The sequence below is a fragment of the Pseudomonas sp. GW821-FHT01C01 genome, from assembly GCF_059422645.1.
Window position 1 is genome coordinate 1 of sequence record NZ_JBWKXF010000050.1, and the last position, 44721, is coordinate 44721.

Here is a 44721-nt window from a genome sequence, read left to right on the forward strand (position 1 = left end):
GGGGTATAGCGCAGTCCGGTAGCGCGCCTGCTTTGGGAGCAGGATGTCAGGAGTTCGAATCCCCTTACCCCGACCATATTAAAAATCCTCGTATCGAAAGATACGGGGATTTTTTTTGTCCGGATTCCAAGGGGCAGAGGTGAAGCATTCGCTGGCAAGCCAGCTCCTACAGGATTGATGCGGTTCTGTAGGAGCGGGCTTGCCCGCGAAGAGGCCCTCTCAGGCGCCGCAGATCTTAATGCAGCTTCAGGCGAGGCTCTGTGCCGCGTCCGATCTTGCTGCCGAGCATCAGCATCGCCGTGCGGAACGGTCCGTACAACGCCATCTGGTGCATACGGTACAGCGACACGTAGAACATCCGCGCCAACCAGCCTTCGAGCATCACGCTGCCGGTGAGGTTGCCCATCAAGTTACCCACAGCCGAAAAACGCGACAGCGAGATCAGCGAGCCGTAGTCGGTGTACTTGTACTCCGGCAGTGCCTTGCCTTCGATGCGCAGTTTCAACGATTTGGCCAGCAATGAGGCCTGTTGGTGAGCGGCCTGGGCGCGTGGCGGCACATTGCGGTCGCTGCCCGGTTGCGGGCAGGCGGCGCAATCACCGAACGCGAAGATGTTTTCGTCACGGGTGGTTTGCAGGGTTGGCAGCACTTGCAGCTGATTGATGCGGTTGGTTTCCAGGCCATCGATGTCCTTGAGGAAACCCGGTGCGCGAATCCCCGCGGCCCAGACTTTCAGGCTGGCCTTGATCACGTTGCCATCGGCAGTAATCAGGCTGTCGGCCGTCACTTCGCTGACCGCGGCATTGGTCATGACATTGACCCCGAGTTTCTCCAGGGTTTTATGCACAGGCCCGCCAATCCGCTCTGGCAGCGCCGGTAGTACCCGTGGTCCGGCTTCGATCAGGGTGATGTGCATGTTCTCCGGTTTGATCCGGTCCAGGCCATAGGCTGCCAACTCATGGGCGGCGTTGTGCAGTTCGGCGGCCAGCTCGACCCCGGTGGCACCAGCGCCGACGATGGCTACGCTGATTTGCTCGACCACGTCGGTTTGCCCTGCGTGGGCGCGCAAATAGTGATTGAGCAGTTGCTGGTGGAAACGCTCGGCCTGTTTGCGGGTGTCGAGGAACAGGCAGTGTTGCGCCGCGCCCTGGGTGCCGAAATCGTTGGTGGTGCTGCCGACGGAGATCACCAGCGAGTCGTAAGGCACTTCGCGGGCCGGCACCAGTTCCAGGCCGGCTTCGTCATAAGTGGCGGCCAGCTGGATTTTTTTCTTCGCGCGATCGAGCCCGCTCATGCGTCCCAGCTGGAACTCGAAGTGGTTCCATTTGGCCTGGGCCACATAGTTGAGTTCGTCTTCGGAAGAGTTCAGGGAACCGGCCGCCACTTCGTGCAACAACGGTTTCCAGATGTGGGTCAGGTTCGCGTCGACCAGCATCACACTGGCCGTGCCGCGCTTGCCCAGAGTCTTACCCAGACGGGTAGCCAACTCCAGACCGCCGGCGCCGCCGCCGACAATAACAATACGATGGGACATAGGGATAACTCGCAAGGCTAAAAGAAATCTTTGTCATCGTTACCCAAGCGAGCGCAAGGCAGCTCATAGCGTCAGGTAACTGATAAGTCGGCTCAACAGGCCCAGACCAATGGTCACTGCCAGTACCAGTACAAGGAGCATCCACGGCCGGAAAGGTCGGCGCTCGACTTGGTGCTGGGACAGTTGCAGGTACTCTTCGACATGCTTCTGGTCGTCGGGGTTCAGGCGGCTGGTCATATCGGGCCTCGTCAGGGGTAGACGTTGCTGAATGTGTAGAAGCTACAGGGAAATGATTCCCCTGTGAACGGAGCTTAGCTGTTGAGCGGGGAGGGGGCGCGGCTTACAGGCTGATCCCGACATCAAAAACAATGCTGCGCCCCAGGTTGCTGCGCAAGAAGTCCGGCGCTTCCGGGTGAGCGAACAGCACGCGGGCAAATGTCGGTCCAACCAATGACAACGAACGCCAGCCCTGGCGCAGGTATTCGGTCGGCGGCGGGAAATGGCTGTTGAGGTCCAGCACTTCGCGTTTGAGGCTGGCGAAGGCAATGATGTCCAGCTCACCCAGATCCATGCCGCGTTCTTTGTAGTTGTGCGCTTTTTTGCGCAAGGTCGGCGCCAGTCTGAGCAAAAATTCATTGGCCGGTATGCGCCGGGGCTTGGCCTCGCGGCGCACCAGTTGGCTCAGGGAAAACGCGCTGCGTCGGCGTTGCAGTTCGTCGCGCCATTCATCGTTGAGGCGCCGGCCTTCGTCGAGCACGAAGAACACCTCGAAACTGGCATCGCGAAACAACACATCCGGTGGCTCCCCGGCGGGGGCGAATTCATCGGCACGATAGGGAATGTTCAAGCCTTGCAACAGGCGCTGGCAAACCCAACGCTCCCGCTCCCATTTGCGGGCATTGGACAGGAACGCGTTGGCTTGCTCGGCCGCGATGGTCAGCAGGCGTAAATAATCTGAGTCATCCATAGGCCCAAGCTTAGCGTTCAATTGCGACAAGCAGAAAGCTTTGCATCGGCTGGAGCAACTTCGTCGCCGTAGTAGACTGCCGGGTATCGGGCCTGAACAACCAGGGAGTCTGCGGTGAAGGACGGAGGATTGGCCACATGATCGGCGCAGAGCTGCTGTCACCGGAAACGCTGTCAGTCGGCTGGCTGATTTACCTGCCGGTGCTGATCTGGGCGGTCTGCCGCGTCCCATGGGTTGAGCTGTTCACCGACAGTCGGCGCCAGCATTTGCTGTTCGGGACGGTGTTTGCGCTGTTTCTGCTGTGGCTGGTGCGGCGGGATTTCGATACAGGCGTGTCTTATCACTTTATCGGCATGACGGCGGTGACCCTGCTGCTGGACTGGCCGCTGGCGATCGTCGGCGGGCTGGTGGCGCAAGCGGGGCTGGTGCTGCTGGGTCGTCAGGACCTTGTGGCGATGGGAGTGAATGGCGCGCTGTTCATTCTGTTGCCGGTACTGGTCACTGAATGCTGCGCGATTCTGGTGGAGCGTGCGCAGCCAAAAAACCTCTTCGTGTACATCTTCGTTTCCGGTTTCTTTGCCGCGGCACTTTCGGCGTTGCTGTGTCTGGTGCTGGCGCTCACGGTGTTGTGGTACGACGAGCTGTTTGCCATGCCGTACTGGCTCGAGGATTTTATCGGTTATTTGTGGCTGATCATTTTCCCCGAGGCGTTTATCAACGGCATGGTGGTCAGTGCGCTGGTGGTGTTCTGCCCGGAATGGCTGGAGACGTTCAACCGCACCCGCTACCTCTCGGCACCGTGGAAAGACGACGATCCCCAGCCTTGATCCGGATCAAAGCCTGAAATCGCCACGGTCGGGATCAATGACGCGGGTCGAAGTCGCCGCTGAACATCTCATCCTCGGCATCGGGGGGCACTGGAATCTTGTGTTCTTCGGACGCCCAGGCGCCCAGGTCGATCAGCTTGCAGCGATCGGAGCAGAATGGCCGGAATTTGCTCTCGGCCGTCCATTCCACAGGGGCGCCGCAGGTTGGGCATTCGACGGTTGTTGGTTGGCTCATGACTGGCCTCCACGCAAAGAAAGATAAAAGTGATGCAGGCGTTCGACCTCGCTGTGCAGCCAGGCAAGGTCGCGGTCATTGACCACGACGTCGTCGGCATGGCTCACGCGATCCTGACGGCTGGACTGGGCCTTGAGGATCGCCTGGACTTGCTGCTCGCTGGTCTGGTCACGTTGCTGGGTGCGTTCGATCTGCAATTGTTCGGGCGCATCGATCACCAGCACCCGTTGGGTCATGGCGTATTGCCCGGACTCGATCAGCAGCGGTGAAACCAGAATTGCATAAGACGATTTTGCCAGTGCCAGGTGGTGAGCGATTTCCTCGCCGATCAGTGGATGCAGGAGGGCCTCCAGCCAGCGGCGTTCTTCAGGCACCTCGAAGATCAACTTGCGAAGCGCAGCGCGGTCCAGTTGCCCGTCGGTCTGCAACACGCCGGGGCCGAAGTGTTCGGCGATTTGTGCCAGTGCCGGGCGTCCAGGTTCAACGACCCAGCGAGCGGCATGATCGGCGTCGACCACATGCACGCCCAGGTCGATGAAGTGTTGGGCAGCCGCACTTTTGCCGCTGCCGATGCCGCCGGTCAGGCCGAGAATCCAGGGTTTTTCCACAGGGGTATTCATTTCAAACCGACAAACTGCCAATAGAGGTCGGTTATTTGACCACCCCAGAGCATGGCAATCCAGCCGGCAATGGCCAGATAGGGACCGAAAGGGATCGGCGTTGAAGTTTTTGCATTGCGCAAGCGCAGGGTTATCAGGCCGATAATGGCTCCCACCAGCGAGGACAGCAGGATGGTCAGTGGCAGAATTTGCCAGCCACCCCAGGCGCCCAGCATCGCCAGCAGCTTGAAATCACCGTGGCCCATGCCGTCCTTGCCCGTGATCAGCTTGAACAGCCAGAACATCGACCACAAGACGGTGTAACCGGCTATCGCACCCCATAGCGCCTCGTGCAACGACACGAACAGGCCGAAACTGTTGACGATCAACCCCAGCCAAATCAGTGGCAGTACCAGGACATCCGGCAATATTTGATGTTCGGCGTCGATCAGGCTCATCGCCAGCAACCCCCAACTCAAGACCAGCACCAGGCCGGCCGGCCAACCGAAGCCGAAGTGCCAGGCAACAAACGCCGACAACATGCCACAGGCCAGTTCGATCAATGGATAGCGCGGACTGATCGCTGCCGTGCAGGCTGAACAGCGCCCGCGCAAAAACACATAACTGAGCAGCGGAATGTTTTCCCAGGCACGAATCCGGTGACCGCAGTGCGGGCACTGGGAGTGGGGCAACATCAGGTTGTAGGTCGGCAGCGACGTTTCGCCGGGCAGCCCGAGGATGTCATGGGCCTGCTCACGCCAGTCGCGTTCGAGCATTTTCGGCAGGCGCCAGATCACGACATTGAGGAAACTGCCAACCAGCAGGCCGGTAATGCCCGCGAGAAGGACAAAGGCCAGCGGATAGTGAATCAGGATTTCATTCAAGGGCATGTCAGATCGCTGAGCCGAGTTGGAAGATGGGCAGGTACATCGCAACTACCAGGCCGCCGACGATAACACCCAGCACCACCATGATGAACGGCTCCATCAGGCTGGTGAGGTTATCGACCATGTTATCGACTTCGTCTTCATAGAACCCCGCGACTTTGTCGAGCATAGCGTCCAGCGCGCCGGACTCTTCACCGATGGCGGTCATCTGTATCGCCATGTTCGGAAAGATGCCGGACGTACGCATGGCGAAATTCAATTGCATGCCGGTCGAGACGTCCTGCCGGATGCGCAATACCGCACGCTTGAACACAATATTACCGGTTGCACCGGCCACCGATTCCAGGGCTTCCACCAGCGGCACGCCGGCAGCGAAGGTAGTCGACAGCGTGCGGGCAAATCGGGCCACGGCGGATTTGTACATCAACGTGCCCGCCAGCGGCAGTTTCAAGAGCCAGCTGTCCATCCGGTCGCGAAAGGCCGGGGATGTCCTGAAGGCGTGGCGCAGACCGAAGATCAGCGCGATCAGCACGCCGAGGACCGCCCACCACCAGGCCTGCATGAATTGCGACAGGCCAATGACCATCACGGTGAAGGCCGGCAATTCGGCGCCAAAGCCCTTGAACACCGACTCGAACTGCGGCACGACGTTGACCAGCAGAATCCCGGTGACAATCGCCGCGACGAACACCACCACCAGCGGATAGGTCATGGCTTTCTTGATCTTGGCCTTGAGGCTTTGGCTTTTTTCCTTGTAGGTCGCGACCCGCTCCAACAGGGTGTCGAGGGCACCGGCCTGCTCGCCGGCATCCACCAGGTTGCAATACAGTTCATCGAAATACTGGGGCTTCTTGCGCAGAGAGGCGGCGAAGCTGTTGCCCGCCGCGACCTCCTGTTTCAGATCGTCCACCAGCTTGCGCATGGCCGGATTGTCGAAGCCTTCGCCGATGATGTCGAACGACTGCAACAACGGCACGCCGGCCTTCATCATCGTCGCCATCTGCCGGGTGAACAGGGTGATGTCCTGGGACTTGATGCGCTTGCCCATGTTGAACAGCGAATGGTTTTTTTTGCGAACCTTGCCGGGATTGATGCCTTGCTTGCGCAGTTTCGCCTTGATCAGCGCCGGGTTTTGAGCGCTGAGCTCGCCGGTTACCTTTGTGCCTTTGCGGTCGATGCCTTCCCATGCATACACGCTGATTTTCGCTGCCTTGACCGCCATGTTCAGTCCTGGGTAATCCGGTTGAATTGCTCTTATAGCCTAGTCAAGCGACAGAGCCAAACCAGCAGGGTGAGGTGACAAAAAACGTCAGATAGTGCTGATCCTGGTGGTAGGAAAGGGCTTTACGGCTGCCACGGCCCCTGCCAACAGGGGCTTTTGGCCTTGGCACAGGCTGTGCTGCCATGTGGCAGATCATGAGCTTTCGACTCATGCATGGAGGCTGAATATGCACAAACAAAAAGGTTTTACCCTGATCGAGTTGCTTATCGTGGTGGCGATCATCGGGACCCTGGCAACACTGGGTCTGCCGATGTATTCCAAATACCAGACGCGGGCCAAAGTCACGGCGGCGCTGGCCGAGCTGACTGCAATGAAGGTGCCCTTCGAGGATGCGATCAATCAGGGGGACACCCCGACAATTGCCAACGTGGCGCCCGCCGGCGCCACATCGACTAACCACTGCGCCCTGTCGGTGACAGCTTCAACTCCAACGGGAGAGGGATCAATCGTTTGTACGTTGCAGAATGCCCCGGGGGTGGTCCTGGGCAAAACCGTCACCCTGACACGGAACGAAACTAAAGGCTGGTCGTGTAAAGGCACCGTATCCCAGGATTATTTGCCTAAAGGGTGTTCCGGTCCTGCGACATGAATAGCTGAATCAAGTCCCCGTCATTGCGTAATGCCGATCAGTTAAGCCACAACGCAATCTGTAGCAGCTGGCGTAGCCTGCGTCCGGCTGCGCAGCAGTCGTGAAATCAGAGTTCGCGGTACGTCAGAGAGATCGTGCAAGCCGGATTTACGACTGCTGCGCAGCCGGACGCAGCCTTCGGCAGCTGCTACAAGGAATGCGTAGCGGGTTCGCCTGACTGATCGGCATTACCGCCACAAAAGCTGCAGGGAAAGCTCGGAAATTCAGGACTTTAGGAACTTTCCATAAACCCGCAACTTGCATGCAGTGTTTCTGCGTCTCGTGCATTTTGCATGATTTCGAAACTTTGATAATTGCATAACTTGTTGATTTTTAAGAGTTTGATCTCTGTTTTAAAGTTGGCACAGCGTTCGCAATATCCTTGGTAACCCTGCCGACAAGACACCCGGCAGACTTTCCAGAAAAACAGGAGTTACTCGTATGAAGAAGTTCGCTATCGCTGCCGCTACTGCTACCGCGCTGACCCTGACCATGGCAAACGCGGCATTCGCCCAGACCACTCAAGCCTCTCAGGCGCCCATGACCCTGGCGGCGGGTGAAATGACCAAGGCTACAGAAGCTACTTCCGATACCTGGATCACCACTAAAGTCAAAGCCGACCTGATGACCGAAAAAGGCATTCCAGGTAGCGACATCAAGGTTGAAACCAACAAGGGCGTGGTATCGCTGTCGTCGACCACCGCCGTGACCGAAATGCAAAAAGACACGGCTGTGGCCATCACCAAGAAAATCAAAGGCGTCAAGGCGGTCTCCGCTGACGGCCTGAAAGCCGAGTAAGGCAAGGCTTCTCGCTTGGACCGGGAGAGGGCGCGACAGACGGGCCGAGTCATACGTCTGTTGCAACCTGAGCGTTTATGCGAAGAGCCCCGCGCATTTTTGCCGGGGCCAAATCAATTGTGGGAGCGGGCTTGCTCGCGAAAGCGGTTTTTCATTCAACACTGTGCTGAATGTCAGTCCGCCTTCGCGAGCAAGCCCGCTCCCACATTGGATAGTACTAATCAATTGCCGCGTTTACTGCTGATCTGCTTCAGCCGATTACCTTCGAACCGCAAGTATTGATACATCCCGCCATTGGGCCCGTAGGTCCATTCCTCGACCTGGAACTCCTCGCGTCGATCGGCACTGCGCTTGTAACCCAGCAGGTCACGGCTGACCGGCTCGCCGCATTTCTGCAGGACCTCACTCGAGCGATCGCCGACGCTGATCAATTGGCTGCCACAGCGCAGGGTATCGGCCGCCCAGGCCTGACTGGCGGATAGCGCCAGAACCAGGCCTGCCAGCTGCCGCCGAATCATCACTCGGCATCCAGATGCATCGGTGTCACCACGCGGCCGTCACTTTGCGCCTCGCCCAGATTGGCGTCGATGAAGTACACCCGGTCATCTTCCAGCTGGGCCTTGTCGACCAGGTAATCCTTGATGCTGCTGGCGCGTTCCTGGCCCAGTTGGCGCAACAGCACGTCGCTGGAACTCCAGAACTTGATCACCTCGGCACGCATTTTCGCGGTGCGCTCTTCCTTGCCCAGGTCCTTCCATTCGGCAGGGGGCTGGTTTTTCAGGCGGGTGCGGTAGATGCCTTCGAGCAACGGGCCTTTTTCCCCGTCCGGCACCTCCAGCAACGAAGCCTGGGCCGGGACCTTGTCGCCGCGGCGCTGGAGCATTTTGTAGTAGTTGTACTGGTATTCACGCTCCAGGCGCTGCTCGGCGATCAGTGGGCCATCGCTGCTCTGGGCGGCGGTGCCTTCGATTTCCAGACGCAGGGCAGGGCGTTCCTTAAGCGCTTTGGACAGTTTGTCCAGGGCGCCTTCGGCGTCCTTGCCCAATTCGCTGGAACCCGCCGCGAATGAAACGCTGCCCAGGTCTTCCGAACCGCCACCGTTGACCAGCCCGCCAATGAGCTTGAACGGTGCCGCCGCGGCTTTGACGATCAGGTTGCGCAGGGTCTGCCAGATAATCGGCATGACGCTGAACTGAGGGTTGTTCAGATCGCCAGTGACCGGCAGTTCGATGGAGATCTTGCCGTCGACGTCCTTGAGCAAGGCAATGGCCAGTTTCAGCGGCAGGCTCACGGCATCCGGGCTGTCGACTTTTTCACCCAGTTGCAGTTGCTCGACCACTACTTTGTTTTCGGCTTTGAGCTGCCCCTTGGTGATCTGGTAATGCAGGTCGAGATTGAGCCGGCCCTTGCGGATACGGTAGCCGGCGAACTTGCCGGAGTAGGGGGTCAGCGTGGTCAGTTCCACACGTTTGAAGCTGGTGGCGATGTCGAGGCTGGCCATCGGGTCGAACGGATTGACCGAACCCTTGATGGTCACCGGTGCGTAGCGATCGACCTTGCCCTTGACATCGACACTGGCCGGTTTCGGCTGGCGGCTGTCGATGGTGCCGATCTGCCCGTTGAGTTGCTGGATGGCGGTGGCGAAGTTCGGGGTCAGGCTGAAGTCGGCAAAGTTGGCCGAACCGTCATTGATGAAAATGCCGCCGATGTGGATGCCCAACGGCTTTTCGTTGCTGGCCGGTTTGCTCGCCGCCGGTTTTGCCCCGGAGTCCGCCGGTTGTGGAATCAGCAGATCGTCGATGTTGGTGGTGCGATCATCGTTGATCATGAAACGCGCATAGGGCTGGAACAGATTGATCTTGTCGATCGACAGGCTGTCCCCATGCTGATAGTTCAGGCCTTCGACTACGACCTGTTGCCACTTGAGGAAGTCACGGGTTTTCAGGGTGTCCAGGGTATGCAGCTGATCGACATGGGCGCGACCGGTAACGCTGAAGGCCAGGGGCTCGGTGCCTTTCAGGTCGACCGCCAGATCGCTGCCGAGCATGCCGCTGCGCAGTTCCAGGCGAATGAACGGCGTGATGTAGGACTGGGCAACCCGCAGGTCGATGTCTTTGGTCTGCACCTTCAGTCTGGCACTGATCGGCGCCAGGTTGACCTCGCCGTCAGCCGTGATCTTGCCTTGCTTGCCCACGCCGGTGTCGAGCTTGAAGGTAAAGGGCGAGCCGTTGAGGCTGTCGAAGTTTTGCAGGTCGAGGTTCAGCGGAGCCAGGTCCAGGGCGACGGCAGGCTGTGCCTTGCGGTCGGCCAGATGCACCTTGTAGTCGCGCAGTTGCACATCCTTGAGCAGCACCTGCCAGGGTTTGCCTGGTGCGGCCGGCTCAGGCTTCGGTGAGTCTGCCGCCGCCGGAGTGCTGGCCGGTTCGGCGTCCGCCTTGGCTTTGGCTTTGGCGGCGGGTTTGGACGGCTGGCTGGCGAACAGTTTCTGCCAGTCGAGTTGGCCGTCTGATTCCAGCGCGGCCCAGGTTTCCAGTTTGTTGCTGCGGATCTTGCCGACCACCACTTGCTGCCTGGCCAGGTCCACGGTGGTTTCGCTGACGTCCAGGCGCTCAAGCTTCACCAGCGGCCGGCCATCCGGGGCCTTGATCGCGAAGGGGGCGATGTTGACCGCTACGTTGCTCAGCAGCAGCTCGGTTTCCTTGGCCAAGCTGAATTTGTAGTCGGAACTGATGCTCATGACGCCATTTTCGAGGTCCAGTGGCACGGCATCGCGCACATAGGGCCAAAAGGCTTTCATCTTGCCATCGGTGATTTTCAGCTTACCTTCGGAGGCGATCGGGATCAGGCTGAAGTTGCCGGTCCAGTCGATCTGTCCGCCGTTGGGGCCGACGGCCACCAAGGTCATGTCAGCGCTGTCATCGGGCAGGGTGCTGAGGTTCTTCAGCTCGAAATCGAGGGTGTCGTAGAGAAACTCGATGGGCTCGCTGGGCCGGGCATCTTCAAAGTGCACGGCGCCACCGGCCAGCTTGATCCGTTCGATGCGCAGCGGAAACGGCTTGGCGTTCGGGTCGGCGGGTGTGGGTTCGCTTTCTGGCAGTTTGAACAGCCCAAGCAGATTGAGTTTGCCGTCCTTGCCGAACAGGATTTCGGTCTTGGGTTTGTCCAGCTCGACGTCGGACAGATGCACCGCCTTGGTCCACAGGCTGTCGAGTTGCAGATTGGCGTACAGGCGTTCGAAAGCGACCTGCTCCTTGCCGGGCTCGCCGATGTTCAAGCCCCAGAGGGTCAGTTCAAGGCTGAACGGATTGAACTCGATCCGCTGGATCGTGGCGGGTGTGGTGGCGTAGTTGGCCAGTTGCTGGTTGGCAACGCGCAACGCGACACCCGGTAAAATCAGAAAACCCAGCAAGCTGTAGAGGGCCAGAGCAGTCAACAAGGCGCCGATGGCGCGAATCAATCCTTTGTACATGTGCGGGGCGTCATCTGTCTGATTCGGAGTGCGTTGGAGTATGGCACGCGTTTCCGGTTCCGAAGTGATCGCCCTGTTCAGGAAGTTTCAGATTTCTCCGACAACGGTCAGAGTTGCAGGATCAGGGTTTTCAGCGGTGGTTGCTGATCCATTGACGGGAAGTCGGCGCCTGGCTTCATCACGCTCCACTCACGCACCGGCCGCCCGGCCTTCTCTGCACAGCGCAAGACCTGCTCGCGCCAGTCGTCCATGCTGACTTTCGCCAGGTTGTTGCAGCAGATCAGCACGCCGTTATCGGCGGTGGTCAGCAAGGCCGGTTTGAGCAGGCTCTGGTAGTCGCGCAGCAGGTCGACGGTGCCGAATGCGCTCTTGGCCCAGGCCGGTGGGTCCAGCAGCACCAGATCGTACTGGCGCTGTTCCAGGCGCTGATAGCTCGGCAGTTTTTGCCCGCGGCGCTGGCTGATCGGCAGACCGGCCAGTTGGCGGATGGCCGGGAAGTAGTCGGACTGGATAAATTCCATGGTCGGCAACTGCGGGTTGAGTTGACCGTTCTCCCGGCCGACTGCCAGATTGCCTTCGGCGAAGTCCAGGTTGCAGACCTCGCGCGCACCCCCGGCGGCAGCACTGAGACCGACACCACAGGTGTAGGCGAACAGGTTCAGCACGCTTTTGTTCTTGCTGTGATCCTTGACCCAGCCGCGGGTGTTGCGCAGGTCGAGGAACAGCAGCGGGTCTTGTCCGGCATGCCGACCCCGTACCCGATAGTTCAGACCCCATTCGTGGCCGACAAGGTCTTGCAGGGCGGCTTCGTCGGCGCGGTAGACGATGTCTTCACGATCGATGCGCGAGTTGCCACGGGAGCGGTCGTTGTAGACCAGCAGGGTTTCAAAACCCAGGTATTGGTTGATCGCGTCGTGCAGTTGCAGCAGCGCCTCGCGCTCCAGCGGCTGGTGGAAACTCTGCACCAGTAATTGCGGGCCGTAGCGGTCGATGGTCAGGCCACCGGCACCTTCCTGGCTGCCGTGGAACAGGCGATAGCAATCGGTGCCTTGCTGGTGCAGTTCGGCGAGCAGGTCCTGGCGTTGATCGAGGGCGGCGCGCAGCGCCTGATTCAAGGAAGACATGCTGGGCGCCTTGCAGGAGGGAATTGGGCGCGGGAGTTTAACACTGTGGCGCAGGGATGAGGGGGCTTGCCTGTGGCGAGGGAGCTTGCTCCCGCTGGGTTGCGAAGCGGCCCCAAAATCCCGGTACATTTCGGTTTTTTGCGAGCGCTACGCACTCGAGCGGGAGCAAGCTCCCTCGCCACAGAGTGATCACATTCAAGACGTTGTGTTCAGGTCAGTAAACCCATCCGTCGTTTAGCCCGTTGCACCGATCCATTACGCACCGCCCAGCGCAGCATCGGCGCACTGCGATTGACGCTGGCGCGGATCAGCTTGCGTTGCAGCGGGTTCTGGCTGACGCCGAGCATCTCGCTGGCCCAGTCCGGCAGCAGATCGATCCCGGCCTGCATCATCAAACCGCCGAAAGGCTTGGCCAGGCGGCTGGGGGAGGGGGCGTTCAACAACAGGCGCAAGACTTCGCGACTGCGTTCGTCGCACAGCAACTGTGGACGCATGCGCTCAAGGTAGTCGGAAATTTCCTGCCGCGAACGGGGTACATCCCGGGCCCCGAGTCGCTCGGCGACCAGGGCAATTTCAGCGTAGTAGCGATCCTGATCGGCCAGGGACAGGTGCGGGTTGCGATAGCGCAAATGCGCGGCCAGGAAGTTGCTGACTTCCGCCACGTGCACCCACGTCAGCAATTCGGGATCGCTGGCAGCGTAGGCGCGTCCGTCCGGTGCCGTGCCAGTGATCTGCAAATGGATGGTGCGGACTTTTTCGATCAGCCAGTCGGCGTCCTGTCGAGAACCGAACGTGGTGCCTGAGATGAACTGCCCGGTGCGGCGCAAGCGGCCGAGCATGTCTTCACGAAAGTTCGAATGGTCCCAGACCCCGGCCAATGCCAGCGGGTGCAGGGCCTGCAGCATCAGGGCGCTGATGCCACCGATCAGCATGCTGCTGAAATCGCCATGGACTTGCCAGCTCACCGAGTCCGGCCCGAACAGCCCGGGGTCGCCCTTGGGGTTTTCCAGGTCGAGTTTGCCCAGGGACAATCCGCTCAGGCTCATGATCTGGGTTTCGATGCGGGTGCGGATGAATTCCATGGCAACTCAATAGGTTCTGTAGGAGCGAGCTCGCTCGCGATGGACGTTAACGATAACGCGTATTTCCTGAATATACGCGGCGCGCCTGAGTTCATCGCGAGCGAGCTCGCTCCTACAGAGGGCAGTACGTTATTGATTCAGGCGTTTGTCGATCAGGCCCTGCACCACGCTCGGGTCGGCCAGTGTCGAAGTATCACCCAGGCTGTCCAGTTCATTGCAGGCGATCTTGCGCAGTATGCGCCGCATGATCTTGCCCGAGCGGGTTTTCGGTAAGGCCGGCGCCCACTGGATCAAATCCGGTTTGGCGAAACTGCCGATTTCCTGGCTGACGAGGGCCAGCAATTCTTTTTTCAGTTCATCGTTGGTGTCGACGCCGTTCATGGGCGTGACGAAGACATAGATGCCCTGGCCCTTGATGTCGTGGGGGTAACCGACCGCAGCGGCCTCGGCGATGCTCTCGTGCAGCACCAGGGCGCTTTCCACTTCGGCGGTGCCGATACGGTGGCCGGACACGTTGATCACATCGTCGATGCGCCCGGTGATCCAGTAGTCGCCATCTTCATCGCGTCGTGCGCCGTCGCCGGTGAAGTAGTAGCCGGGGTAGGGCTTGAAGTAGGTGTCGACCATGCGCTGCGGGTCGCGATAGACGCTGCGGATCTGCGCCGGCCAGCTGGATTTTATGGCCAGGACGCCGCTGCCGGCGCCTTTGATTTCCTTGCCTTGCTCGTCGAGCAACACCGGCTGCACGCCGAACATCGGTTGCGTCGCACAACCAGGCTTGATCCTCTGCGCACTGACCAGCGGGCTGAGCATGATGCCGCCGGTTTCTGTCTGCCACCAGGTATCGACGATCGGGCAGCGCTCTTCGCCGACCTCATGGAAGTACCACTCCCAGGCTTCCGGGTTGATCGGCTCGCCGACCGTACCGAGTAGTCTGACGCTGGCGCGGGATGTTTGCTTCAGCGGTCCGGGGCCTTCGCGCATCAGCGCGCGCAGGGCCGTCGGGGCGGTGTAGAAAATGTTCACCTTGTGCTTGTCGATCACCTGCCAGAAGCGCGAAGTGCTCGGGTAGCTCGGCACGCCTTCGAAGATCAGCGTGGTCGCGCCATTGGCCAGCGGACCGTAGACGATGTAGCTGTGGCCAGTGACCCAACCGACATCGGCGGTGCACCAGAAGACTTCGCCGTCGCGGTAGTCCAGCACGTACTTGAAGGTCATCGCTGCTTGCAGCAGGTAGCCGCCGGTAGTGTGCAACACGCCTTTGGGTTTGCCGGTGCTGCCGGAGGTGTAGAGGATGAACAGCGGGTCTTCGGCGTCCATCGGCTCGGGCGGGCAATCGGCGCTGGCTTCGCGCAGGGCCTGCTGGTACTTGATGTCCCGTCCTTCGACCCAGTTCACTTGTCCTTTACTGCGCTCGACCACCAGCACGGTGCTCACGTCCGGGCAGCTTTGCAGCGCCTTGTCGACGTTCTGCTTGAGTGGCACGACCTTGCCGCCACGCACGCCTTCGTCCGCGGTAATCACGGTGCGGCAGTCGGCGTCGAGAATACGGTCGCGCAACGAGTCCGGGGAGAAGCCGCCGAACACCACCGAGTGCACCGCGCCGATGCGGGTACAGGCAAGCATGGCGTAGGCCGCCTCGGGAATCATCGGCATGTAGATGCACACGCGGTCGCCTTTTTTCACACCACGGCTTTTCAGCACGTTGGCCAGGCGGCAGACGTTTTCATGCAGTTTTTTGTAGGTAATGGAGGTGGAGTCGGCAGGGTCGTCGCCTTCCCAGATGATGGCGACCTGATCGCCGCGTTTTTCCAGGTGCCGGTCGATGCAGTTGTAGCTGACGTTCAATTGCGCACCGGCGAACCAGCTGGCTTCACCGGTTTTCAGGTTGTAGCGCTGGACGGTTTCCCAGGGCGCGCTCCAGTCGAGAAAACGCGTGGCCTGTTCGGCCCAGAAGGTGCTGGGGTGTTCGACGGATTGGCGGTACAGGCGCTGATAGTCGTCTTGACTCAATTGTGCAGCCCGGCGGACGGCATCGGCTTTGGGGAACGTGCTGATATCGAACATGACGGTTCCTTATTCTTGTTTTGCGACAAGAGGGGAGCTGCGCGACCCTCGTAGGAGCTGGCTTGCCAGCGAAAGCGCGGTGTCAGTCAACATTTACTTGACTGACACACCGTCTTCGCTGGCAAGCCAGCTCCTACAAGGTTAGTACCGCCCCATAGGAATGGCGTCAAATCAACCGCGGTGACGACCACGGAAGTAATTGATCAGCCCTTGGGTCGAGGCGTCCTCGGCCGGGGTTTCTTCGCTGCCGACCAGGCGGTTGTAGACGCCTTTGCCCAGCTCTTTACCCAGCTCCACACCCCACTGGTCGAAGGCATTGATGCCCCAGATCACGCTTTGCACGAAGACTTTGTGTTCGTACATCGCCACCAGAGCGCCGAGGCGACGCGGGCTGATGCGTTCGACCACCAGGGTGTTGCTCGGACGGTTGCCCGGGATCACCTTGTGCGGCGCGAGTTTGTGCACCTCGGCCTCACTCATGCCTTTGTCACGCAGCTCGGTTTCGGCCTCGCCAAGGGTCTTGCCGAGCATCAGCGCCTGGCTCTGTGACAGGCAGTTGGCGTACAGCCACTGGTGGTGGTCGGACACCGGGTTGAAGCTGACGATCGGCACGATGAAGTCGGCCGGGATCAGTTGGGTGCCCTGGTGCAGCAATTGGTGATAGGCATGCTGGCCGTTGCAGCCGACGCCACCCCAGATCACCGGGCCGGTGTCGGTGGACACTGGCTTGCCATCCTGGCGCACGCTCTTGCCGTTGGATTCCATGTCCAGCTGTTGCAGGTGCTTGGTGATGTTACGCAGGTAGTGATCGTACGGCAGGATCGCGTGGCTTTGCGCGCCCCAGAAGTTGCCGTACCACACGCCGAGCAAGGCCAGCAGCACCGGCATGTTCTGTTCGAACGGCGCACTCTGGAAGTGCTGGTCCATGGTGTAGGCACCGGACAGCAACTCCTTGAAGTTGGACATGCCGATGGCCAGGGCAATCGGCAAACCGATGGCCGACCACAGCGAGTAGCGCCCGCCAACCCAGTCCCACATCGGGAAGATGTTCTCTTCGCGGATGCCGAACGCTACCGCAGCGGCGTTGTTGCTCGATACCGCGATGAAGTGGCGATACAGCTCGGCTTCCGAACCACCCTGGGCCAGATACCAGGCACGTGCGGCCTGGGCGTTCTTCAGGGTTTCGAGGGTGTTGAAGGATTTCGACGAGACAATGAACAGCGTGGTCTCGGCGCGCAGCTTCATGGTCAGTTCGTGGAACTCACTGCCGTCGATGTTCGCCAGGTAATGGCAACGCACGCCTTTCTGGGCGTAGGACAGCAAGGCTTCGGACACCAGCTCCGGGCCGAGGAAGGAACCGCCGATGCCGATGTTGACCACGTCGGTGATCGGCTTCTCGGTGTAACCGCGCCACAGACCATCGTGGATACGGCCGACAAGGTCGGTGATCTGGTTCAGCACCTTGTGCACTTCCGGCATCACGTTGACGCCATTGACCGACAGCTTGTCGCCAACCGGGCGGCGCAGGGCGGTATGCAGGGCTGGACGGCCTTCGGAAGAGTTGACGATTTCGCCGTCGAACAGCGACTTGATCGCGCCCTTGAGGTCGACTTCGTTGGCCAGGCCCACCAGCAGATTACGGGTCTCGGCGTTGATCAGGTTCTTCGAGTAGTCGAGAAACAGACCGCAGCTGCTGAGGGTGAGTTGAGTAAAGCGCTGCGGATCGGCATTGAAGGCCTCGCGCATGCTGAAATCCTGCATGGCTTGGCGGTGGTCATTCAACGCTTGCCAGGCGGGCAGAGCGGTAACGTCGTGAGGAGTGCGGTAATACGCCATCGCTGCGGGTTTCCTTTTTACTTGAACGGCCTTTTGAACACTAAAAATCCCGGAGCGCTATGGGAGGGCGTCCGGTCAACTGCGTCGACACGATTTCATGGCGCAGGGCGAATACAGTAAACCCCGCGCAATGATCTGTCTTGACTTTGTCTGACCTGTTTCCGGTACTTTTTTAACACCGAAGGCAGGAGCAGCCGACAAACGGAAGGGAGACAGTCTTCGATCAGGCGACCTGGACCGGAATGGCATTACTGGTGTGGCTCAACTCATTGCCCGGCGCCATGTAGAGCATGCGCGGCTTGAAGTTGAGCAGTTCGGCTTCGCTGTAGTGGGCGTAAGCGCAGATGATCACGCGATCGCCGACCTTGGCCTTGTGCGCGGCAGCACCGTTGACCGAGATCATGCGCGAGCCTTCTTCGCCACGGATGGCGTAGGTGGTGAAGCGCTCGCCGTTGTCGACGTTGTAGATCTGGATCTGTTCGTACTCACGGATGCCGGACAGGTCCAGCCATTCACCGTCGATGGCGCAGGAGCCTTCGTAATCGAGTACAGCGTGGGTGACTTCGGCGCGATGCAGCTTGGCTTTGAGCATGATGGCGTGCATGAGTGTTTCCCAGGTCGGAATCGAACGGCGGGCAGTTTGCCCGAAGGCTTTGTGGGCGGCAATACAGCTTGGGAACCGGCGCAGATCTAATGTGGGAGCGGGCTTGCTCGCGAAAGCGGCCTGACAGTCAATTTTTATGTTGAATGTTAAATCGTCTTCGCGAGCAAGCCCGCTCCCACATTTGTTTTGTGGTGTTCAGGCTGGAGCGTCGAGGTTCAGGTGCAGGTTGTCGATCAACCGCGTCGTACCGAGGAACGCTGCCACCAGAATCACCAGGTCACGATCCTGCGCCGTCGCCGGGCGCAGGGTCAGTGCATGGCGGATTTCCAGATAGTCAGGGCGCAGGCCAGCTGTTTCGAGCTGTTTGATCTGCGTGTCGATCAGCGCCGGGTAATCGCGTTCGCCCTGCTTGATCGCCTCACTGATCGCATTCAGCGTGCGGTAGACCACCGGTGCCACAGCGCGCTGCTCTTCGTTGAGGAAACCGTTGCGCGACGACAGCGCCAGGCCATCGGTTGCGCGAACAGTGGGCTCACCGATGATCTGGATTGGCATGTTCAGGTCATGTACCAGCGCGCGAATCACCGCCAGTTGCTGGAAGTCTTTCTCACCGAAAATCGCCAGGTCCGGCTGGACCATGTTGAACAGTTTGCTGACCACCGTCGCCACGCCTTCGAAATGCCCTGGACGGCTGGCACCGCACAGGCCTTCGGACAATTGCGGGACACTGACGCGGGTCTGCCCGGCCATGCCATCGGGATACATCTCCTCGACGGTTGGCGCGAACAACAAATGACAACCGGCCTGGAGCAGTTTCTCCTGGTCGGCGGCGAGGGTGCGCGGGTACTTGTCGAGGTCTTCGCCAGCGCCGAATTGCAGCGGATTGACGAAAACGCTCGCGATCACGAAGTCCGCCCGTTGGGAGGCTTTGGTCACCAATGCAACGTGGCCGCTGTGCAGGTTGCCCATCGTCGGCACAAAGGCAATGCGCTTGCCTTCGCTACGGGCACGGGCCACGGCGGCCCGCAGTTCGCGTACGGTTTTTACGGTGTTCATGCAGAGAATCCGTGTTCGATCCCAGGGAAAGTCGCCGCCTTGACTTCAGTCACGTAGGCACTCAATGCAGCTTCAATGCTGGTCTGGCCAGTCATGAAGTTTTTCACGAATTTTGGCACGCGGCCGGTAATGGACAGCCCCAGCATGTCGTGCAGAACCAGCACCTGGCCATCGGTGCGATTGCCGGCGCCAATACCAATTACCGGTATCTTCACCGCCTGGGTGATTTCTTCTGCCAATTCGCTCGGGACGCATTCGAGCAATAGCATTGCCGCGCCAGCCTGTTCCAGGGAAATCGCGTCGGCACGCATTTGCCGCGCCTGGTTTTCATTGCGACCCTGGACCTTGTAGCCACCAAGGATGTTCACCGATTGCGGCGTCAGTCCCATGTGCGCGCATACAGGGATGCCGCGCTCGGCCAGCAGGCGAATTGAATCGGCCAGCCACAACGCCCCTTCAACCTTGACCATGTGCGCACCGGCCTGCATCAACAGGGCGCTGTTGTTCATGGCTTGTTCGGTGGTGGCGTAGGCCATGAAAGGCAGGTCGGCGAGGATCAGGGCATCGCTGTTACCGCGTTTGACGGCGGCCACGTGATACGCCATTTCTGCGGTGGTGACAGGCAAGGTGCTGTCGTGGCCCTGCAAAACCATGCCGAGGGAGTCGCCCACCAGCAGCACTTCGACGCCGGCCTGATTGCAGGCGTGGGCGAAGGTCGCGTCGTAGCAGGTCAGCATGGTGATCTTCTCACCTTTTTGCTTCAGACCTTGCAGGGTGGTCAGGGTGATGGCTGGCATGAAAAGTTCCTCATTCAGGCGCTGTGGAAACTACTGCGAGTAACGCGCGTGATTCTTCGTGAAATACAGGCGCACGTTCTTTTGTCGTGCTTTTAAGGCCTGGATTGCGCCCTTAAACGCCGTGTTGGCGGCAGCGGGACGCCTATAGTCGTGAGGAGAACGAGGGAAGTCAATTGCGTGTGTTACCGCATTGTTACGGGTGGGGTGTTACCGGGGTAACTGATGCGATTCAGCAGCAGATCTTGTGCTCGACACAAAACCAATGTGGGAGCGGGCTTGCTCGCGAAAGCGGTGTTTCAGCCAACATTGATTCTGAATGACACACCGCTTTCGCGAGCAAGCCCGCTCCCACAGGGGATTTGTGTCACGTCGGGAGCAGGCGTTCCAGGCCGACGAACGGGCATGCCTTGAGCAGATCGGCCAAGGTCCGGCCATCGGCCAGTCGCAGGTCCGCAGGTGCCAGTTCCGCCAGCGGATACAACACGAAGGCCCGTTCCTGCATATGGTAATGGGGAACCTTGAGGCGCGGTTCATCGATCAGCCGGTCACCGAACAGCAAGATGTCGAGGTCCAGCGTACGCGGCCCCCAGCGCTCAAGGCGCTCGCGACCCTGTCCGTTTTCGATGGCCTGCAAGGCATCGAGCAAGTCCAGCGCTGCCAGCGTGCTGTCGAGAGCGGCCACCGCATTGGTGTAGCGCGGTTGGCCAGGTAGCAGCGAGTCACTTTGATAAAACGCGGAAACTCCGACCAGCTCCGATTGCGGCAACTGCGCCAGCGCCTCGACGGCGCTGCGCAATTGTTCGGCGGGGTCAGCCAGATTGCTGCCCATGCCGATGTAGATGCGTTCCATGGATTACTCGCCCGTGGTGCTCGAAGCGCCAGCGGCGCGTTTGCGCTTGGAACCACCACTGCGACGACGCTTGCGCGGGGCGCCGGTGCCTTCGTCCTTGCCGCTGAGGTCGCGAATCATGTCGCGGCGCTCACTGTCGTTGGCGTCCTGGTAGTCCGTCCACCATTCGCCCAGGCCGTCGGTCTGTTCGCCAGCGCTTTCGCGTAGCAGCAGGAAGTCGTAGCCGGCGCGGAAACGCGGATTGTCCAGCAGCAGATCGGCACGCTTGCCGCTGCGGCGGGGCAGGCGCTCCTGCATGTCCCAGATCTCGCGAATCGGCATGGTGAAGCGTTTCGGAATCGCGATGCGCTGGCACTGTTCGGCAATCAGTTCGTGCGCCGCTTCCTGCATTGCCGGAATCGGCGGCATGCCACGCTCCTGCAGGCGCAAGACGCGGGCCGGCAGGGCAGGCCAGAGCAGGGCTGCAAACAGGAATGCCGGGGTGACCGGTTTGTTCTGCTTGATCCGCAAGTCGGTATTGATCAGGGCTTCGCTGATCAGGGTGTGGGTGTACGTCGGGTTGTATTCCAGTGCTTCGGCGCTGGCCGGGAACAGTGGATCGAACAACTGCAGGTCGACCAGCATTTCAAACGTATCCGCGGCATGGCCGGAGAGGAACAGCTTGAGTACTTCTTCGAACAGGCGAGCTGACGGGATTTCGCGCAGCATCGGCGCCAGGTCGCGGATTGGCAGGGCACTGTGTTTTTCAATGCCGAAGTTCAGCTTGGCGGCGAAACGCACGGCCCGCAGCATGCGTACCGGGTCTTCCTGATAGCGTTGCTTCGGATCGCCGATCAGGCGGATCAAGTGATTGCGGATATCGTGTACGCCGTTGGCGTAGTCGAGGACGCGTTCGCTGACCGGATCGTAATACAGGGCATTGATGGTGAAGTCACGACGTTGCGCGTCTTCCTCCAGGGTGCCATAGACGTTATCGCGCAAGATGCGCCCGCTTTCGTTGCGGGAAGACTGGTTGCTGTCTTCCTCGTCTTCGTTTTGCGGGTGATTGGCGCGGAAGGTCGCGACTTCGATGATTTCGCGGCCGAAGTGGATGTGCACCAGTTTGAATCGGCGCCCGATGATTCGCGCGTTGCGGAATTCGGCCCGCACCTGCTCGGGTGTGGCGCTGGTGGCAACGTCGAAATCTTTCGGTGTGATGCCCAGCAGCATGTCGCGCACGCAACCGCCAACCAGGTAAGCCTGATAACCGGCGCTCTGCAGGCGTTCAACGATATTCACCGCGTAACGGCTGAATTGCGCCTTTTGCAGCGAATGTTGGCCGCTGTTGAGCACTTCAGGCGTGCTGCGAATGTGTTGCGTAGGACGCTTGGGAGAACGGAATGACTGGAACAGCTTCTTCAGCATGGGATGCACTGTTTGAAGGAATATTCGGCCATAACAGAAGAATGACCGCATGATGGGCGGGGATTCTAGCATTTAGTCGGGGGATGGTGTAGGAAGCTGCGCAAGCGCGTGAAGGACGTCTCTTAACGACATAAATGGCTGCCTGTAGCAGCTGTCGAGCAGCGCGAGGCTGCGTTCGGCGGCGAAGCTGTCGTGAAACCTGAGGTTGCGGTGTGTCAGAAGGAACGAGTTGCCTGGATTTACGACGGCTTCGCCGCCGAACGCAGCCTCGCGGGCTCGGCAGCTGCTACATGCCAAACGCCAGAAACCACAAGGGGAGCCGAAGCTCCCCAAGAAGTAGTTGCATGCTCTATTTTTATTTTTGGTTTCGGGCTTTTTGTTTTTGTTGAGTGCCCTCGCCATGAAGCTTTCCTTCATGACCCTCCCAATCGGGAGCCAAGAGCAAACGGATTGCTTTGGTCGCTGAATTGCAATGATCTTTCGATCCAACCAGTACAGGCTCTGCCTTATGACAGTTTTTTGTTGTTCTCGGCCTGGTCGTGGGGCAAGCCCCAAATACAACGCCTCTCCAAAAGAATCAGTTAGCTGCGCCTCTCGCCGTCTTGTTTTTATTGTGCGTGAGTCGATTCGTCTTATTTTTATTGTCTTGTGCATTGCTTGTTATTGTTCTTGTACTAAACATATAGCAGGGTGCGTGCCAACTTTTGCGAAACCCAATAAAACAAGGGGTTAGGCCGACTTCCAGGCATTTCGAGGGCCAAAAAAAGCCGGGGCTTCGTTACCGTAAGCCCCGGCTTCTGTTACGTGAAAAAGCTGAGGTAACAGTTTCTTCACGAAGTCATGTGTTACCCGCACATGAGACAGGTGCGGTTCAGCTTTCGCTGGCCACCCCGGTCTTGCGACGCGGGATGCCCAGGCGCTGACGGCGCTCCCACAGGCATTTGCGGCTGACCCCGAGTTTGCGGGCCAGCTCGGTTTCGGTCATGTGGTCCTGATGCTCGAGGACGAAATGCTGGAAGTAGTCTTCCAGGGAGAGGTCTTCGGTCGGTTCGTGGTTGTTGTTACTGGCACCGCTGTTGCCCTGCTGTGGGGGCAGGCCAATGAACTCATCGTCTTCCAGGTCGCCCAGCTCGATGTCGATGCCCAGCAGGTCGGCGGAAATTTCCGGGCTTTCGCACAGGATAACGGCGCGCTCGACGGCGTTTTCCAGCTCACGAACGTTGCCCGGCCAGGAATAGTGACGAATGGCTTGCTCGGCATCCGCGGCGAACTTCAGGTCGGTGCGGTTGATTCGTGCACTTTGCCGCGCCAGGAAGGCATTGGCGATTTCGTTGACGTCGGCACCGCGCTCGCGCAAGGCTGGCAACTTCAGCGCGATAACGTGGAGGCGGTAATACAAGTCTTCCCGGAACTGGCCAATCTTCGCCAGGCTCTTGAGGTCGCGGTGAGTCGCGGCGATCAGGCGCACATCGACTTTCTGCGACTGCACCGAGCCTACCCGGCGAATTTCACCTTCCTGCAAGACGCGCAGCAGGCGAGCCTGAGCTTCCAGCGGCAGTTCACCGATTTCGTCGAGGAACAGGGTGCCGCCATCCGCCGCTTCCACCAGGCCGGCGCGCCCGGCGCTGGCGCCGGTGAATGCGCCTTTCTCGTGGCCGAACAGTTCGGATTCGATCAGGCTTTCCGGAATGGCTGCGCAGTTCACCGAAATCATCGGCGCCTTGGCGCGTTTGGACAGGTTGTGCAGGGCGCGCGCCACCAGCTCTTTACCGGTACCGGATTCGCCCTGGACCAGAACGTTGGAATCGGTCGGTGCCACTTTGCGGATCTTGCCGTACAGGTCCTGCATCGGCGGGCACGAGCCGATAATGCCGATTTCACCGTTGCTGTTGTCGGCACCGGATTTCACCGCACCGTTGGCGGATTTGCCGGCAACCGCTTCACCGCCGGCCTGTACCGTTTGCCGGTCACGCAGGATTCGCGCGGCGGCTTGCAGCATTTCGTCGTGGTCGAATGGTTTGGCAATGTAATCGACAGCGCCCATTTTCATCGAGTCGACTGCCGAGCGCAGGCTCGCATAGCTGGTCATGATCAGCACCGGCGTGCCTTGGGCGAGCTTGATCAACTCCGTGCCAGGCGCGCCCGGCAGACGCAGGTCACTGACGATCAGATCGAACGAGGGAATGGTGAAGCGTTCTTGTGCTTCCTGCACTGAACCGGCTTCGCTGACCTGGTACTGGTTACGTTCCAGCAGGCGGCGCAAGGCGGAGCGGATAATGGTTTCGTCTTCGACGATCAAAATGTGCGGCATTGATTCGATACTCTCGACGGTCTCAGTTCACAGCGGACGTCGCTTCGACATGACGCGGCAAGGTAACCCTGATTCGGGTGCCGCGTTGGCTTTGAACATCAGCCGGGCTGTCGATGGTGATTTGTCCATAATGCTCTTCAACGATGGAATAGACCAGTGCAAGGCCCAGACCGGTGCCTTCGCCAGGGTCCTTGGTGGTGAAGAATGGTTCGAACAATCGGTCCATGATGCTCGACGGAATACCGCTGCCTTCGTCTTCCACGATCAGATCGACCGTGTGTTCGCCGGCTTCGCTCTTGACCCGTACCGCGCTACCGGGAGGCGAGGCGTCACGGGCGTTTGAGAGCAGGTTGATCAATACCTGGGCCAGCCGCTGCGGGTCGCCTTCGACCCAGTGTTCGGGGTCGCACAGGTTGTAGAACTGCACTTCGAAATTGCGCCGGTTCAGGGCCAGCAGGCCGATGGCATCCTGGGCCACTTCGGCCAGACAGACGGGCTCGTCGCTGTGCTGATGGCTGCCGGCATGGGCAAAGCTCATCAGCGACTGGACAATGCGCGATACGCGTTTGGTCTGTTCGAGGATCTGCCCGCTGATTTCCTTCAGCTCGCCGTCTTCTTCACGTTCTTCGCGCAGGTTCTGCGCCAGGCACGCGATACCGGTGATCGGGTTGCCGATTTCATGGGCCACGCCGGCCGCCAGTCGACCGATGCTGGCCAGGCGCTCGGAGTGCACCAGTTTGTCCTCGAGCATCTGGGTTTCGGTCAAATCTTCCACCAGCAACACCAGGCCACTGTTACCCGGTGCGAGCGGTTCGTCGATCGCCGCTTTGTGCAGGTTCAGCCAGCGTGTCTGGCCGTCGAGGGCCAGGTGCTGCTTGTGCAAGTGTTCGTCCGGCAGATTGATGAAACCTTGCAGCAACTCCTTCCACGGGTCGGCAATGGTGCTCAGGCGCGAACCGACCACACGCTGCGCGGCGATGCCGGTCAGCTCCTCCATGGCCTTGTTCCACATGAGGATTTCCTGATCTTTCGCCAGCGAGCACACGCCCATCGGCAATTCCTGCAGCGTCTGGCGGTGATAGCGGCGCAGGGCATCGAGTTCGGCGGCCAGGCCGGTCAGGCGCGAGTGGTAGTCCTCGAGGCGACTTTCGATGAAGTGGATGTCTTCGGTGACGTAGTTTTCGCCGCCAGCCTTGTACGGCAGGAAGGTTTCGACCATGTCCTGGGCCACGCTCGGCCCCATCAGGCCGGAGAGGTTGGCTTCGATGCGGTCACGCAAGCGGCGCAGGGCATACGGCCGACGCTCGTCGAATGGCAGATAGAGATCGCGCAGGGCCTGTTCCACTTCTTTCTGTGCCGCTTTTGCACCCAGTGGTTTTGCAAGCTGTGTGGCGAATTCCTGGGGCGAGGCGGCGTGCAGTTCGCGGCGCTGCGGGCGGCGCACGTTGTCCACCGCGCAGGCTTCGGCGGCGCTGGCTTCTTCGGTGCTGGCGTTGGTGAACAGCGAGATCAGGGTGAACATCAGCACGTTGGCTGCCAGCGAGGCAATTGCCGCCATGTGCCAACTGGTGTCGTCCAGCACATAGATCATGTTCAGCAGCGGAATGTAGAAGCCTTGCAGGTTGCCGACCAGCGGCAACAGCATGGTCACCAGCCATACCAGAATTCCCGCCAGCAAGCCGGCGATGAAGCCGCGACGGTTGGCGGTCGGCCAATACAGGACTGAAAGCACGCCCGGCAGGAACTGCAACGTGGCGACGAACGCGACAATACCGAGGTTGGCCAGGTCCTGCTCGGCACCGAGCATCAGGTAGAAGCCGTAGCCGGCCATGATGATCGCGACAATCAGCGCCCGGCGGGTCCACTTCAGCCAGCGGTAGATGTTGCCTTCGGCCGGTGGCTGATACAGCGGCAGCACCAGGTGGTTCAAGGCCATCCCGGACAGTGCCAGCGTGGTCACGATAATCAGGCCACTGGCGGCGGATAGCCCGCCGACATACGCCAGCAACGCCAAAGCCTTGCTGTTGGCGGCGATGCCGATGCCGAGGGTGAAGTACTCCGGATTGGTGGTGGCGCCCAGTTTCAGGCCGGCCCAGAGAATCAGCGGCACCGCCAGGCTCATCAGCAGCAGAAACAGCGGCAGGCCCCAGCTCGCACTGACCAGCGAGCGCGGGTTGAGGTTTTCGGTAAAGGTCATGTGATACATGTGCGGCATCACGATCGCCGAGGCGAAGAACACCAGCAATAGCGTACGCCACGGGCCTTCCTGCAAAGGCGTGTGCAGGGCAGCGAGCGCGGTCTGGTTTTGCAGCAGCCAAAGCTCAAGCTGTTGCGGGCCGTCGAATACGCCGTAAAGCGCATACAGCCCGACACCGCCGAGGGCGATCAGCTTGATTACCGATTCGAAGGCAATCGCGAACACCAGGCCTTCATGCTTTTCGCGGGTGGCGATGTGGCGGGAGCCGAAGAAAATCGTGAACAGCGTAATCAATGCACAGAAGCTAAGGGCCACGCGATGCTGGACCGGCTCTCGGGTGAGGATGCCGATGGAGTCGGCGACCGCCTGAATTTGCAAGGCCAGCAACGGCAATACGCCGACCAGCATGAATATCGTGGTCAACGCACCGGCCCAGGTGCTGCGGAAGCGGAAGGCAAACAGGTCCGCCAACGACGACAGTTGATAAGTGCGGGTGATCTTCAGGATCGGATAGAGCAGCACCGGCGCCAGCAGAAATGCTCCGGAGACACCCAGGTAGCTGGACAGAAAGCCATAGCCGTACTGATAGGCCAGGCCCACGGTGCCGTAAAACGCCCAGGCACTGGCGTAGACGCCCAGTGACAGGGTGTAAGTCAGTGGGTGGCGAATGATCGCCCGGGGGATCATGCCCCGTTCACTGATCCAGGCCACACCGAACAGCACCGCCAGGTACGCGGCGCTGATCAGGATCATCTGGGTCAGGCTAAAGCTCATCGGCATCTTTTTGACTCTGCAGGATGAAGGTCACGACGATCAGAATCAGCCAGAGCAGATAAGGGCGATACCAGGCGCCAGTGGCGTCGATCCACCAATCCATGATGGCCGGGGAAAACAGGTAAATCCCCACTACCAAAAGCAGGACCAAGCGATAGATGTACATCCCGGCCTCTCTTTTTTATGCGCGTGCCCGAAAACGTGCGGCGATGGTAACGGATGGGCGCGCCACTGCAAGTGCGATCACAACAGCTGTGCCTCGGGCAGGCTCAGTGTGCGCGGGATCAACGAGGCATCCCAGTGGGCAATGCCCCAATTCAGCACTTCCCGTGGCGTGGCATCAGTCAGTTCGGTTCCCGGATTCTGTCCCAGTGCGCGTAGCGCCCGCAGCAACAGCGGTGTTGCCTGATCCTCGGTCAACGGCGGCGAACGGTAGGATTTACCGAGTTTGTTGCCATCTGGCTGGGTAATCAGCGGGATATGCAGATAACGCGGTTGAGGCAGGCCGAGCAGTTCCTGCAGGTAGAGCTGGCGGGGCGTGGAGTCCAGCAGGTCGGCACCGCGAACGATATCGGTGATGCCCTGCCAGGCATCGTCCAGGACCACGGCCAATTGATAGGCGTAGAGCCCGTCGCGGCGGCGGATCACGAAATCACCGACTTCCCGGCCCAGATGTTGGCGGTATTCGCCCTGCACCCGGTCGATGAAATGGTATTCCAGTTCCGGTACGCGCAGGCGGATGGCAGCATTGTCAGTGCCATGGCCGGCATTGCGGCACAGCCCCGGATAAATGCCGTGATACGGCTCCAGCTGCTTGCGCGAACAGGTGCAGGCGTAGGCCAGGCCGTGATTGAACAGGCGATCGAGCACTTCGGCGTAGGCATCGTGCCGCTCGCTTTGGCGAACCAGGTCGCCATCCCACTCGAAGCCATAGCTTTCCAGTGCCTTGAGAATGGCCGCCTGGGCGCCGGGTTCCTCGCGGGGTGGATCAAGGTCCTCCATGCGCATCAGCCAGCGTCCGCCCACCGAGCGCGCGTCAAGGTAGGAGGCTAGCGCTGCGACCAGTGAACCGAAATGCAGGTGGCCACTGGGCGTGGGGGCGAAGCGCCCGATGTAAGTGGGGGAGGCAATGGCAGTCATGGGGGCAATATTACGTTGTCCTGGCTTGCGCAAATCACCTGTGGGAGCGGGCTTGCTCGCGAAGAGGCCATCAGCCTCAACATCAATATAAGCTGACGCACCGCTTTCGCGAGCAAGCCCGCTCCCACAGGTTTGCTGCCGAGGAGAATTTTAGAAACAAAAACGGAGCGTTCGCACGCTCCGTTCTTCGCTCAAGTCGCAATTATTTGCCGACTTGCTTTTCCTTGATTTCCGCCAGGGTCTTGCAGTCGATGCATAGGTCGGCGGTAGGGCGCGCTTCGAGGCGCTTGACGCCGATTTCGATGCCGCAGGATTCACACCAGCCGTACTCTTCGTCTTCGATCAGCTGAAGTGTCTTGTCGATCTTCTTGATCAACTTGCGTTCACGATCGCGGGCACGCAGTTCGAGGGCGAATTCCTCTTCCTGGCTGGCACGGTCTGCCGGATCAGGAAAGTTGGCCGCTTCGTCCTTCATGTGGTCCACGGTCTTGTCGACACCTTCCATCAGCTCTTTTTTCCACTGATTCAGAACCTTGGTGAAGTGCTTGCGCATGGGCTCGCCCATGTACTCTTCGCCGGCTTTCTGAACATAGGGCTCGAAGCCGCTGATTGTCTGGTTTTGCTGCTTTGCTTGGGTGGACATGAAATAGACCGCCTCTACTCTTGTAATCCATCTGCGCAGGATTGCTCCATCACCGGCACCTGCCGGCCCTGCGGCTGCAAGCGGGCGAACTTACCAGATCAACTCGGGCCGCGCTACTCCCGGATGTCGAGCTCGCGGCACAGGGTGCTTGCCAATGATGACAAACCGTTGTCTGGTGGCTCTGGAGCCTGCTCAATTATTGATTTTAGTCAAACCTTGCGCTCGCGCTTGAGTCGTTTGTGGTCGGGGTTACAAGGCCTCTGACAGCTTTAGGTTCTCGCTCGTTCCTGCGCTTGGGTAGAATCGGTTTTTTTCCCCGTTGAAGGAAGGCCAATGGCTCAGCCCTACAGTGCCCGCAGTCGAGCGATCGAACCTTTCCATGTCATGGCGCTGTTGGCGCGGGCCAATGAATTGCAGGCGGCCGGCCATGACGTGATCCACCTGGAAATCGGTGAGCCGGACTTCACCACCGCCGAACCGATCATCCAGGCCGGCCAGGCTGCTCTGGCGGCAGGGCGGACCCGTTACACCGCCGCGCGCGGCATTCCTGAGCTGCGTGAGGCCATTTCGGGCTTTTATCAGCAGCGTTATGGTTTGAACATCGACCCGCGGCGCATTCTCATCACGCCTGGCGGGTCCGGCGCACTGCTGCTGGCCAGTGCTTTGCTGGTAGACCCCGGTAAACACTGGCTGCTGGCGGACCCTGGCTACCCGTGTAACCGGCACTTCCTGCGATTGGTCGAAGGTGCGGCACAATTGGTGCCGGTCGGTCCGGATGTGCGTTATCAGTTGACGCCTGGCCTGATCGAACGTCATTGGGACCACGACAGCGTCGGTGCATTGGTGGCGTCGCCGGCCAATCCGACCGGCACGATCCTGACCCGCGACGAGCTGGCGAAGCTGTCTGTCGCGATCAAGGAGCGCCACGGTCATCTGGTGGTCGACGAGATTTATCACGGCCTGACCTACGGCACCGATGCGGCCAGCGTGCTGGAAGTCGACGACAGTGCATTCGTTCTGAATAGTTTTTCGAAGTATTTCGGGATGACCGGTTGGCGGCTCGGATGGCTGGTGGCCCCCGACGCTGCCGTCGGTGAGCTGGAAAAACTCGCCCAGAATCTCTATATCAGTGCTCCGAGCATGGCGCAGTACGCTGCGCTGGCCTGTTTCGAGCCAGCAACCATCAGTATTCTCGAAGAGCGTCGCGCCGAATTTGGTCGACGCCGGGATTACCTGCTGCCGGCCTTGCGAGAGATGGGGTTCGGCATTGCCGTGGAGCCGGAAGGGGCTTTCTACTTGTACGCCGATATCAGCAAGTTCGGCGGCGATGCCTTCGCGTTCTGTAAGCATTTTCTCGAAACCGAACATGTGGCATTCACCCCGGGGCTGGATTTCGGGCGTTATCAGGCCGGGCATCATGTGCGGTTCGCCTATACGCAGAATCTTGAGCGTTTGCAGGAGGCGGTGGAGCGTATCGCTCGTGGTTTGCGGAGCTGGCAAGGCTGATGCATTTTCATCCTCCCCTCGAAGAAGGTCGCCTGATCCGTCGTTACAAGCGTTTTCTCGCCGACATCGAAACCGTTGACGGCGAGTTGCTGACCATTCACTGCCCGAACACCGGCTCGATGCTCAATTGTCAGGTCGAGGGCGGGCAGGTCTGGTTCAGCCGCTCCAACGACCCGAAACGCAAGTTGCCCGGCACCTGGGAAATTGGTGAAACCCCGCAAGGGCGGCTGTTTTGCGTGAACACCGCCCGGGCCAATGGTTTGATCGAAGAGGCGCTGCGAGCGGGTGTCATCACAGAACTGAACGGCTTTACCGGGCTCAAGCGCGAAGTGGCTTATGGTCAGGAAAACAGTCGCATTGATTTCCGCCTTGATTATCCCGACGGGCCGGCCTACGTCGAAGTCAAAAGCGTGACCCTGGGTTTCGACGGTACGGCGGTGGCGGCGTTTCCCGATGCGGTCACCCAGCGTGGCGCCAAGCATCTGCGGGAGCTGGCCCACCTGGCCAGGGATGGTATTCGCGCGGTGCAGTTGTACTGTGTCTGCCTGACCGATATCGAGGCCGTGCGCCCGGCGCAGGAAATCGATGCGGTTTATGCGCAGGCCTTGCGTGAAGCGATGGCTTGTGGGGTCGAGGTGTTGGCTTACGGCGTGCGCTTGAACCACGAAGAAATGCGGGTCGACCGGCGTCTGGACGTGTTGCCGGGTGGCTAAAAGCTGATCCAGATCCCTTGTTCATCCTCGCGACTAGCCACGCCGGTCAAGGCTTGCCCCGCGCAAGGGCCGGCAACGCACTCACCGTCTTCGATCAGAAACAGTGCGCCATGGGTGGCGCACTGGATCAGGCTGTTGCTGGGGTCGAGAAACTGGTCGGGATGCCACTCCAGGGCGACGCCCCGGTGCGGGCAGCGATTGATATAGACATAAACCTGTCCGCTGCGGCGCACCGCAAAAAACTTTTGGCCATCGATGTCGAACCCGCGGCTGCTGTCATCGACCAGCTCGGCACCTGCGCAAAGCAACTTCATGTCTATCCTCGGTCCCGCAGCTCGTGAGCGGATATGTCCGAGCTTGACGGTCAAATGCTAACTATTATCAGTGGCTGTCTTGCCCGCCGGGTACAAGTGCCTGTCGTCAAGGATACTTGGCCTGCTCCTTCGATGCCCGGGAAACCTTTGAAGGAAACTGTTTATTCGCCTGGCCACTCGTGTCGCCGTGATTTGCATGGAGCATCCGTCGCCGGACCTCGTCAGGACTTTCCCACAGGCAAAAAAAGACCCGGCAAGAGCCGGGTCAAATAACCGTGATTAGCCTGATGAGGAGATAATCTGAGAGTCCGAACCAAGGGCTTTCCAGAATATCGACCAGTCTCGCGACCAGTTGTGGTAATCATATCGATTCTCATTACCAAGTCAACCGCTGTTTTTTGATTTCTTTTCGATTCGACGAATTTACCTCTGCAGGCCCCGTAATCATTGGGTTTCAGGTTGAAAAGCTTCAGAAATACTTGCTGGATCAGTTCTTGTGGCGTGAAGAGATAGCTTCCAGTTGTTTGTTCAACGCTTCCTTGCGCTCGGCAGGAATGTCGTTCCAGTGAACGTCCATCAGGGCACCTTCAATTGCGTACAACAACACCTTGGACGCCCGAAAACCGCGCGTGCGCACGGCTCGATAAGCATCCACCGCCCCAAGGCGACGCAAGTCCGACGCGCTATGGATGCCCACGGCATGCAGCCATTGCGCCGACGTCTTGCCAAGATTCTTCAGGTGTTGCAGTTCATCATTCATCAAGCCTCCTTGCGATGGCCGAATGGAGAGCGTGGGCAATCTTCTGAGGAGTGTAGCCATCAGTAGGAAAGGCGCGATTGTTTGCTGGTTTTCGACGTAAATGCTTCTAAGAGACGAGTATTGGCAGCGTGCGAAAAATCCGCGAACGCGGGAGGAAAAGGCGGGGAATAGTCAGGAATTACGGGTGAGCATCCTCGCAGCCCAGCGCAACGAGAGGCGCTGGACGTATCAGTCCGCGACGTTGATCAGCGGGTGCGATAGCGCAATCGTGTGCCGAAGTTCATCGACATCAGGATTTCGTCGGCACTGAGTTCCACTGGAAAGTAGGCGCCGGAGATTTGCGCGTGGGCCAGGCTCGCGCCTTCCAGGTTCGCTTTGCTGAAGTCGATGCCGCGCAAGTCGGCGGAACGGAAGTAGGCGTTGCTGAAATCCACGCCGTCGGCATTCAACTCGCGCAGGTCCAGCCCCCGGAAGTCTCCACCCGCCATGTCGATGGGGCCATCCTTGGGGCGTTCACTGTTGAAGCCTCTGATGTCGTCTTTGTGCAGCAGGGCATAAAGCGGTGTGTCGAGAAGTTTAGGCTGGCTCATGTCGCATCACCTGATGGTTTTGTGACGCCAGTATAGTGCCACTATTTGACAGTCGTGAAGCCAGCGCGGGCCTCACGACTGAAATAGTTTCTTACAGACCCGGAAGACGCTGGCGAATTTGCGCGACAACGGTATCGAGCGTCCCGCTTTCATTGGTCTGGACGCGCTTGCTGCAGAGGATTTCTGCGGGTGTCAGCGCTTCGCGGCTGGCTTGTTGGGCTGCGATAACGGCCAGGGTGGCGTCGGACGGGTCCTTTTTGTCTGCCTGGCGCAAGGCCAGCCAGCTTTCGATCACGGCTTGTGGCGCATTGCAGTCGAGGATCAGGAAGGGGGCGCCCGTGGCCTCGGCAACCTTCGCCGCACTGTCACGCTGATCACGCTTGAGGTAAGTGGCATCGACCACCACCGGGAAGCCCGCACGCAGAATGACGTCGGCGATTTCGTGCAGGCGGGCATAGGTCACGGCGCTGGCGTCGGCACTATAAATGCCGGCCTGTACTTCATTCTCGACGGTTTGCTCGCCGAACAGACGCTTGCGCTCGACATCGGAGCGCAGGCGAATCGCGCCCAGGGCTTCGACCAGGCGCATGGCAACATGGCTCTTGCCGACGGCGGAAACACCGTGGGTAATGGCCATGAAGCGCGAAGGAATGGTGCTGTAGCTTTCCGCCAGGTTGGCGTAGTTGCGGTACTGGCGCAGGGTCGTGGCGCGCTGCACCGCAGTGGCTTCGGCCGGCATGCTGAACAGGGCGACCTTGGCGCGAACCAGTGCGCGGTAGGCTTTATAGAAGTTCAGCAATTCGAGGCCGCGGTAGTCCCCGGTCAGCTCCAGGTACTGGCTGATGAAACGCCGCGCCAGGCACTTCAGGCCGCGATCTTCCAGGTCCATCGCCAGGAAACCGGTGTCGGCATAAACGTCGGTAAAGCGAAACGGTTCGTTGAATTCGATGCAGTCGAAGATCACGACCTTGCCATCGATCACGGTAGCGTTGCCCAAGTGGATATCACCGTGGCATTCACGAATGAAACCTTCGGCCTTGCGCTGGGCGAACAGCGGTTTGAGGCGCTCGAAGCTGCTTTCGGCCCAGGCTTGCAGGGCGTCGAGTTGCAACAGGTCGGCTTTATCGCTGAGGAACGGAAGGATCTGTTCGAAGTTCTGCCGCACCGGTGCCATGACGCTGTCCGGTGTGCCTGCTTCGTGCTCGGCCGGCACTTTCGGTGCGCTGAGGTGGAAGCGGGCAATTTGCTCGGCCATCTCGTCGATGTGCGCGGTGGTCAGTTCGCCATTGGCTTGAAGGGTGCTCAGTAATCCGTTTTGCGGGAACTGGCGCATCTTCAGTACATATTCGATGGCCGGGCCTTCACCGCCCAGTTGCGGAACCTCGGCACTGCCGGTGATGGGCAGCACCTCCAGGTACAAATCGTCGGTCAGGCGCTGGTTCAGGCGCAGTTCTTCGGTGCAAAAGTGTTCGCGCGCTTCAAGACTGGTGAAGTCGAGAAAACCGAAATTGACCGGCTTCTTCACTTTATAAGCGAAGGGGCCTGTGAGAACGACCCAGGAAATGTGGGTTTCGATGACCTGGAATCCGTCTACAGGATGCGGGTAGAGGGCAGGGTTTTGCAGGGCAGCGATCAGGGACTGGCTCACAGGCGATCCTTCAGAGTCTGGAAAATCAAGGCCGACATTATGGCCGTAAGTCCGCTTGACGCAAACCTCGGAGCGCTCCTGTTGAGTATGAATAAAGTGCGTATAATCCGCCGCCATGACTCGTACTCGAACTCCCCGTACCCCAAAAAAACCACCTTCCAGGGGCCTGCGCCCGTGGCTGGGCTGGGCTATTAAACTCAGTCTGGTCGGCCTGGTAGTGCTGGCCGGATTCGCCGTTTACCTTGATGCAATCGTCCAGGAGAAGTTCTCTGGCAAGCGCTGGACCATCCCGGCCAAGGTTTACGCGCGCCCGCTCGAGCTGTTCGTCGGACAAAAGCTGAGCAGGGACGACTTCCTGACCGAACTCGATGCCTTGGGCTATCGCCGTGAAAGCGTGGCCAATGGTCCGGGTGCGGCGTCGGTCAACGGTAATACCGTTGATCTGAACACCCGTGGCTTCCAGTTCTATGAAGGCATGGAGCAAGCGCAACCGGTGCGGGTGCGTTTCTCCGGCGATTACGTGGCCGAATTGTCGGGCGCACAAAATTCGAAACTTTCGGTAGTGCGCCTGGAGCCGCTACTGATCGGCGGTCTGTACCCGAAAAACCTCGAAGACCGGATCCTGATCAAGATCGATCAGGTGCCGCCGTACTTGCTTGAAACGTTGGTGGCGGTCGAGGATCGCGATTTTTATCATCACTTTGGCGTTTCGCCGAAGTCGATCGCCCGTGCAGTCTGGGTCAACGGCTCGTCCGGCCGCATGCGCCAGGGCGGCAGTACCCTGACTCAGCAGTTGGTCAAGAACTTCTATTTGACCAACGAGCGCAGCCTGAGCCGCAAGCTCACCGAAGCGATGATGGCGCTGCTGCTTGAACTGCATTACGACAAGCGCGAAATCCTTGAGGCTTACCTCAACGAAGTGTTTATCGGGCAGGACGGCCAGCGCGCGGTGCATGGTTTCGGTCTGGCCAGTCAGTTCTTCTTCAGCCAGCCGCTGGCCGAACTCAAGTTGCATCAGGTGGCGTTGCTGGTGGGCATGGTCAAGGGGCCATCCTCCTACAACCCGCGCCGTTATCCGGAGCGTGCCCTTGAACGGCGCAACCTGGTACTCGATGTGCTGCAAGAGCAGGGCGTTGCTACTGCCGAGCAGGTTGAGGCGGCGAAGAAAATGCCGCTGGGCGTGACCAAACGCGGCAGTCTGGCGGACAGCTCGTTTCCCGGTTTCCTCGATCTGGTCAAGCGTCAGTTGCGCGAAGACTATCGCGACGAAGACTTGACCGAGGAAGGGTTGCGGATCTTCACCAGTTTCGACCCGATCCTGCAGATGAAAGCTGAAGCCTCGGTCAACGACACCTTCAAGCGTCTGTCGGGGCGCAAGGGTTCCGATGACGTCGAAGCGGCAATGGTTGTGACCAACCCGGAGACTGGCGAAGTGCAGGCCATGATCGGCAGTCGCCAGGCCAGTTTTGCCGGGTTCAACCGGGCGCTGGACGCTGTGCGGCCGATTGGCTCGCTGATCAAGCCGGCGGTTTATCTGACGGCGCTGGAGAAGCCGAGCCAGTACACATTGACCAGTTGGCTGTCGGACGAAGCCTTCTCGGTCAAGGGCGCGGATGGTCAGGTCTGGAAACCGCAGAACTACGATCGTCGTTCTCACGGTACGGTCTTCCTCTATCAAGGCCTGGCGCATTCCTACAACCTGTCGACCGCGCGTCTCGGTTTGGCGGTAGGTGTGCCGAACGTCCTGAAAACGCTGGCGCGCCTGGGTGTTACTCGTGAATTCCCGGCCTTCCCGTCGATGTTGCTCGGCGCTGGCGGGATGACGCCCATCGAAGTGGCGACCATGTACCAGACTCTTGCCAACGGCGGCTTCAATACGCCGATGCGCGGGATTCGTAGCGTGCTGACTGCCGAGGGTGAGCCACTCAAGCGTTATCCGTTCCAGATTCAGCAGCGATTCGATCCGGCCTCCATTTACCTGATCCAGAGCGCCATGCAGCGCGTGATGCGTGAAGGTACCGGCAGCTCGGTTTACAACGTATTGCCAAGAACTCTGACCCTGGCGGGTAAAACCGGTACTAGTAACGACTCGCGAGACAGTTGGTTTGCCGGTTTCAGTCAGGACTTGCTGGCGGTGGTCTGGCTGGGGCGCGATGACAACGGCAAGACGCCTTTCACCGGCGCCACCGGAGCCTTGCAGGTCTGGACCAGCTTCATGCGCAAGGCCGACCCGTTGCCGCTGGACATGCCGCAGCCGGATAATATTGTTCAGGCCTGGGTCGATTCCCGTACCGGGCAGGGTTCTGATGCCGGTTGCCCAAGTGCCGTGCAGATGCCGTATATTCGCGGCAGCGAACCGCCTCCCGGCGCCGCTTGCGGTGGTGAAAGCCCTGCAGAGTCGGTGATGGATTGGGTCAAGGGCTGGATGAATTAAGCAAAGAGGGTTTCAAGTGAACAAGTGGTTGATTCCAGCGGTTGCCGCCGTAGCTTTGCTCAGCGGTTGCTCCACCGTACAACGTGGCTCGATCCCGGTCGAGGACTCCGGCACCGCCGTGTCCAACAGTGAGCGGATCTCGGCCAATGGCGGCTTCCGCCAGACGACCGTCAAGCGCCCTGCACAAGGTCAGTCCAAGACCCAGGCGATTCCGCAAGGTGACAGCGGCGTAGTGGTGATGGTGCCAGGCGCTGCAACGACTTCAACGCCGATCAGCACCACGCCGATTACCCCGGGTCCGATCACGCCGGGGCCGATTGACACGTCGCCGGTTCAATCGGCGCCGATCAATCAGGGCAGTTACAACATGCCGTCGTCGCCAAGCGGGATTCCGTCGGCCAGTTCGGGCGGACTTTCTGCAGACGAGCAGCTCGACGGCCCGGTATTGGCCTTGCTGACCACCGCTCAACAGCAACAGGCGAGCGGTGATCTCAACGGTGCCTCCTCCAGCCTCGAGCGCGCCCAACGCGTTGCCCCGCGTGAGCCGCAGGTGCTTTACCGTCTGGCCCAGGTGCGCATGGCTCAAGGCGATGCGGCCCAGGCCGAGCAGTTCGCTCGCCGTGGGCTGACCTTTGCCAATGGCCGTCCGGCCCTCCAGGCCAACTTGTGGGAACTGATTGGTCAGGCGCGTGAAAAACAGGGTGACTCCCAGGGCGCGGCACTGGCTCGTCAGAAGGCCAGGGTAACGGGCTGATGGACGCGCGTTTTCTAAAAATCGCCGATCAACTGTTGTTGATCGAGCGCGAGTTGCGGGTGCAAGGGTGGTGGGATGAAGTCTCGCCATCTGCTGAAGCGCTTTCCAGTGTCGAGCCGTTTTCGGTCGATACACTGGATTTCGAGCAATGGCTGCAATGGATCTTCCTGCCACGCATGAAGATGATCCTTGAGCAGGATTTGCCGCTACCCAATGCTTCAGGCATTCATGAAATGGCTGAAATGGTCTTTGCCGGACGCAATGTCCAGGGCAAGGACCGGCAGTTGCAAGTGTTGCTCAAACAGTTTGATCAGTTGATCACAGCCTCTCGCTGAACCAGAAGCTGCCAGCGTCCGCTGGCAGTTGTTCACAATATCTCTTTATTTTGTCGCCCACTGCAGGGTAAGTGCATGCGCGTGCCAATTTTTTGCCAAAAGTTGCGCAATCGAAGCTAACACAGGGCTGATTTACGGGTTTTTTCTTGCGTTCTCATGTGCTTACTAGAATAAAGCTCATAGACGACTTGACTTGCAAGGGACGAAACAGAAGAATCCAAAGTCCGCTGTACAGGGACTGCCAGAAGCAGACCCTCTCAGCAGATCATGAGGCGCATATCCGCGTCGACCTGTTACACCCGCAACGCGTTACCTCGCGCTGGGTGGGAAAGGCCCGCAACACTTGGGACGATCCCAATACTTGCTCAGTCAGTGCTGACGTAGTCGGCGACCACCGTCGCTCATGCTCTGCCGAGAAGTAAACCTATTAAGACCCGTCCCATTTTTCGTGGGCGGTATTCTGGCGTTTTAGAGGTGAGCAACGTGGAGCTTTTATCTGGCGGTGAGATGCTCGTCCGCTTTTTGCGCGACGAAGGCGTCAAATATATCTACGGGTACCCGGGTGGTGCTCTTCTTCATGTCTACGATGCCCTGTTCAAAGAACCGGAAGTGACCCACATCCTGGTTCGTCACGAACAAGCGGCTACCCATATGGCTGACGGCTACGCCCGTGCCACCGGTAAAGCCGGTGTGGTACTGGTGACTTCCGGTCCTGGCGCAACAAACGCCATTACCGGTATCGCCACCGCCTACATGGACTCCATTCCGATGGTGATCATTTCCGGCCAGGTGCCGAGCACCATGGTCGGCACCGATGCGTTCCAGGAAACCGACATGATCGGTATCTCCCGGCCGATCGTGAAGCACAGCTTCATGATCAAGCACGCCTCGGAAATCCCGGAAGTCATGAAGAAAGCCTTCTACCTGGCGCAATCCGGTCGTCCTGGTCCGGTCGTTGTCGATATCCCGAAAGACATGACCAACCCGGCCGAGAAGTTCGAATACGTCTTCCCGAAAAAAGCCAAGTTGCGCTCCTACAGCCCGGCTGTTCGCGGTCACTCCGGTCAAATCCGCAAGGCGGCAGAAATGCTCCTGGCGGCCAAGCGTCCCGTGTTGTACTCGGGCGGCGGCGTGATCCTTGGTGGCGGTTCCGCACCATTGACCGAACTGGCGAAGATGCTCAATCTGCCAGTGACCAATACCCTGATGGGCCTCGGTGGCTACCCTGGCACCGACCGTCAGTTCATCGGCATGCTCGGCATGCACGGCAGCTACACCGCCAACCTGGCGATGCATCATGCTGACGTGATCCTCGCCGTTGGCGCGCGTTTCGACGACCGTGTCATCAACGGTGCATCGAAGTTCTGCCCGAATGCCAAGATCATTCACATCGACATCGACCCGGCTTCGATCTCCAAGACCATCAAGGCCGACGTGCCTATCGTTGGTCCGGTTGAGAGTGTCCTGACCGAAATGGTCGCGATCCTCAAGGAAATCGGCGAGACCCCGAACAAGGAGTCCGTTGCCAGCTGGTGGAAGCAGGTTGACGAGTGGCGCGGTGAACGCGGCCTGTTCCCGTATGACAAGGGCGACGGCAGCAAGATCAAGCCGCAAACCGTGATCGAAACCCTGTGCGAAGTGACCAAAGGCGACGCCTTTGTGACCTCCGACGTCGGTCAGCACCAAATGTTCGCCGCGCAGTACTACAAGTTCAACAAGCCGAACCGCTGGATCAACTCCGGTGGCCTCGGCACCATGGGCTTCGGTTTCCCTGCGGCCATGGGCATTCAGTTGAGCTTCCCGGATGCGGACGTCGCCTGTGTAACGGGCGAGGGCAGCATCCAGATGAACATTCAGGAACTGTCCACCTGTCTGCAATACGGTTTGCCGGTAAAAATCGTCATCCTGAACAACGGCGTGCTGGGCATGGTTCGTCAGTGGCAGGACATGAGCTATGGCAGCCGTCACTCGCACTCCTACATGGAGTCGTTGCCTGACTTCGTCAAGCTGGCTGAGGCCTATGGTCACGTCGGCGTACGCATCACTGAATCGAAAGATTTGAAGTCGAAGATGGAAGAGGCGTTCGCCATGAAAGATCGCCTGGTAGTGATCGATATTTCGGTCGATACCAGCGAGCACGTCTACCCGATGCAAATCAAAGACGGCTCCATGCGCGATATGTGGCTGAGCAAGACGGAGCGTACCTAATCATGCGGCACATTATTTCCTTGCTTCTGGAAAACGAACCTGGCGCTCTGTCTCGTGTGGTTGGTCTGTTCTCGCAGCGCAACTACAACATCGAAAGCCTGACCGTTGCGCCGACCGAAGACCCGACCTTGTCGCGTCTGACGCTGACCACAGTTGGCCATGATGAAATCATCGAGCAGATCACCAAGAACCTGAACAAGCTGATCGAAGTGGTAAAACTGGTTGACCTGTCGGAGAGTGCTCACATCGAGCGCGAACTGATGCTGGTCAAGGTCAAGGCCACCGGCGCCCAGCGCGCCGAGATCAAGCGCACTACCGATATTTACCGTGGACAGATCGTCGATGTCAGCGCCAGCGTGTATACCGTTCAACTGACCGGTACCAGCGACAAGCTCGACAGCTTCATTCAGTCCATTGGCACCGCCTCGATTCTGGAAACCGTCCGTAGTGGCGTGACCGGCATTGCCCGCGGCGACAAAGTACTCAGCATCTAAACCAAATTAGCGAACGGCCTGAACGGCCTGATATAGGGGAAATTCATGAAAGTTTTCTACGATAAAGACTGCGACCTGTCGATCATCCAGGGCAAGAAAGTTGCCATCATCGGTTACGGTTCCCAGGGTCACGCTCAAGCGTGCAACCTGAAAGATTCCGGCGTTGACGTGACTGTTGGCCTGCGTAAAGGTTCGGCTACCGTTGCCAAGGCTGAAGCCCATGGCCTGAAAGTGACCGACGTTGCTTCCGCTGTCGCGGCTGCCGACCTGGTCATGATCCTGACCCCGGACGAATTCCAGTCCTCCCTGTACAAGAACGAAATCGAGCCGAACATCAAGAAAGGCGCCACCCTGGCTTTCTCCCACGGCTTCGCGATCCACTACAACCAGGTTGTGCCGCGCGCTGACCTCGACGTGATCATGATCGCGCCGAAGGCCCCAGGCCACACCGTACGTTCCGAGTTCGTGAAGGGCGGCGGTATCCCTGACCTGATCGCTATCTACCAGGACGCCTCGGGCAACGCCAAGAACGTCGCTCTGTCCTACGCTGCCGGCGTTGGCGGTGGTCGTACCGGCATCATCGAAACCACCTTCAAGGACGAGACTGAAACCGACCTGTTCGGCGAGCAAGCCGTTCTGTGCGGCGGTACCGTTGAATTGGTCAAAGCCGGTTTCGAAACTCTGGTTGAAGCTGGCTACGCGCCGGAAATGGCCTACTTCGAGTGCCTGCACGAACTGAAGCTGATCGTTGACCTCATGTACGAAGGCGGTATCGCCAACATGAACTACTCGATCTCCAACAACGCCGAATACGGCGAATACGTGACCGGCCCTGAAGTCATCAACGCCGAATCCCGTCAGGCCATGCGCAACGCCCTGAAACGTATTCAGGACGGCGAATACGCCAAGATGTTCATCAGCGAAGGCGCTACCGGCTATCCTTCGATGACCGCCAAGCGTCGTAACAACGCCGCTCACGGTATCGAAATCATCGGCGAGCAACTGCGCTCCATGATGCCGTGGATCGGTGCCAACAAGATCGTCGACAAAGCCAAAAACTAAGTCACGCGCTTGTACGAAAAACGCGGCCTAGGCCGCGTTTTTTCGTTTGGGAGGCCGGTTCTGGTATAAAGCTGCATCGTTTGCGGCCGAACCGTCGTCCCAGACACCTGTCCAAACTTTCCACCCCGTTGCAAGGTAATGTCCATGAGCGAACGCCCCGAAGAGCCAAACCAGGCTTCTGACGCCGAAAGCCTGCTGCCCATCGATGAACATGTCGAGGAAGGGCATGACGCTGAAGGTCGTAAAGTCCGGCATCGTGGTATCTATCTTCTGCCGAATCTGTTCACCACTGCGAACCTGTTCGCAGGGTTCTATTCCATCATCAACTCGATGAGTGCGCAGGCTGCCTTGAGCGCCGGCGACTCGGTCAATGCAAGCAAGTACTTTGCTTTTGCCGCCATCGCGATTTTCGTTGCCATGGTGCTCGATGGCCTCGATGGTCGCGTTGCTCGCATGACCAATACCCAGAGTGCCTTCGGCGCCGAATATGACTCGCTGTCGGACATGGTTGCCTTTGGTGTTGCGCCGGCATTGCTGGCCTTCGGTTGGGCCTTGGGTGACATGGGCAAGGTCGGCTGGATGGTCGCCTTCATTTATGTCGCGGGTGCGGCGTTGCGTCTTGCGCGCTTCAACACTCAGGTCGGCACTGCGGACAAGCGCTACTTCATCGGTCTGGCCAGTCCGGCGGCGGCGGGTGTTGTTGCGGGCATTGTCTGGGCGTTCAGCGATTACGGCATCCAGGGCTCAAAAATGTCTTTCCTGGTTGCGTTGATGGTTGCTGCGGCCGGCATGCTGATGGTCAGCAATATCAAGTACAACAGCTTCAAGGAGCTGGACCTGAAGGGGCGGGTGCCATTCGTGGCGATACTCGCGGTGGTACTGGTGTTCGCGGTCGTGTTCAGTGATCCGCCGCGCATCCTGCTGCTGGTGTTTCTCGCCTATGCAGCCTCCGGTCCGGTTCAATACCTGTTACGTCTTCGTCGTAACAAGAGCGTGTAATTTCCCTCATACTCCGCAGTCTATGGGTGCATCTGTCCTCCAGAGCTGCGGAGTAACCATGCTGATCAAAGTCTCCAAAACGTCTGACTGCCAAGAGTCGGACGTCACGCCTGAATCCCTCTATCTATCTCGACGTAATGTGCTCGGTGCCACGGTTGCCGGCTTCGCTCTGGGCAGCCTGCCGCAATGGGCCCGCGCTGGCGACGGTGCGCGCTACCCGGATGTTGAATCCGGCAAGGCGCCGCCCTGGTTCAGCGAAAAACTTCCGGCTACCAGATGGGGCGCAGTCAGCGTCAAGGATGAGGCGATCACGCCTTTCAAGGATGCGACCCACTACAACAACTTCTACGAGTTCGGCACCGACAAAGGTGATCCAGCTGCCAATGCCGGCACGCTGAAGACGGAACCGTGGTCGGTGGTGGTGGACGGGGAGGTGGGCAAGCCGGGGCGGTTTGCGCTGGAAGACTTCATGAAACCGTATCAGTTGGAAGAGCGAATCTACCGTCTGCGCTGTGTGGAGGCCTGGTCGATGGTCATTCCCTGGATCGGTTTTCCCCTCTCGGCGTTGCTCAAGGAAGTCGAGCCAACCTCGAAAGCCAGATTCATCCGTTTCGAAACCCTGCAGGATCCCAAAAGCATGCCGGGCCAGCGTTCCGGTTTTGCCTTGATCGACTGGCCCTATATAGAAGGGCTGCGTCTGGATGAGGCGATGAACCCGTTGGCGATTCTTGCGGTAGGTATGTACGGGCGTGAGTTGCCTAATCAAAACGGTGCGCCGCTGCGATTGGTGGTGCCTTGGAAATATGGCTTCAAGAGCATCAAGTCTATCGTGCGCATCAGTCTGGTCAGCGAGCAGCCGAAAACCACCTGGCAGAGTATTGCGTCGGATGAATATGGTTTTTACGCGAACGTGAATCCCACCGTTGATCATCCTCGCTGGACTCAGGCTCGTGAACGCCGCCTGCCCAGCGGCTTGTTCAAACCCAATGTACGCGACACGCAAATGTTCAACGGCTATTCAGAGGAGGTCGCGTCTTTATATACGGGGCTCGACCTGAGGAAGAATTACTGATGCGCAATCGGTTTTGGCGTATCGGCGTCTTTGTCGTGGCGTTGGTGTGGCCGCTGCTGTGGTTGTACCAGGCTTGGGAAGATGTCCTCGGGCCGGATCCGGGCAAGGTGTTGGTCGATCGATTGGGTTTGGGGGCACTTGTTCTGCTGCTTGTAACGTTGAGCCTGACGCCTTTGCAGAAACTCACCGGTTGGTCGGGGTGGATTGCCGTACGGCGACAGTTGGGGTTGTGGTGCTTTGCCTATGTGCTGCTCCACCTCAGTAGTTATTGCGCATTCATTCTTGGATTTGACTGGTCGCAGCTGGGTGTCGAGTTGCGCAAGCGGCCTTACATTATTGTCGGGGCGCTGGGTTTTCTTGGTTTGCTGGCATTGGCGGTGACGTCCAATCGATTTAGTCAGCGACGATTGGGTGTTCGCTGGAAGAAGTTGCATCGCCTGGGTTATGTAATTCTTGGGCTCGGATTACTGCATATGCTCTGGATTGTCCGCGCCGACCTGAAGGAGTGGGCGATCTATGCATCTATAGGTGCGCTGCTGTTAGTGCTGCGGCTACCGCCTTTAGCCCGTCGAATCCCACGTTTAATGGCTAAAAAGGCCTCTTCTGCCAAAAAGGCGTAAATAGTGGTTGACGGCAGATTCTGAAAGCCTATAATTCGCCCCACTTCCGGCGCAGTCGAAACGGAAAACTCCTTGATAAACAAAGAGTTACGCAGTTTTCG

General features: G+C 59.2%; 42 protein-coding genes. 14 read left to right on the top strand and 28 right to left on the bottom strand.

The genetic code is table 11. The features are described 5' to 3' along the window. Window positions 1-235 precede the first annotated feature (235 nt). The 3 genes from AC07XF_RS23390 to AC07XF_RS23400 form a co-directional block, all read right to left on the bottom strand. Entirely contained in the window at window positions 236-1534 is a 1299-nt protein-coding gene (locus AC07XF_RS23390) for an NAD(P)/FAD-dependent oxidoreductase (protein WP_495028369.1), read from the bottom strand. A 63-nt stretch (window positions 1535-1597) separates the two neighbouring features. Beyond that, window positions 1598-1771 (bottom strand): DUF3094 domain-containing protein, encoded by a 174-nt coding sequence (locus tag AC07XF_RS23395; protein ID WP_007970531.1) that lies wholly within the window; start codon window positions 1769-1771, stop codon window positions 1598-1600. Between the two features lie 103 nt (window positions 1772-1874). Beyond that, window positions 1875-2501: a DUF1780 domain-containing protein gene (locus AC07XF_RS23400; protein WP_116581801.1), complete on the bottom strand. Its 627-nt coding sequence runs from the start codon at window positions 2499-2501 to the stop codon at window positions 1875-1877. A gap of 137 nt (window positions 2502-2638) precedes the next feature. Between AC07XF_RS23400 and AC07XF_RS23405 the strand changes: the two genes are divergently transcribed. Then, window positions 2639-3328, top strand: a complete 690-nt coding sequence (locus AC07XF_RS23405) for an energy-coupling factor ABC transporter permease (protein WP_495028370.1) — start codon at window positions 2639-2641, stop codon at window positions 3326-3328. A gap of 34 nt (window positions 3329-3362) precedes the next feature. Here AC07XF_RS23405 and yacG read toward each other — a convergent pair whose 3' ends face one another. From yacG to AC07XF_RS23425, 4 genes are read right to left on the bottom strand one after another with little or no spacing between them, the layout of a single operon-like run. Beyond that, window positions 3363-3563 (bottom strand): DNA gyrase inhibitor YacG, encoded by a 201-nt coding sequence (yacG, locus tag AC07XF_RS23410; protein ID WP_218432541.1) that lies wholly within the window; start codon window positions 3561-3563, stop codon window positions 3363-3365. Continuing rightward, complete coding sequence (gene coaE, locus AC07XF_RS23415; protein WP_495028371.1) at window positions 3560-4183, bottom strand: dephospho-CoA kinase; 624 nt, start codon at window positions 4181-4183, stop codon at window positions 3560-3562. The genes yacG and coaE overlap by 4 nt, the downstream gene beginning before the upstream one ends. Next, a complete protein-coding gene (locus AC07XF_RS23420; RefSeq protein WP_495028372.1) occupies window positions 4180-5052 on the bottom strand; it encodes a prepilin peptidase in 873 nt (290 codons plus the stop codon). The genes coaE and AC07XF_RS23420 overlap by 4 nt, the downstream gene beginning before the upstream one ends. A 1-nt stretch (window position 5053) precedes the next feature. Further along, window positions 5054-6271, bottom strand: a complete 1218-nt coding sequence (locus tag AC07XF_RS23425) for a type II secretion system F family protein (protein WP_495028373.1) — start codon at window positions 6269-6271, stop codon at window positions 5054-5056. Between the two features lie 226 nt (window positions 6272-6497). Here AC07XF_RS23425 and AC07XF_RS23430 point away from each other — a divergent pair, with 226 nt between their 5' ends. Both AC07XF_RS23430 and AC07XF_RS23435 read left to right on the top strand, forming a co-directional pair. Beyond that, window positions 6498-6920, top strand: a complete 423-nt coding sequence (locus AC07XF_RS23430; RefSeq protein ID WP_495028374.1) for a pilin — start codon at window positions 6498-6500, stop codon at window positions 6918-6920. Window positions 6921-7400: 480 nt separating this feature from the next. Further along, window positions 7401-7757: a BON domain-containing protein gene (locus AC07XF_RS23435; protein ID WP_495028375.1), complete on the top strand. Its 357-nt coding sequence runs from the start codon at window positions 7401-7403 to the stop codon at window positions 7755-7757. 221 nt (window positions 7758-7978) lie between these two features. Here the strand turns inward: AC07XF_RS23435 and AC07XF_RS23440 are convergent, their stop codons facing one another. The 17 genes from AC07XF_RS23440 to dksA all read right to left on the bottom strand — a co-directional run bounded on the left by AC07XF_RS23440 (window position 7979) and on the right by dksA (window position 29111). Beyond that, complete coding sequence (locus AC07XF_RS23440) at window positions 7979-8275, bottom strand: DUF2845 domain-containing protein (protein ID WP_495028376.1); 297 nt, start codon at window positions 8273-8275, stop codon at window positions 7979-7981. Then, on the bottom strand, window positions 8275-11226 hold the full coding sequence (locus AC07XF_RS23445; protein ID WP_495028377.1) for a DUF748 domain-containing protein: 2952 nt from the start codon (window positions 11224-11226) through the stop codon (window positions 8275-8277). Before AC07XF_RS23445 ends, AC07XF_RS23440 begins: the two co-directional genes overlap by 1 nt. A gap of 107 nt (window positions 11227-11333) precedes the next feature. Beyond that, complete coding sequence (locus AC07XF_RS23450) at window positions 11334-12350, bottom strand: class I SAM-dependent rRNA methyltransferase (RefSeq protein WP_495028378.1); 1017 nt, start codon at window positions 12348-12350, stop codon at window positions 11334-11336. Window positions 12351-12559: 209 nt separating this feature from the next. Beyond that, on the bottom strand, window positions 12560-13432 hold the full coding sequence (locus AC07XF_RS23455; protein ID WP_495028379.1) for an oxygenase MpaB family protein: 873 nt from the start codon (window positions 13430-13432) through the stop codon (window positions 12560-12562). Between the two features lie 129 nt (window positions 13433-13561). After that, a complete protein-coding gene (gene acs, locus AC07XF_RS23460; protein ID WP_495028380.1) occupies window positions 13562-15499 on the bottom strand; it encodes an acetate--CoA ligase in 1938 nt (645 codons plus the stop codon). A 171-nt stretch (window positions 15500-15670) separates the two neighbouring features. Continuing rightward, window positions 15671-17335 carry a glucose-6-phosphate isomerase gene (gene pgi / locus AC07XF_RS23465; protein WP_495028381.1) on the bottom strand — a complete coding sequence of 555 codons (1665 nt, stop codon included), beginning with the start codon at window positions 17333-17335 and terminating at the stop codon, window positions 15671-15673. 223 nt (window positions 17336-17558) lie between these two features. Continuing rightward, on the bottom strand, window positions 17559-17939 hold the full coding sequence (gene panD / locus AC07XF_RS23470; protein WP_003228271.1) for an aspartate 1-decarboxylase: 381 nt from the start codon (window positions 17937-17939) through the stop codon (window positions 17559-17561). Between the two features lie 195 nt (window positions 17940-18134). Continuing rightward, window positions 18135-18995, bottom strand: a complete 861-nt coding sequence (gene panC, locus AC07XF_RS23475) for a pantoate--beta-alanine ligase (protein WP_495028382.1) — start codon at window positions 18993-18995, stop codon at window positions 18135-18137. Further along, window positions 18992-19792 carry a 3-methyl-2-oxobutanoate hydroxymethyltransferase gene (gene panB / locus AC07XF_RS23480; protein WP_495028383.1) on the bottom strand — a complete coding sequence of 267 codons (801 nt, stop codon included), beginning with the start codon at window positions 19790-19792 and terminating at the stop codon, window positions 18992-18994. Before panB ends, panC begins: the two co-directional genes overlap by 4 nt. A gap of 364 nt (window positions 19793-20156) precedes the next feature. Beyond that, entirely contained in the window at window positions 20157-20642 is a 486-nt protein-coding gene (folK, locus tag AC07XF_RS23485; protein WP_495028384.1) for a 2-amino-4-hydroxy-6-hydroxymethyldihydropteridine diphosphokinase, read from the bottom strand. Between the two features lie 3 nt (window positions 20643-20645). Next, entirely contained in the window at window positions 20646-22046 is a 1401-nt protein-coding gene (locus tag AC07XF_RS23490) for a polynucleotide adenylyltransferase PcnB (RefSeq protein WP_495028385.1), read from the bottom strand. Window positions 22047-22118: 72 nt separating this feature from the next. Further along, on the bottom strand, window positions 22119-22463 hold the full coding sequence (locus tag AC07XF_RS23495) for a hypothetical protein (protein ID WP_495028386.1): 345 nt from the start codon (window positions 22461-22463) through the stop codon (window positions 22119-22121). A 454-nt stretch (window positions 22464-22917) separates the two neighbouring features. Beyond that, window positions 22918-24357 carry a sigma-54-dependent transcriptional regulator gene (locus AC07XF_RS23500; RefSeq protein WP_495028387.1) on the bottom strand — a complete coding sequence of 480 codons (1440 nt, stop codon included), beginning with the start codon at window positions 24355-24357 and terminating at the stop codon, window positions 22918-22920. 22 nt (window positions 24358-24379) lie between these two features. Continuing rightward, window positions 24380-27334: a sensor histidine kinase gene (locus AC07XF_RS23505; RefSeq protein WP_007990065.1), complete on the bottom strand. Its 2955-nt coding sequence runs from the start codon at window positions 27332-27334 to the stop codon at window positions 24380-24382. Continuing rightward, window positions 27318-27494, bottom strand: a complete 177-nt coding sequence (locus AC07XF_RS23510; protein ID WP_003176118.1) for a hypothetical protein — start codon at window positions 27492-27494, stop codon at window positions 27318-27320. The genes AC07XF_RS23505 and AC07XF_RS23510 overlap by 17 nt, the downstream gene beginning before the upstream one ends. 77 nt (window positions 27495-27571) lie before the next feature. Continuing rightward, entirely contained in the window at window positions 27572-28468 is an 897-nt protein-coding gene (gene gluQRS / locus AC07XF_RS23515) for a tRNA glutamyl-Q(34) synthetase GluQRS (protein ID WP_495028388.1), read from the bottom strand. Window positions 28469-28670: 202 nt separating this feature from the next. After that, window positions 28671-29111 carry an RNA polymerase-binding protein DksA gene (gene dksA / locus AC07XF_RS23520; RefSeq protein ID WP_007995322.1) on the bottom strand — a complete coding sequence of 147 codons (441 nt, stop codon included), beginning with the start codon at window positions 29109-29111 and terminating at the stop codon, window positions 28671-28673. Between the two features lie 333 nt (window positions 29112-29444). On the opposite strand from dksA, the gene AC07XF_RS23525 reads away from it, so the two are divergent. Together AC07XF_RS23525 and sfsA are read left to right on the top strand one after the other, a co-directional pair. Continuing rightward, window positions 29445-30617, top strand: coding sequence for a pyridoxal phosphate-dependent aminotransferase (locus AC07XF_RS23525; RefSeq protein ID WP_413426296.1), 1173 nt, complete (start codon window positions 29445-29447; stop codon window positions 30615-30617). After that, window positions 30617-31330 carry a DNA/RNA nuclease SfsA gene (sfsA, locus tag AC07XF_RS23530; RefSeq protein WP_495028389.1) on the top strand — a complete coding sequence of 238 codons (714 nt, stop codon included), beginning with the start codon at window positions 30617-30619 and terminating at the stop codon, window positions 31328-31330. The genes AC07XF_RS23525 and sfsA overlap by 1 nt, the downstream gene beginning before the upstream one ends. Here the strand turns inward: sfsA and AC07XF_RS23535 are convergent. From AC07XF_RS23535 to AC07XF_RS23550, 4 genes are all read right to left on the bottom strand, one after another. Beyond that, window positions 31327-31644: a Rieske (2Fe-2S) protein gene (locus tag AC07XF_RS23535; protein WP_495028390.1), complete on the bottom strand. Its 318-nt coding sequence runs from the start codon at window positions 31642-31644 to the stop codon at window positions 31327-31329. The genes sfsA and AC07XF_RS23535 overlap by 4 nt on opposite strands. Before the next feature lie 487 nt (window positions 31645-32131). After that, on the bottom strand, window positions 32132-32404 hold the full coding sequence (locus AC07XF_RS23540) for a TfoX/Sxy family protein (protein WP_007971093.1): 273 nt from the start codon (window positions 32402-32404) through the stop codon (window positions 32132-32134). 245 nt (window positions 32405-32649) lie between these two features. Further along, window positions 32650-32994 (bottom strand): pentapeptide repeat-containing protein, encoded by a 345-nt coding sequence (locus tag AC07XF_RS23545; RefSeq protein ID WP_007990076.1) that lies wholly within the window; start codon window positions 32992-32994, stop codon window positions 32650-32652. Window positions 32995-33085: 91 nt separating this feature from the next. Next, window positions 33086-34642, bottom strand: a complete 1557-nt coding sequence (locus AC07XF_RS23550; protein WP_495028391.1) for a bifunctional aminoglycoside phosphotransferase/ATP-binding protein — start codon at window positions 34640-34642, stop codon at window positions 33086-33088. A 115-nt stretch (window positions 34643-34757) separates the two neighbouring features. On the opposite strand from AC07XF_RS23550, the gene mrcB reads away from it, so the two are divergent. The 9 genes from mrcB to msrQ all read left to right on the top strand — a co-directional run bounded on the left by mrcB (window position 34758) and on the right by msrQ (window position 44620). Next, the gene (gene mrcB, locus AC07XF_RS23555; protein WP_495028392.1) at window positions 34758-37076 is read left to right on the top strand and encodes a penicillin-binding protein 1B; all 2319 of its coding nucleotides are present in this window, start codon (window positions 34758-34760) and stop codon (window positions 37074-37076) included. Between the two features lie 16 nt (window positions 37077-37092). Then, window positions 37093-37830: a tetratricopeptide repeat protein gene (locus AC07XF_RS23560; protein ID WP_495028393.1), complete on the top strand. Its 738-nt coding sequence runs from the start codon at window positions 37093-37095 to the stop codon at window positions 37828-37830. After that, complete coding sequence (locus AC07XF_RS23565) at window positions 37830-38165, top strand: YqcC family protein (RefSeq protein WP_495028394.1); 336 nt, start codon at window positions 37830-37832, stop codon at window positions 38163-38165. The genes AC07XF_RS23560 and AC07XF_RS23565 overlap by 1 nt, the downstream gene beginning before the upstream one ends. Before the next feature lie 483 nt (window positions 38166-38648). After that, window positions 38649-40373, top strand: coding sequence for an acetolactate synthase 3 large subunit (locus AC07XF_RS23570; RefSeq protein WP_495028395.1), 1725 nt, complete (start codon window positions 38649-38651; stop codon window positions 40371-40373). A gap of 2 nt (window positions 40374-40375) precedes the next feature. Next, window positions 40376-40867 (top strand): acetolactate synthase small subunit, encoded by a 492-nt coding sequence (gene ilvN, locus AC07XF_RS23575; RefSeq protein ID WP_003205610.1) that lies wholly within the window; start codon window positions 40376-40378, stop codon window positions 40865-40867. A gap of 45 nt (window positions 40868-40912) precedes the next feature. Further along, entirely contained in the window at window positions 40913-41929 is a 1017-nt protein-coding gene (gene ilvC / locus AC07XF_RS23580) for a ketol-acid reductoisomerase (protein WP_003228216.1), read from the top strand. A 144-nt stretch (window positions 41930-42073) separates the two neighbouring features. Next, the gene (gene pssA / locus AC07XF_RS23585; RefSeq protein WP_007995308.1) at window positions 42074-42928 is read left to right on the top strand and encodes a CDP-diacylglycerol--serine O-phosphatidyltransferase; all 855 of its coding nucleotides are present in this window, start codon (window positions 42074-42076) and stop codon (window positions 42926-42928) included. 58 nt (window positions 42929-42986) lie between these two features. Further along, complete coding sequence (msrP, locus tag AC07XF_RS23590) at window positions 42987-44000, top strand: protein-methionine-sulfoxide reductase catalytic subunit MsrP (protein WP_495028396.1); 1014 nt, start codon at window positions 42987-42989, stop codon at window positions 43998-44000. Next, window positions 44000-44620, top strand: a complete 621-nt coding sequence (gene msrQ, locus AC07XF_RS23595) for a protein-methionine-sulfoxide reductase heme-binding subunit MsrQ (protein ID WP_495028397.1) — start codon at window positions 44000-44002, stop codon at window positions 44618-44620. The genes msrP and msrQ overlap by 1 nt, the downstream gene beginning before the upstream one ends. The last annotated feature ends 101 nt before the right edge of the window (window positions 44621-44721 follow it).

Coding starts and splice junctions, on each gene's coding strand:
- AC07XF_RS23390 (WP_495028369.1), bottom strand. CDS start 1,534: ATGTCCCATCGTATTGTTATTGTCGGCGGCGGCGCCGGCGGTCTGGAG.
- AC07XF_RS23395 (WP_007970531.1), bottom strand. CDS start 1,771: ATGACCAGCCGCCTGAACCCCGACGACCAGAAGCATGTCGAAGAGTAC.
- AC07XF_RS23400 (WP_116581801.1), bottom strand. CDS start 2,501: ATGGATGACTCAGATTATTTACGCCTGCTGACCATCGCGGCCGAGCAA.
- AC07XF_RS23405 (WP_495028370.1), top strand. CDS start 2,639: ATGATCGGCGCAGAGCTGCTGTCACCGGAAACGCTGTCAGTCGGCTGG.
- yacG (WP_218432541.1), bottom strand. CDS start 3,563: ATGAGCCAACCAACAACCGTCGAATGCCCAACCTGCGGCGCCCCTGTG.
- coaE (WP_495028371.1), bottom strand. CDS start 4,183: ATGAATACCCCTGTGGAAAAACCCTGGATTCTCGGCCTGACCGGCGGC.
- AC07XF_RS23420 (WP_495028372.1), bottom strand. CDS start 5,052: ATGCCCTTGAATGAAATCCTGATTCACTATCCGCTGGCCTTTGTCCTT.
- AC07XF_RS23425 (WP_495028373.1), bottom strand. CDS start 6,271: ATGGCGGTCAAGGCAGCGAAAATCAGCGTGTATGCATGGGAAGGCATC.
- AC07XF_RS23430 (WP_495028374.1), top strand. CDS start 6,498: ATGCACAAACAAAAAGGTTTTACCCTGATCGAGTTGCTTATCGTGGTG.
- AC07XF_RS23435 (WP_495028375.1), top strand. CDS start 7,401: ATGAAGAAGTTCGCTATCGCTGCCGCTACTGCTACCGCGCTGACCCTG.
- AC07XF_RS23440 (WP_495028376.1), bottom strand. CDS start 8,275: ATGATTCGGCGGCAGCTGGCAGGCCTGGTTCTGGCGCTATCCGCCAGT.
- AC07XF_RS23445 (WP_495028377.1), bottom strand. CDS start 11,226: ATGTACAAAGGATTGATTCGCGCCATCGGCGCCTTGTTGACTGCTCTG.
- AC07XF_RS23450 (WP_495028378.1), bottom strand. CDS start 12,350: ATGTCTTCCTTGAATCAGGCGCTGCGCGCCGCCCTCGATCAACGCCAG.
- AC07XF_RS23455 (WP_495028379.1), bottom strand. CDS start 13,432: ATGGAATTCATCCGCACCCGCATCGAAACCCAGATCATGAGCCTGAGC.
- acs (WP_495028380.1), bottom strand. CDS start 15,499: ATGTTCGATATCAGCACGTTCCCCAAAGCCGATGCCGTCCGCCGGGCT.
- pgi (WP_495028381.1), bottom strand. CDS start 17,335: ATGGCGTATTACCGCACTCCTCACGACGTTACCGCTCTGCCCGCCTGG.
- panD (WP_003228271.1), bottom strand. CDS start 17,939: ATGCACGCCATCATGCTCAAAGCCAAGCTGCATCGCGCCGAAGTCACC.
- panC (WP_495028382.1), bottom strand. CDS start 18,995: ATGAACACCGTAAAAACCGTACGCGAACTGCGGGCCGCCGTGGCCCGT.
- panB (WP_495028383.1), bottom strand. CDS start 19,792: ATGCCAGCCATCACCCTGACCACCCTGCAAGGTCTGAAGCAAAAAGGT.
- folK (WP_495028384.1), bottom strand. CDS start 20,642: ATGGAACGCATCTACATCGGCATGGGCAGCAATCTGGCTGACCCCGCC.
- AC07XF_RS23490 (WP_495028385.1), bottom strand. CDS start 22,046: ATGCTGAAGAAGCTGTTCCAGTCATTCCGTTCTCCCAAGCGTCCTACG.
- AC07XF_RS23495 (WP_495028386.1), bottom strand. CDS start 22,463: ATGAAGGAAAGCTTCATGGCGAGGGCACTCAACAAAAACAAAAAGCCC.
- AC07XF_RS23500 (WP_495028387.1), bottom strand. CDS start 24,357: ATGCCGCACATTTTGATCGTCGAAGACGAAACCATTATCCGCTCCGCC.
- AC07XF_RS23505 (WP_007990065.1), bottom strand. CDS start 27,334: ATGCCGATGAGCTTTAGCCTGACCCAGATGATCCTGATCAGCGCCGCG.
- AC07XF_RS23510 (WP_003176118.1), bottom strand. CDS start 27,494: ATGTACATCTATCGCTTGGTCCTGCTTTTGGTAGTGGGGATTTACCTG.
- gluQRS (WP_495028388.1), bottom strand. CDS start 28,468: ATGACTGCCATTGCCTCCCCCACTTACATCGGGCGCTTCGCCCCCACG.
- dksA (WP_007995322.1), bottom strand. CDS start 29,111: ATGTCCACCCAAGCAAAGCAGCAAAACCAGACAATCAGCGGCTTCGAG.
- AC07XF_RS23525 (WP_413426296.1), top strand. CDS start 29,445: ATGGCTCAGCCCTACAGTGCCCGCAGTCGAGCGATCGAACCTTTCCAT.
- sfsA (WP_495028389.1), top strand. CDS start 30,617: ATGCATTTTCATCCTCCCCTCGAAGAAGGTCGCCTGATCCGTCGTTAC.
- AC07XF_RS23535 (WP_495028390.1), bottom strand. CDS start 31,644: ATGAAGTTGCTTTGCGCAGGTGCCGAGCTGGTCGATGACAGCAGCCGC.
- AC07XF_RS23540 (WP_007971093.1), bottom strand. CDS start 32,404: ATGAATGATGAACTGCAACACCTGAAGAATCTTGGCAAGACGTCGGCG.
- AC07XF_RS23545 (WP_007990076.1), bottom strand. CDS start 32,994: ATGAGCCAGCCTAAACTTCTCGACACACCGCTTTATGCCCTGCTGCAC.
- mrcB (WP_495028392.1), top strand. CDS start 34,758: ATGACTCGTACTCGAACTCCCCGTACCCCAAAAAAACCACCTTCCAGG.
- AC07XF_RS23565 (WP_495028394.1), top strand. CDS start 37,830: ATGGACGCGCGTTTTCTAAAAATCGCCGATCAACTGTTGTTGATCGAG.
- ilvN (WP_003205610.1), top strand. CDS start 40,376: ATGCGGCACATTATTTCCTTGCTTCTGGAAAACGAACCTGGCGCTCTG.
- ilvC (WP_003228216.1), top strand. CDS start 40,913: ATGAAAGTTTTCTACGATAAAGACTGCGACCTGTCGATCATCCAGGGC.
- pssA (WP_007995308.1), top strand. CDS start 42,074: ATGAGCGAACGCCCCGAAGAGCCAAACCAGGCTTCTGACGCCGAAAGC.
- msrP (WP_495028396.1), top strand. CDS start 42,987: ATGCTGATCAAAGTCTCCAAAACGTCTGACTGCCAAGAGTCGGACGTC.
- msrQ (WP_495028397.1), top strand. CDS start 44,000: ATGCGCAATCGGTTTTGGCGTATCGGCGTCTTTGTCGTGGCGTTGGTG.